At 62.7% G+C, this 55,702-nt stretch carries 53 protein-coding genes and 1 other RNA gene (2 of these 54 only partly in view); 26 read left to right on the top strand and 28 right to left on the bottom strand.

Annotation, left to right across the window (positions count from 1 at the left end):
• The 4 genes from J5X93_RS22895 to miaB all read right to left on the bottom strand — a co-directional run.
• On the bottom strand, positions 1-825 hold the 5' portion of the coding sequence (locus tag J5X93_RS22895) for a CorC family transporter (protein ID WP_043211207.1). 15 nt of this gene lie to the left of the window's left edge; the window shows 825 of its 840 coding nt (coding positions 1-825); its start codon is at positions 823-825; the stop codon falls past the left edge of the window.
• Positions 826-846: 21 nt separating this feature from the next.
• Positions 847-1,320 carry an rRNA maturation RNase YbeY gene (ybeY, locus tag J5X93_RS22890; protein WP_043211208.1) on the bottom strand — a complete coding sequence of 158 codons (474 nt, stop codon included), beginning with the start codon at positions 1,318-1,320 and terminating at the stop codon, positions 847-849.
• Positions 1,313-2,311 (bottom strand): PhoH family protein, encoded by a 999-nt coding sequence (locus J5X93_RS22885; protein ID WP_043211210.1) that lies wholly within the window; start codon positions 2,309-2,311, stop codon positions 1,313-1,315. Before J5X93_RS22885 ends, ybeY begins: the two co-directional genes overlap by 8 nt.
• A 189-nt stretch (positions 2,312-2,500) precedes the next feature.
• Positions 2,501-3,829, bottom strand: coding sequence for a tRNA (N6-isopentenyl adenosine(37)-C2)-methylthiotransferase MiaB (gene miaB / locus J5X93_RS22880; protein ID WP_043211212.1), 1,329 nt, complete (start codon positions 3,827-3,829; stop codon positions 2,501-2,503).
• A gap of 125 nt (positions 3,830-3,954) precedes the next feature.
• On the opposite strand from miaB, the gene J5X93_RS22875 reads away from it, so the two are divergent.
• Positions 3,955-4,281 carry a DUF1820 family protein gene (locus J5X93_RS22875; protein ID WP_043211213.1) on the top strand — a complete coding sequence of 109 codons (327 nt, stop codon included), beginning with the start codon at positions 3,955-3,957 and terminating at the stop codon, positions 4,279-4,281.
• A gap of 9 nt (positions 4,282-4,290) precedes the next feature.
• Here J5X93_RS22875 and J5X93_RS22870 read toward each other — a convergent pair whose 3' ends face one another.
• The 4 genes from J5X93_RS22870 to J5X93_RS22855 form a co-directional block, all read right to left on the bottom strand.
• A complete protein-coding gene (locus J5X93_RS22870; RefSeq protein ID WP_043211215.1) occupies positions 4,291-4,842 on the bottom strand; it encodes a tetratricopeptide repeat protein in 552 nt (183 codons plus the stop codon).
• A gap of 235 nt (positions 4,843-5,077) precedes the next feature.
• Positions 5,078-6,361 carry a glutamate-1-semialdehyde 2,1-aminomutase gene (gene hemL / locus J5X93_RS22865; protein WP_250034029.1) on the bottom strand — a complete coding sequence of 428 codons (1,284 nt, stop codon included), beginning with the start codon at positions 6,359-6,361 and terminating at the stop codon, positions 5,078-5,080.
• Between the two features lie 15 nt (positions 6,362-6,376).
• The gene (gene thiE, locus J5X93_RS22860) at positions 6,377-7,000 is read right to left on the bottom strand and encodes a thiamine phosphate synthase (RefSeq protein ID WP_043211218.1); all 624 of its coding nucleotides are present in this window, start codon (positions 6,998-7,000) and stop codon (positions 6,377-6,379) included.
• 17 nt (positions 7,001-7,017) lie between these two features.
• A complete protein-coding gene (locus tag J5X93_RS22855; RefSeq protein WP_043211219.1) occupies positions 7,018-7,818 on the bottom strand; it encodes a hydroxymethylpyrimidine/phosphomethylpyrimidine kinase in 801 nt (266 codons plus the stop codon).
• Positions 7,819-8,083: 265 nt separating this feature from the next.
• On the opposite strand from J5X93_RS22855, the gene J5X93_RS22850 reads away from it, so the two are divergent.
• From J5X93_RS22850 to J5X93_RS22835, 4 genes are all read left to right on the top strand, one after another.
• Entirely contained in the window at positions 8,084-10,075 is a 1,992-nt protein-coding gene (locus J5X93_RS22850; protein WP_250034027.1) for a sensor histidine kinase, read from the top strand.
• A gap of 94 nt (positions 10,076-10,169) precedes the next feature.
• Positions 10,170-11,822 (top strand): acyl-CoA dehydrogenase family protein, encoded by a 1,653-nt coding sequence (locus J5X93_RS22845; protein WP_043211221.1) that lies wholly within the window; start codon positions 10,170-10,172, stop codon positions 11,820-11,822.
• Positions 11,823-11,959: 137 nt separating this feature from the next.
• Positions 11,960-13,447, top strand: coding sequence for an AMP nucleosidase (gene amn / locus J5X93_RS22840; RefSeq protein WP_167358127.1), 1,488 nt, complete (start codon positions 11,960-11,962; stop codon positions 13,445-13,447).
• Positions 13,448-13,453: 6 nt separating this feature from the next.
• Positions 13,454-14,089 carry a pseudouridine synthase gene (locus tag J5X93_RS22835; RefSeq protein WP_043211222.1) on the top strand — a complete coding sequence of 212 codons (636 nt, stop codon included), beginning with the start codon at positions 13,454-13,456 and terminating at the stop codon, positions 14,087-14,089.
• Positions 14,090-14,142: 53 nt separating this feature from the next.
• On the opposite strand, the gene J5X93_RS22830 is transcribed toward J5X93_RS22835, so the two are convergent.
• Positions 14,143-14,346 (bottom strand): DUF2788 domain-containing protein, encoded by a 204-nt coding sequence (locus J5X93_RS22830; protein ID WP_023378567.1) that lies wholly within the window; start codon positions 14,344-14,346, stop codon positions 14,143-14,145.
• A 54-nt stretch (positions 14,347-14,400) separates the two neighbouring features.
• Complete coding sequence (locus tag J5X93_RS22825) at positions 14,401-14,877, bottom strand: Lrp/AsnC family transcriptional regulator (RefSeq protein WP_003249795.1); 477 nt, start codon at positions 14,875-14,877, stop codon at positions 14,401-14,403.
• A gap of 395 nt (positions 14,878-15,272) precedes the next feature.
• On the opposite strand from J5X93_RS22825, the gene J5X93_RS22820 reads away from it, so the two are divergent.
• Positions 15,273-16,094 carry a DUF6515 family protein gene (locus J5X93_RS22820; RefSeq protein WP_043211223.1) on the top strand — a complete coding sequence of 274 codons (822 nt, stop codon included), beginning with the start codon at positions 15,273-15,275 and terminating at the stop codon, positions 16,092-16,094.
• A 23-nt stretch (positions 16,095-16,117) separates the two neighbouring features.
• Here J5X93_RS22820 and J5X93_RS22815 read toward each other — a convergent pair whose 3' ends face one another.
• Both J5X93_RS22815 and pmcY read right to left on the bottom strand, forming a co-directional pair.
• On the bottom strand, positions 16,118-16,987 hold the full coding sequence (locus J5X93_RS22815) for a cation diffusion facilitator family transporter (protein ID WP_090346786.1): 870 nt from the start codon (positions 16,985-16,987) through the stop codon (positions 16,118-16,120).
• A gap of 21 nt (positions 16,988-17,008) precedes the next feature.
• Entirely contained in the window at positions 17,009-17,428 is a 420-nt protein-coding gene (gene pmcY, locus J5X93_RS22810; protein WP_043211235.1) for a periplasmic Zn2+ metallochaperone PmcY, read from the bottom strand.
• Between the two features lie 118 nt (positions 17,429-17,546).
• On the opposite strand from pmcY, the gene hrpB reads away from it, so the two are divergent.
• Positions 17,547-20,075: an ATP-dependent helicase HrpB gene (gene hrpB / locus J5X93_RS22805; RefSeq protein WP_250034024.1), complete on the top strand. Its 2,529-nt coding sequence runs from the start codon at positions 17,547-17,549 to the stop codon at positions 20,073-20,075.
• A gap of 59 nt (positions 20,076-20,134) precedes the next feature.
• Here hrpB and J5X93_RS22800 read toward each other — a convergent pair whose 3' ends face one another.
• From J5X93_RS22800 to J5X93_RS22785, 4 genes are all read right to left on the bottom strand, one after another.
• Complete coding sequence (locus J5X93_RS22800; protein ID WP_250034021.1) at positions 20,135-20,659, bottom strand: hypothetical protein; 525 nt, start codon at positions 20,657-20,659, stop codon at positions 20,135-20,137.
• Between the two features lie 116 nt (positions 20,660-20,775).
• Positions 20,776-21,849: an endonuclease/exonuclease/phosphatase family protein gene (locus J5X93_RS22795; RefSeq protein WP_250034018.1), complete on the bottom strand. Its 1,074-nt coding sequence runs from the start codon at positions 21,847-21,849 to the stop codon at positions 20,776-20,778.
• Between the two features lie 61 nt (positions 21,850-21,910).
• Positions 21,911-22,405 (bottom strand): hypothetical protein, encoded by a 495-nt coding sequence (locus tag J5X93_RS22790; RefSeq protein WP_102082025.1) that lies wholly within the window; start codon positions 22,403-22,405, stop codon positions 21,911-21,913.
• Positions 22,406-22,529: 124 nt separating this feature from the next.
• A complete protein-coding gene (locus tag J5X93_RS22785; RefSeq protein ID WP_090346781.1) occupies positions 22,530-23,186 on the bottom strand; it encodes a YciC family protein in 657 nt (218 codons plus the stop codon).
• Between the two features lie 156 nt (positions 23,187-23,342).
• Between J5X93_RS22785 and J5X93_RS22780 the strand changes: the two genes are divergently transcribed.
• Both J5X93_RS22780 and J5X93_RS22775 read left to right on the top strand, forming a co-directional pair.
• Entirely contained in the window at positions 23,343-24,071 is a 729-nt protein-coding gene (locus tag J5X93_RS22780) for a DUF2076 domain-containing protein (protein WP_090346780.1), read from the top strand.
• Positions 24,072-24,179: 108 nt separating this feature from the next.
• Positions 24,180-24,662 (top strand): NYN domain-containing protein, encoded by a 483-nt coding sequence (locus J5X93_RS22775; protein ID WP_177343708.1) that lies wholly within the window; start codon positions 24,180-24,182, stop codon positions 24,660-24,662.
• Positions 24,663-24,682: 20 nt separating this feature from the next.
• Here the strand turns inward: J5X93_RS22775 and J5X93_RS22770 are convergent, their stop codons facing one another.
• Positions 24,683-25,141, bottom strand: a complete 459-nt coding sequence (locus J5X93_RS22770; protein ID WP_043211229.1) for an Lrp/AsnC family transcriptional regulator — start codon at positions 25,139-25,141, stop codon at positions 24,683-24,685.
• Between the two features lie 155 nt (positions 25,142-25,296).
• On the opposite strand from J5X93_RS22770, the gene yedA reads away from it, so the two are divergent.
• Together yedA and rhlE1 are read left to right on the top strand one after the other, a co-directional pair.
• Positions 25,297-26,217, top strand: a complete 921-nt coding sequence (gene yedA / locus J5X93_RS22765; protein WP_102082024.1) for a drug/metabolite exporter YedA — start codon at positions 25,297-25,299, stop codon at positions 26,215-26,217.
• Positions 26,218-26,310: 93 nt separating this feature from the next.
• On the top strand, positions 26,311-27,642 hold the full coding sequence (gene rhlE1 / locus J5X93_RS22760; RefSeq protein WP_197853403.1) for an RNA helicase RhlE1: 1,332 nt from the start codon (positions 26,311-26,313) through the stop codon (positions 27,640-27,642).
• A gap of 35 nt (positions 27,643-27,677) precedes the next feature.
• Here the strand turns inward: rhlE1 and J5X93_RS22755 are convergent, their stop codons facing one another.
• From J5X93_RS22755 to pmrG, 3 genes are all read right to left on the bottom strand, one after another.
• Positions 27,678-28,919 (bottom strand): TIGR03862 family flavoprotein, encoded by a 1,242-nt coding sequence (locus J5X93_RS22755; RefSeq protein WP_250034015.1) that lies wholly within the window; start codon positions 28,917-28,919, stop codon positions 27,678-27,680.
• 149 nt (positions 28,920-29,068) lie between these two features.
• Positions 29,069-29,983 (bottom strand): histone deacetylase family protein, encoded by a 915-nt coding sequence (locus J5X93_RS22750; protein ID WP_043210167.1) that lies wholly within the window; start codon positions 29,981-29,983, stop codon positions 29,069-29,071.
• A 147-nt stretch (positions 29,984-30,130) separates the two neighbouring features.
• Positions 30,131-30,820 carry a lipopolysaccharide core heptose(II)-phosphate phosphatase PmrG gene (gene pmrG / locus J5X93_RS22745; protein WP_250034012.1) on the bottom strand — a complete coding sequence of 230 codons (690 nt, stop codon included), beginning with the start codon at positions 30,818-30,820 and terminating at the stop codon, positions 30,131-30,133.
• Between the two features lie 168 nt (positions 30,821-30,988).
• Between pmrG and J5X93_RS22740 the strand changes: the two genes are divergently transcribed.
• The 5 genes from J5X93_RS22740 (at position 30,989) to gabP (ending at position 35,975) form a co-directional block, all read left to right on the top strand.
• The gene (locus tag J5X93_RS22740) at positions 30,989-31,558 is read left to right on the top strand and encodes a GNAT family N-acetyltransferase (protein ID WP_070576566.1); all 570 of its coding nucleotides are present in this window, start codon (positions 30,989-30,991) and stop codon (positions 31,556-31,558) included.
• Positions 31,559-31,653: 95 nt separating this feature from the next.
• The gene (tesB, locus tag J5X93_RS22735) at positions 31,654-32,523 is read left to right on the top strand and encodes an acyl-CoA thioesterase II (protein ID WP_043210152.1); all 870 of its coding nucleotides are present in this window, start codon (positions 31,654-31,656) and stop codon (positions 32,521-32,523) included.
• Complete coding sequence (locus J5X93_RS22730) at positions 32,520-33,110, top strand: HAD family hydrolase (protein WP_043210149.1); 591 nt, start codon at positions 32,520-32,522, stop codon at positions 33,108-33,110. Before tesB ends, J5X93_RS22730 begins: the two co-directional genes overlap by 4 nt.
• A gap of 65 nt (positions 33,111-33,175) precedes the next feature.
• Positions 33,176-34,186 carry a zinc-dependent alcohol dehydrogenase family protein gene (locus tag J5X93_RS22725; RefSeq protein ID WP_250034009.1) on the top strand — a complete coding sequence of 337 codons (1,011 nt, stop codon included), beginning with the start codon at positions 33,176-33,178 and terminating at the stop codon, positions 34,184-34,186.
• Between the two features lie 394 nt (positions 34,187-34,580).
• A complete protein-coding gene (gabP, locus tag J5X93_RS22720) occupies positions 34,581-35,975 on the top strand; it encodes a GABA permease (RefSeq protein WP_043210144.1) in 1,395 nt (464 codons plus the stop codon).
• Between the two features lie 197 nt (positions 35,976-36,172).
• On the opposite strand, the gene ssrA is transcribed toward gabP, so the two are convergent.
• From ssrA to J5X93_RS22695, 5 genes are all read right to left on the bottom strand, one after another.
• Positions 36,173-36,564, bottom strand: a transfer-messenger RNA (tmRNA) gene (gene ssrA, locus J5X93_RS22715).
• A gap of 89 nt (positions 36,565-36,653) precedes the next feature.
• A complete protein-coding gene (locus tag J5X93_RS22710; RefSeq protein WP_043210142.1) occupies positions 36,654-36,947 on the bottom strand; it encodes a PA2433 domain-containing protein in 294 nt (97 codons plus the stop codon).
• A gap of 180 nt (positions 36,948-37,127) precedes the next feature.
• Complete coding sequence (locus J5X93_RS22705) at positions 37,128-39,938, bottom strand: FAD-binding and (Fe-S)-binding domain-containing protein (RefSeq protein ID WP_250034006.1); 2,811 nt, start codon at positions 39,936-39,938, stop codon at positions 37,128-37,130.
• Between the two features lie 72 nt (positions 39,939-40,010).
• The gene (lldD, locus tag J5X93_RS22700; RefSeq protein WP_043210138.1) at positions 40,011-41,156 is read right to left on the bottom strand and encodes an FMN-dependent L-lactate dehydrogenase LldD; all 1,146 of its coding nucleotides are present in this window, start codon (positions 41,154-41,156) and stop codon (positions 40,011-40,013) included.
• A gap of 63 nt (positions 41,157-41,219) precedes the next feature.
• Positions 41,220-42,890 carry a lactate permease LctP family transporter gene (locus J5X93_RS22695; RefSeq protein WP_070576509.1) on the bottom strand — a complete coding sequence of 557 codons (1,671 nt, stop codon included), beginning with the start codon at positions 42,888-42,890 and terminating at the stop codon, positions 41,220-41,222.
• Positions 42,891-43,145: 255 nt separating this feature from the next.
• Here J5X93_RS22695 and J5X93_RS22690 point away from each other — a divergent pair, with 255 nt between their 5' ends.
• Positions 43,146-43,913 carry an FCD domain-containing protein gene (locus J5X93_RS22690; protein ID WP_043210135.1) on the top strand — a complete coding sequence of 256 codons (768 nt, stop codon included), beginning with the start codon at positions 43,146-43,148 and terminating at the stop codon, positions 43,911-43,913.
• 114 nt (positions 43,914-44,027) lie between these two features.
• Here J5X93_RS22690 and smpB read toward each other — a convergent pair whose 3' ends face one another.
• On the bottom strand, positions 44,028-44,510 hold the full coding sequence (gene smpB, locus J5X93_RS22685; RefSeq protein ID WP_043210132.1) for an SsrA-binding protein SmpB: 483 nt from the start codon (positions 44,508-44,510) through the stop codon (positions 44,028-44,030).
• Positions 44,511-44,673: 163 nt separating this feature from the next.
• Here smpB and J5X93_RS22680 point away from each other — a divergent pair, with 163 nt between their 5' ends.
• Together J5X93_RS22680 and J5X93_RS22675 are read left to right on the top strand one after the other, a co-directional pair.
• Positions 44,674-45,108, top strand: coding sequence for a type II toxin-antitoxin system RatA family toxin (locus J5X93_RS22680; protein WP_250034004.1), 435 nt, complete (start codon positions 44,674-44,676; stop codon positions 45,106-45,108).
• Positions 45,101-45,409, top strand: coding sequence for an RnfH family protein (locus tag J5X93_RS22675; protein WP_043210129.1), 309 nt, complete (start codon positions 45,101-45,103; stop codon positions 45,407-45,409). Before J5X93_RS22680 ends, J5X93_RS22675 begins: the two co-directional genes overlap by 8 nt.
• 90 nt (positions 45,410-45,499) lie before the next feature.
• Here the strand turns inward: J5X93_RS22675 and J5X93_RS22670 are convergent, their stop codons facing one another.
• Positions 45,500-46,030, bottom strand: coding sequence for an outer membrane protein assembly factor BamE (locus J5X93_RS22670; RefSeq protein ID WP_043210127.1), 531 nt, complete (start codon positions 46,028-46,030; stop codon positions 45,500-45,502).
• A 97-nt stretch (positions 46,031-46,127) separates the two neighbouring features.
• Between J5X93_RS22670 and fur the strand changes: the two genes are divergently transcribed.
• Positions 46,128-46,532 carry a ferric iron uptake transcriptional regulator gene (gene fur / locus J5X93_RS22665; protein ID WP_043210124.1) on the top strand — a complete coding sequence of 135 codons (405 nt, stop codon included), beginning with the start codon at positions 46,128-46,130 and terminating at the stop codon, positions 46,530-46,532.
• Positions 46,533-46,663: 131 nt separating this feature from the next.
• Here the strand turns inward: fur and recN are convergent, their stop codons facing one another.
• Positions 46,664-48,337: a DNA repair protein RecN gene (gene recN / locus J5X93_RS22660; protein ID WP_043210122.1), complete on the bottom strand. Its 1,674-nt coding sequence runs from the start codon at positions 48,335-48,337 to the stop codon at positions 46,664-46,666.
• A 194-nt stretch (positions 48,338-48,531) separates the two neighbouring features.
• Here recN and grpE point away from each other — a divergent pair, with 194 nt between their 5' ends.
• The 6 genes from grpE to carB all read left to right on the top strand — a co-directional run.
• The gene (gene grpE, locus J5X93_RS22655; protein ID WP_182816462.1) at positions 48,532-49,086 is read left to right on the top strand and encodes a nucleotide exchange factor GrpE; all 555 of its coding nucleotides are present in this window, start codon (positions 48,532-48,534) and stop codon (positions 49,084-49,086) included.
• Positions 49,087-49,187: 101 nt separating this feature from the next.
• Positions 49,188-51,113 (top strand): molecular chaperone DnaK, encoded by a 1,926-nt coding sequence (gene dnaK / locus J5X93_RS22650; protein ID WP_043210119.1) that lies wholly within the window; start codon positions 49,188-49,190, stop codon positions 51,111-51,113.
• A gap of 207 nt (positions 51,114-51,320) precedes the next feature.
• Positions 51,321-52,445, top strand: a complete 1,125-nt coding sequence (gene dnaJ / locus J5X93_RS22645) for a molecular chaperone DnaJ (RefSeq protein ID WP_043210117.1) — start codon at positions 51,321-51,323, stop codon at positions 52,443-52,445.
• A gap of 13 nt (positions 52,446-52,458) precedes the next feature.
• Positions 52,459-53,265, top strand: a complete 807-nt coding sequence (gene dapB / locus J5X93_RS22640; protein ID WP_043210115.1) for a 4-hydroxy-tetrahydrodipicolinate reductase — start codon at positions 52,459-52,461, stop codon at positions 53,263-53,265.
• A 320-nt stretch (positions 53,266-53,585) separates the two neighbouring features.
• Positions 53,586-54,722 (top strand): glutamine-hydrolyzing carbamoyl-phosphate synthase small subunit, encoded by a 1,137-nt coding sequence (carA, locus tag J5X93_RS22635; protein ID WP_043210113.1) that lies wholly within the window; start codon positions 53,586-53,588, stop codon positions 54,720-54,722.
• A gap of 106 nt (positions 54,723-54,828) precedes the next feature.
• Positions 54,829-55,702, top strand: the 5' portion of a protein-coding gene (gene carB, locus J5X93_RS22630) for a carbamoyl-phosphate synthase large subunit (protein WP_043210112.1). It continues 2,348 nt past the right edge of the window; only the first 874 of its 3,222 coding nucleotides appear in the window; it begins with the start codon at positions 54,829-54,831; its stop codon lies off the right edge, out of view.

Genomic DNA, 55,702 nt, shown 5'->3' with positions numbered 1-55,702 from the left:
AGTCAGGCGCAGCAAGTGTATCCGCCGGCTGTCGGCGTTGAGAATACGGAACTTGTAGGCCCCGATCTCGGTGGTCTCGTTGCGCTTGGGCAGGTGGCCGAAGGCACTCATCACCAGGCCGCCCACAGTATCGAACTCATCGTCGGAGAACTCCGAGTCGAAGAACTCGTTGAAGTTCTCGATCGGGGTCAAGGCCTTGATCAGGAAGTCGCCACTGGGCAGTGGCTTGATGTAGCTGTCTTCCTCGACATCGTGCTCGTCCTCGATGTCGCCGACGATCTGCTCGAGCACGTCCTCGATGGTCACCAGGCCCGCCACGCCGCCATATTCATCGATGACGATGGCCATGTGGTTGTGGTTGGCGCGGAATTCGCGCAGCAGCACGTTCAGGCGCTTGGACTCCGGCACGAAGGTGGCCGGGCGCAGCAGGTCCTTGATGTTGAAGCTGTCGCCGTTCTCCTTGAGGATCAGCGGCAGCAGGTCCTTGGCCAGGAGGATCCCGAGCACATCGTCATGGCCTTCACCGATCACCGGGTAGCGCGAGTGCGCGGCATCGATCACCGCTGGCAGGAATTCGCGTGGAGACTGGCTGGCCTTGATGCTGATCATCTGCGAGCGCGGCACCATGATGTCACGCACCTGCAGGTCGGCGACCTGGATGGCGCCTTCGACGATGGTCAGCGCTTCGCTGTCGAGCAGCTTGTTCTGATGGGCTTCGCGCAGCAGCTCGAGAAGCTCCTGGCGGTTTTTCGGCTCATGGGCAAAAGCCTGGGTCAGTTTACCCAGCCAGGACTTCTGCCCATTGCTCGATCGGTCTTCGCTCATGGCGGTTACTCGTGATCCTTTTCAGTTGTCAGGTTGTGTGATTTCGTCGTCGGCGTAAGGGTCCGGGTGACCCAATTCCGCCAGCAAGGTTCGTTCCAGGGCTTCCATCTCCTCGGCTTCGTCGTCCTCGATATGATCGTAGCCAAGCAGGTGCAGGCAGCCATGGATGACCAGGTGCGCCCAGTGGGCTTCGAGCGACTTGCCTTGCTCGGTGGCTTCCCGCTCGACCACTGGCACGCAAATGACCAAGTCGCCCAGCAGGGGGATGTCGAGCAGGTCATCGGGAACGTCGGCGGGGAAGGACAGCACGTTGGTGGCGTAGTCCTTGTGCCGGTAGGTGTGGTTCAGCTCACGGCCTTCGGGTTCATCGACCAGGCGAATGGTCATTTCCGAGTCGGCGGTGCGCTGGCGCAGCGCCAGTTCGCACCAGCGACGGAAGGCAGCGTCATCCGGGGCGGCAGCATCCGTGGCCCGTTGCAGGTCGAGTTCAAGCATCTTTGCCGGGGACCTCGGGCTTTGCCTGGCGCGCGTCGAAGCGGTCGTAGGCTTCGACGATACGCTGCACCAACGGGTGGCGGACCACATCCTTGGGCTGGAAGTGGGTAAAGCTGATGCCCGGCACGTCCTTGAGCACTTCGATCACATGGGCCAAGCCCGACTTGGTGCCGCGCGGCAGGTCGACCTGGGTGATGTCGCCGGTGATCACCGCCGTCGAGCCGAAGCCGATGCGGGTGAGGAACATCTTCATCTGCTCAAGGGTGGTGTTCTGGCTTTCGTCGAGGATGATGAAGCTGTTGTTCAGGGTACGACCGCGCATGTAGGCCAGCGGGGCAATTTCGATGACTTGGCGCTCGATCAGCTTGGCCACGTGTTCGAAGCCGAGCATCTCGTAGAGCGCGTCGTACAGCGGGCGCAGGTACGGGTCGATCTTCTGGGCCAGGTCGCCAGGCAGGAAGCCGAGCTTCTCGCCGGCTTCCACTGCCGGGCGCACCAGCAGGATGCGGCGCACCTGTTCGCGCTCCAAGGCATCCACGGCGCAGGCTACAGCCAGATAGGTCTTGCCTGTACCGGCCGGACCGATGCCGAAGTTGATATCGTTGGCCAGGATTTCCTTGACGTAGCGCTGCTGGTTGACCCCGCGCGGGCGGATGTTGCCCTTGCGCGTGCGTAGCGACACGCTGACCTCGTTGACCGCTGGGTTGTCTAGGTTCTCGACGGTCGATTCCTGCAGGTACAGGTGGACGGTTTCCGGCGACAGCTCGGAAGCCTTGGCTTCGCGATAGAGGCGACGCAGCAGTTGCTCGGCGGCAGAGGTGGTCTTGGGTTCGCCAATCAGTTCGAACTGGTTGCCGCGGTTGCGGATTTCGATGGCCAGGCGTTGTTCGATCAGGCGCAGGTGCTCGTCGAACTGGCCGCACAAGTTGGCGAAGCGGTGGGCCTCGAAGGGTTCGAGGATGAAACGATGAGGTTGTATGGGTGCGTTCAAGGTCGTTTTTAGCCGCTCGACGGCAATGGAGGTGAACTCAAGAATAACCCCTGAAGGGCAGTGGCGAAAGCACTGAAACGATCAAGGGACAGGTATCTGTGGTGGCGCATTGGCGGGTAGACCCGCTCCCACGAGGTTTACCGCCATTCGGTGGGAGCGGGTTCCCCGGCGAACAGACCACCACCATCATCATTCAATCAATGAGCCGACCAGCGAATGGGGCTTGGCCTCTTCGATGCGTACATCCACCAGTTGGCCGATCAGCGCTGGATTGTCGCAGTGGAAGTTGACGATTCGATTATTCTCGGTACGGCCTTGCAGCTTGCCTGGGTCACGCTTGGAGAAGTCGGTGACCAAGATGCGCTGGACACTGCCGACCATGCGTCGGCTGATTTCGAAACCCTGCTGGTCGATGCGGTGCTGCAGCAGTTGCAGACGCTGTTTCTTGACCTCTTCGGGCGTATCGTCCACAAGCTCCGCGGCCGGGGTGCCGGGACGTGCGCTGTAGACGAAGGAGAAGGAAAAGTCGAAACCGACCTCGGCCACCAGCTTCATGGTTTGCTCGAAGTCCTTCTCGGTCTCGCCGGGGAAGCCGACGATGAAGTCCGAGCTGATGCAGATGTCCGGCACCGCAGCCTTGAGCTTGCGCAGCTTGGACTTGTACTCGAGGATCGTGTGGTTGCGCTTCATGGCCGCCAGCACGCGGTCGGAGCCTGCCTGTACCGGCAGGTGCAGGTGCTTGACCAGCTGTGGCACCTCGGCGTGGGCCTGGATCAGGCTGTCGGAGAATTCCAGTGGGTGCGAGGTGGTGTAGCGGATCCGTTCGATTCCGTCGACTGCCGCCACCACACGGATCAGCTCGGCGAGGTCTGCCAGACGGCCATCGTGGGTCAGGCCGCGATAGCCGTTGACGTTCTGGCCCAGCAGGGTGATTTCGCGCACGCCATTCTCGGCCAGGTGGATGACCTCGGCCAGTACGTCGTCGAAGGGGCGGCTGACCTCGGTGCCACGGGTATAGGGCACCACGCAGAAGGTGCAGTACTTGCTGCAGCCCTCCATGACCGAGACGAATGCCGTCGGGCCGTCGATGCGGGGCTCGGGAAGGTGGTCGAACTTTTCGATTTCAGGGAACGACACATCGACTTGCGGTACCCGAGTGATGCGCGCGGCGTCGATCATTTCTGGCAGACGGTGCAGGGTCTGCGGACCGAACACCACATCGACGTAAGGCGCGCGCTTGCGCAGGGCCTCGCCTTCCTGGCTGGCCACGCAACCCCCGACGGCGATGACCATGTCTGGGTTGCGGTCCTTCAGGGCGCGCCAGCGGCCGAGCTTGGAGTACACCTGATCCTGTGCTTTTTCGCGGATCGAACAGGTGTTGAGCAGGATGACATCGGCGTCGTCGGGGCGCTCGGTGACTTCCAGGGCCTGGTGTTCGCCCAACAGGTCGATCATGCGCGAGCTGTCGTACTCGTTCATCTGGCAACCGTGGGTTTCAATGTAAAGCTTCTTGGCCATGGCAAATCATCTGCTGCGGGTGCTGAAAGGCCGCACATTATAGAGGTGGCACCGGGTGCTTAACAGGGCAAGCGGTCTGCTATGATGCCGGCCATTTTCCTAACACGGTGTCGTCTTCTTCGATCATGAGCAAACGCGAACCCGCCATCTATAAAGTGATCTTTCTCAACCAGGGCCAGGTCTTCGAGATGTATGCCAAGCAGATCTACCAGAGCGACCTGTGGGGCTTTCTTGAAATCGAGGAGTTCGTTTTCGGCGAGCGCACCCAGGTCGTAGTCGACCCCAGCGAAGAGAAGCTCAAGGCGCAGTTCGAAGGTGTGGTGCGCAGTTTCGTGCCGATGCATTCGATCGTGCGTATCGACGAGGTGGAGCGATTGGGGACGGCGAAGATCAGCGAGGCCAAGGGTGGCGGTAACGTGATGCCGTTCCCGATGCCAATGCCGGAGAAGTAGGTCGGCCCGTCAGGGCAGGGGGGAGAAGGGTGTGCGCCCTTCGGCGTTTTGCAGCTCCAGCAGGTATTTGCGGAAAATCTGGCCGAGCACCTGGGTGGCGTGTTCGAGTTCGTCGCGGGGCATCTGCTCGGTGACTTCGTCGGCCAGGTCCAGGGCGTCTTCGTCGCCATTGACCGCTGCCATTTTCAGCAGAATGTAAGCCTGAACGTTGTTGGCCGGAACGCCTTCGCCATGGAAGAACATCGAGCCGAGACGGTATTGCGCCTGGGCCTGGCCTTGCAATGAGGCCTTCTCGAACCAGTTGACGGCCTTTTTCAGGTCTTTGGGTGCCTGGTTGCCACTGTAGTAGAACTCACCCAGCTCGTATTGCGCCTGGGCATCGCCCGACTCCGCCGTCCGTTCGCAAGCCTTCAGGGCGTTCTGCAGGTCCTCTGGCTGTGTGTCGAAGGTGCAGCGTCCCGTCGCTGGAATCAGCAACGAGTTGCCACCCTCTGCCAAGGCCAGCAGGGGCTGAAGAAGCAGCAGGCAGCCCAGGGTAAGGGCGCGGCCGGTGCGGTTCATGGGGATCGACTTACCTCTGCAAAGCTGCGGCCAATGTCTCTGGTGGCACATTATGGGATAAGCAGCGCCTACCTTACAAAGTTTTACTCGAAATTCTGTATTGAGAAGCCTTTGTCGATTGCACAGCATTTATCGCCTGCCTCGACTTCTTCGCGGCTGTACCCGCTCCTACAAGTTATGCGTTGAACCTGTGGGGGCGGGTATGCGTGCGCAGAAGCCGATGCAAGGCGGGCAATCACTTCAGTGCAGCGAAGGCTTTTTCGGCGGCGTCCAAAGTGATCTGCAGCTCCTTGTCGCCGTGGGCAATGGAGGTGAAACCCGCCTCGAAGGCGCTTGGTGCCAGGTACACGCCGCCCTCGAGCATCAGGTGGAAGAAGCGCTTGAAGCGTTCCACGTCGCTGGCCATCACGTCATCGAAGGTGACGATGTCGTCGGCACCGCTGAAGTACAGGCCGAACATGGCACCGGCCTGGGTGGTGACGAACGGTACGCCAGCGGCATCGGCACGCTGTTGCAAGCCATCCAGCATGCGGGAGGTGAAGGCGGTCAGTTCGTCGTGGAAGCCTGGGCGGCTGATCAGCTTGAGCGTGGTCAGGCCTGCCGCCATGGCCAACGGGTTACCCGACAGGGTACCGGCCTGGTAAACCGGGCCGAGCGGGGCGATGCATTCCATGATCTCGCGCTTGCCGCCGAAGCAGCCAACCGGCATGCCGCCGCCGACGATCTTGCCGAAAGTCGACAGGTCCGGCTTGATGCCGTAGTAGCCTTGGGCGCCGCCGAGGGAGACACGGAAACCGGTCATCACTTCGTCGAAGATCAGCACCACGCCGTGTTTGTCGCACTGCTCGCGCAGGCCTTCGAGGAAGCCCGGAGCCGGCGGTACGCAGTTCATGTTGCCAGCGACGGGTTCGACAATGATGCAGGCGACGGTCTGGCCGACTTCGCTCAGGGTCTTCTCGACGGCGGCGATGTCGTTGAACGGTAGGGTCAGGGTGTGCTTGGCGAAGTCCGCCGGCACACCGGCCGAGCTCGGTACGCCCTGGGTCAGCAGGCCGGAGCCGGCCTTGACCAGCAGGCTGTCGGAGTGGCCGTGGTAGCAGCCTTCGAACTTGATGATCGCATCGCGGCCGGTGTAGCCACGGGCCAGGCGGATGGCGCTCATGGTCGCCTCGGTACCTGAGCTGACCATGCGCACCATCTCCATGGACGGCACGATCGAGCAGACCAGGTCGGCCATCTCGGTTTCCATGGCGGTCGGGGCGCCGTAGGACAGGCCGTGTTCGAGTTGCTTGCGTACCGAGGCCAGGACGTCCGGATGGCCGTGACCCAGAATCATCGGGCCCCAGGAGCCTACGTAATCAACGTAGCGCTTGTCGTCTTCGTCGACGACATAGGCGCCTTCGGCATGTTTGAAGAACAGCGGGGTGCCGCCGACGCTGCGGAAGGCGCGGACCGGCGAGTTCACACCACCAGGGATGTGCTTCTGGGCTTGGGCGAACAGGGATTCGGAACGGGACATGGGATTTCTCTCGAATCAGGAAGCGAACAGGGCATTGAAGGCGCGGGCGCGGCGGGTGACTTCCTGCGCGCTGTCGACACCGAACAAGCCATGGATCACCGCCAAAAGGTCGGCGCCATGGGCGACCAGGGGGGCGGCGTTGTCGAGGGTGATGCCGCCGATCACGGCGATCGGCAGTTGCACGCGGGCACGGGCCTGGGCGAGCAGGGCGATGTCGGCCGCTGGCGCGCCGGGCTTGGTGACCGAATTGAAGAAGCGACCGAAGGCCACATAGCTGGCGCCCTCGGTGGCGGCCTGCTCGGCCAGCTCGAGCTGAGCATGGCAGGTGGAGCCGATGATCGCATCGCGGCCGAGCAGGGTACGGGCCGGGGTCAGGGGGCCGTCGGTCTGGCCCAGGTGCACGCCGACGCCCAAGTGCGCGGCCAGTGGGGCGTCGTCGTTGATGATCAGTTGCGTGCCGTAGCGCTCGCAGAGCTTGAGCAGGCCTTCGGCTTCGTGCAGTCGGCGTGCTGCGTCGTCGCTCTTGTCACGATACTGCAGCAGGCAAACACCGCCTTCGAGGGCTGCCTCGACGTGGGAGAACAAGCGACCGGCGAGCAGTTGGCTGTCGGTGATCGCGTACAGACCGCGTAACTTCATCTGTCAGGCCTCATGGATCAGGAGCAGAAGTCCAGGGGCAGCCGGCGAGGGACGAACTGCCCCTTGCCCAGTTGCTCGGCGTCGCGCAGGGTGCGCCAGGTGTAGTCCAGGGCGCTGCGCACTGCACTTTGCAATTGCTCGCCCAGCGCCAGTCGGCCCGCCAGGGCGCTGGCCAGGGTGCAACCGGAGCCATGATAGCTCCCTGGCAGGCGCTCGCAGGTCCAGGTGTGCTGTTGACCGTCGCGGCTATAAAGGCGGTTATGGATTTGTGCCTCGTCACCGTGACCGCCGGTAATCAGAAGATGTCTACAGAACGGCAAAAGTTTCTCGGCGCATTCGTCCGCGGTGCCTTCGGGCAGTTCAGCCAGGATCCGGGCTTCGGGCAGGTTCGGCGTGGCGATGGTGGCCAGCGGCAGCAGGCGTTCGCGCAGCGCATAGCCGACTTCGTCCTTGCCCAGCCGGCCACCGCCACCGGCGCGCAGAACCGGATCGCAGACCAGTGGCAGGTGCGGATGGGCGGCCAGCAGTTCGGCGACGGTATCGACCATTTCGATCGAGCCGAGCATGCCGAGCTTGACCGCTGCCACGGTGGAGTCGGCCAGCACGGCGTTGGCCTGTGCCAGAACCCACTCGCGGTCCAGCACGCGGAAGTCGGAAACGTTGACGGTATCCTGCACGGTCAGGGCGGTCACGGCAGGTGCGGCGTGACAGCCTTGGGCGATCAGGGCTTCGATATCTGCCTGCAGGCCGGCGCCGCCACTGGGGTCGTGGCCGGAAAGACAGAGGACAACGGGGCGGGAGCTGTAGGTCATGTTCATGGTCGGCGAGCTTACCACCAAACCTGTGGGGGCGAATCGCCCTGCTGATGGCTTTTGTTGATCAAGTGGTCAGATTTTTGTGTTTTGTCTTTCTGTAAGCATTGAGATAGAGCCTTTACTTTGAAATTTGAAGTGGCTGGTTGCCCTGTCCGAAGGCTATGCTAGAGTGCTCGGATAACTCGACAAATAGGCGCTGCCGGAATTCGTCGTCTCAAAGGGAAGGGAGGCCACCACGACGCGACTGGACAGGCCATGCTGGGGCTGTATGCGCTACTTGCTGATCATGCTTTTGGGCTGTGTGCCCCTGTTCGCCGGAGCGGTCGATTTCGACAGCGCCACCCGGTACCTTCCATTGGGTCAAGTCATGCAGGTCTTCGAAGACCGCGATGGCAGCGCCAGCATCACCCAGGTCAGTTCGCCGGCGTTCGCCAGCCGTTTCCGGCAGCATCGTGAGGATGTCCTGAACGCGGGCTATTCCACTTCGGTGTTCTGGCTGAAGATCGACCTGCGCAACATCAGCCCACCTACCGCACCTTCCCGTCAGTGGCTGTTGGAGTTCGCCTATCCACCGCTGGATCACCTGGATCTCTATCTGCCTGATGGCCATGGCAGTTATCGTCTGGTTCAGCGCACAGGCGATGCCTTGCCCTATGCCAGCCGGCAGATCCGCCAGAACAACTATCTATTCGAGCTGCCTTTGAACCCAGGTCAGGCGACCACGGCCTACCTGCGCTTGCAAAGCCAGGGATCGATCCAGGCACCGGTGGCGTTATGGTCAACCGAGGCTTACATGGAAGAGCAGCCAACTCGCCTCTATGTACTGGGCATGATCTACGGCGTATTGCTGGTGATGCTGGTTTACAACCTCTTCATTTACCTCAGCGTCCGCGACGTCAGCTACCTGTATTACATCCTCTATATCGCCTCATTCGGGCTCTACCAAGTCTCGGTCAACGGCGCGGGTGTCGCTTATTTTTGGCCGGACAGCCCTTGGTGGGCCAATGCCGCCACGCCGTTGTTCATTGGTGCAGCGGGGCTGTTCGGCTGCCAGTTCGCCCGGCATTTCCTGCAATTAGGCGGCCTCAGCCGTGGCTTCGACCGGCTGTTGCTGGGATTGATGGCCGGTGGAGGGCTGGTCATGGTGCTGGCAGTCACCATGCCCTACGGCCTGGCTTTGCGTATGGCGACGCTGTTGGCGCTGCTGTTCACTGTAAGCATCTTCACCGCCGGGCTTTATGCCTGGTGGCATGGAGTACGGGTGGCGCGCTGGTTCATCATCGCCTGGACCGCGTTCCTCCTGGGCGGGCTGGTCAATACCTTGATGGTGCTCGGTTACCTGCCGAACGTATTCCTGACCATGTATGCCAGCCAACTGGGCTCGGCCTTGGAAGTGGCGTTGCTGTCCCTGGCTCTGGCCGATCGTATCAACAGCCTGCGCGAACAGCAGGCCCAGGCCTTGCGCGACACTGGCCGCACCCTGGAGCAGCTCAACCAGCAACTGGCCCGAAGCAACCGTCTGAAGGACGAGTTCCTGGCCACGGTCACCCATGAGCTGCGTACACCGATGAACGGCGTGATCGGCTCGCTGGAGCTGATGCACACCCTGCCGATGACGGCCGAGCACGCCCAGTATCACCGCACCGCCACAGGTTCCGCCCAGGACATGATGGCTATGGTCGACGACATCCTCGTGCTCACCGAGCTGCAGGCGGGGCGTCTGCGGCCCCATGCCGCGCCCTTCAGCCTGCGCCGGCAGTTGCAGGAGCTGCGGGCAGGCTTCGCCGGGCGTGCCCTGGGCAAAGGCCTGTACCTGAGCCTGGATATCCCAGCGGAGCTGCCCGACGAGCTGCTTGGCGATGCGCAGAAACTGCTGCGCTGCCTGGCCTGTCTGGTGGACAACGGCCTGAAATTCACTCACCAGGGCGGCGTTGTGATTCAGGTGCGGGGGCGCAGGCTCGGGCCAGACAACCTGGCGTTGACCTTCACCGTCAGCGACAGCGGCATTGGCTTCGACGACTTGGACCAGGCCATCCTCTACCAGCGCTTCTTCCAGGTCGATGGCTCGATGACCCGCCGTTATGGGGGGCTGGGCATCGGGTTGTCGATCTGCCGTCAGCTGGGCGAGCTGATCGGCGCCCGCTTGGCCCATGAGTCGACCCGCGGGCTGGGCAGCCGCTTCGAGCTGTCCTTGAACCTGTCCGTAGCCCAGGCGCAATGGCCGTCCGGCCGGTTGGCCTCGGGGGCAATGGGCGGTTAAGGACGGGCGAGTTAGTCGTTTTTGACACTTTGACTGACCTTCAAGGAGTGCTTCACTGGGGCTTTCAGGCATGACCGGATCCAGGGAGCCCCCGATGAACCTGCACCAGTTCGCTGAAACCCACGAAGTCACTAACCAGCCGCCGTCGCTCGACGGCGCCAACCTGTACCGCCTCGACCAGCCATTGCAGGAGTGGTCCCGGCGCTTCGGTGCCGGCTGGGCCGAGTCGCGGATCGACGCCTACGGTGCCTTGGCCGGCGGCCCACTGATGGCTGCGGGTTTTCTGGCCAATGCCCACAAGCCGGAGTTCAGCAGTCATGACCGTTATGGTCACCGCATCGACCTGGTGACATTCCATCCGGCCTATCACGAGCTGATGCGCACGGCGGTCGAGCATGGATTGCCTTCTTTGCCCTGGGCCGAACCTCGTCCCGGCGCCCATGTCGCGCGCGCTTCGATGACCTACCTGCACAGCCAGGCAGAAGCAGGCACTGGCTGCCCCCTGACCATGACCTTCGCTGCGGTGCCGGCCTTGAGACTGCAGCCGGAGCTGGCCGAATACTGGTTGCCCAAAGTACTGGCGCGCGAGTACGACCCGCGAAACGTGGGCGACCGGCACAAAGCCGGAGTGACCCTCGGCATGGCCATGACCGAGAAGCAGGGCGGCACCGATGTGCGGGCCAACACCACCCGGGCCTATCCGGTCGGAGCCCCGGGCCCGGGCCAGGCGTACGAGCTGGTCGGCCACAAGTGGTTCTGCTCGGCACCAATGTGCGATGCCTTCCTGACGCTGGCCCAGACCGACAAGGGCTTGAGCTGCTTCCTGCTGCCACGCCACCGCCCCGACGACACGCACAATCAGTTCTATATCCAGCGTCTGAAGAACAAGCTCGGCAACTGCTCCAATGCTTCCAGCGAAGTGGAGTTTCGCGGCGCCCTGGCGTGGATGATCGGTGAAGAGGGGCGTGGAGTGCCGACCATCATCGAAATGGTGGCCATGACTCGTTTCGATTGCATGGTCGGCTCCAGCGCTTTGATGCGACAGGCGCTGACCCAGGCCGCGCACCATTGCGCCCATCGCAAGGTCGGTGGGCGCATGTTGAGCGAACAGCCATTGATGCAGAACGTGCTGGCCGACCTGGCATTGGAAAGCGAGGCGGCACTGGCGTTGAGCCTGCGCATGGGACAGGCGCTGGACCAACTGGACGATCCACAGCAGGCGCATTTTGCACGCCTGGTGACCGCCGTAGGTAAGTACTGGATCTGCAAACGTGCTCCGGGAATGATCAACGAAGCTGCCGAATGCCTGGGCGGTGCGGGCTACGTGGAGGACAGCATCCTGCCGCGCCTTTACCGCGAGGCACCGGTCAACTCCACGTGGGAGGGCTCGGGCAATGTGCAATGCCTGGATGTGCTGCGCGCTTTGTCCAAAGAGCCGGGCGTGCTCGACGCATTGTTCGCCGAACTTGGCGATGGCCACGGCGACCCGCGCCTGGCGGCGCATATCGGCAACCTGAAGGGCGCATTCGCCGATACCGGTGATATCCAGTACCGCGCCCGGCAACTGACTGAAGACATCGCCGTGGCCTTGCAGGCCAAGTTGTTGCTCGAAGCGGGCAATACGACGGTCAGTGACGCCTTCATCGCCAGCCGGTTGGGCGCGGGTGGGCGGGTCTATGGGGCATTGCCAAGGGGTGTCGATGCGCAGGCGTTGGTGGCGCGGGCGACGCCGGTCTGGTCGGCCTGAGGCGCCCTGTTCGCCGGCAGGCCCGCGCCCACAGGGACCCGTGCGGACCAGGTAGGAGCAGGTGTGTCAGCGGTGAGGGCGAATACGATTGTCAAGGATGTAATTGCAACAGAAGGCAGGCAAGATGGAAGCCATGCATGTCAGAAGACAGGAAGACCAGCGTGAGCCAAGCGTTTGTAGTCGTTGATACACCTGAACAGGCCGTCGATCGTCTGGCGGCCTTGCATGAACAGGCCACCGGCGCCCTCAGCCAGGCCCTCAAGCGCTACCTCAAGGACCGCACCGAGCCGGACGACGACCAGCGGGCGCTGTTTCGTTATCCCGCCCTGCGCCTGACCTACTACAGCCATGGTGAAGTGGCCGCCACCACCCGGGCCTATGCCAAGGTGCAGGTGGCAGGTACCTACAGCGTCACCATCACTCAGCCGGCGGCGTTTCGCGGTTACCTGCTCGAGCAACTGCGACCGCTGATGCACGATTACACCGTGACCCTGGAAGTGGGCGTCAGCGAACAGAACATTCCTTACCCTTATGTGGTCGACCAAGGCGATGAGCTGGCCGGCAGTGGCATCACTGCCGCCGAGCTTGCGCGGGTCTTCCCCAGCACCGACCTGTCGGCGGCCACCGACAACATCGCCGACGGGTTGTGCGACTGGGGCAGCGCCGAAACCCTGCCACTGGCACTGTTCGATGCCGCCCGCGTGGACTTCTCCCTGCGCCGCCTGGTGCATTACACCGGCAGCGACTGGCGGCATGTCCAACCGTGGATCCTGCTGACCAACTACCATCGCTACGTCGACCAATTCATCGGTCATGGCCTGGAGCAACTGCGTCAGGATTCGCGCTTCGTGCGTATGGTCCTGCCGGGCAATGTCATCATCGAAAAGGGCATGGACGACGACGAGACCCAGGCCTTGGTGGCCAGTGTGGTCTGGCACCGTTACCAGATGCCGGCTTACCACCTCATCGCTGCCGATGGCGATGGCATCACTCTGGTCAATATCGGCGTCGGCCCGTCCAATGCCAAGAACATCACCGATCACCTGGCCGTGCTACGCCCGCATTGCTGGCTGATGATCGGCCACTGCGGAGGCCTGCGCCAATCGCAGACCATCGGCGACTATGTGCTCGCCCACGCCTACATGCGTCGCGATGGCATTCTCGATCGGGTGGTGCCGCCGAATATCCCGATCCCGGCCCTTGCCGAAGTGCAGTTGGCACTGCAGGAGGCCGCGGCGCAGGTGACCGGCGAGCGTGGCGAGCAATTGAAAAAGCGCCTGCGCACCGGCACCGTGCTGACCTACGATGACCGCAACTGGGAGCTGCGCTGGGCCCAGGAGCGACCGTTGATCAACCTGTCCCGCGCCGTGGCGGTGGACATGGAGAGCGGCACGATCGCTGCCCAGGGGTATCGCCTGCGGGTGCCTTACGGCACCTTGCTGTGCGTTTCGGACAAACCGCTGCACAGCGAGATCAAGCTGCCGGGGTCGGCCAATGCCTTCTATAACCGTGCGGTCAGTCAACATCTTAAGATCGGCATCGCGGCCCTGGATTTGCTGCGTACCGAGCTCAATTCGCTGCACTCGCGTAAACTGCGCAGCTTCGATGAGCCGCCGTTCCGCTGAGGATCCATGTCCCTGCCACCCCGTTCCAAGCCGCGCCGTCCCCAGGCGCGGCCCACAGGTCCGCGCCGCCAGCCCAAGGCGCCGCCGGCCGAACCCCGCCTTATCCTGTTCAACAAACCCTTCGACGTGCTGACCCAGTTCAGCGATGGCGAGGGGCGCGCGACGCTCAAGGACTACATCGACATTCCTGGCATCTATCCGGCCGGGCGCCTGGACCGTGACAGCGAAGGCCTGCTGTTGTTGACCAATGACGGTCGGCTGCAAGCGCGCATCGCCGATCCCAAGCACAAGTTGCCCAAGACCTATTGGGTGCAGGTGGAAGGTGAGCCGAGCGAGGCGCAACTGCAGCAGTTGCGCGAGGGGGTCGAGCTCAACGATGGGCCGACACTGCCCGCCGAGGCCCGGTTGCTTGAGGAGCCAGTGCTTTGGCCGCGCAATCCACCGGTGCGGTTTCGCAAGAGCGTACCGACTCATTGGCTTGAGCTGGTGATTCGAGAAGGGCGCAACCGCCAGGTGCGACGCATGACGGCGGCAGTGGGGCTGCCCACGCTACGGTTGGTGCGGGTGAGGATCGGCGATTGGGCGCTGGATGGGCTGGAGCAAGGGTGCTGGCGGGAGGTTGCGCCGAAGCTACTTCGTTAGGCGGCTACTGCGCAGCCCATCACAGTCTCTGGCCAGCGCTCCTCCCCGTGCGGCTAGACCCCTTCGAGGAACCCTACCACCACGCTCTTGATGATGAAGGCCAGCACACCCAGGCCCAGGACGAAAAACAGAATCAAGGTGCCGAAGCGGCCTGCCTTGGACTTCTTTGCCAGGTCCCAGACGATGAATCCCATGAAACCGATCAGCACGGTCACCAGAACGATCATCATCCATTCTTCGAATACGGCGGGATCCATCAGTGTTCTCCAGGCAGGCTGAGCGCCGATTATAAGCGGGGCGGCAGGGGACGGTCAGCGCAGATGCGTCAACGGCAGTTCAGTGCTGGCCAGCACTTGGTTGAGCACGAAGCTCGAGCGCACGCTGGTGACGCCTTCGATGCGAGTCAGGCTGCCGAGCAGCAGTTTCTGGTAATGGTCCATATCCGGGACCACGACTTTCAGTTGATAGTCGGCATCCATCCCAGTGACCAGGCTACATTCGAGCACCTGGGGCAAGTTGCGAATGGCGGCCTCGAAAGTCTCGAAGCGCTCGGGGGTGTGGCGGTCCATGCCGATCAGCACATAGGCGGTCAGGCTAAGGCCGAGCTTCTTGCGGTCCAGCAAGGCTACTTGGCGGGAGATGTAGCCGTCGTCTTCCAGTTGCTTGACCCGCCGTGAGCAAGGGGAGGGGGACAAGCCGATACGTTCGGCCAACTCCTGATTGGAGATGCGGGCGTCGCGCTGCAATTCGGCAAGGATGCTCAGGTCATAGCGGTCGAGCTTGCTCATGGAAATGGCCTTTTCTGTTCGGATTGCTGCGAATTATCAATCCAGGGTTAAAAATTGCGCAAGTGCTATTTATCTGAGCAATATTCGCAATCCTCTGCTCCGCCGCCTCCCGTATCGTTACCAACAGAATCACTGCCCGGACAACAGTCCACGGCGACCGGCCTCAGGAAGGCCGTCGCGGCCAGCCATCCAACAGGATCCGCCAGGCCCCCGGGCTACGCACCGTCCAGAAGACGATGTGAGGTGAGCCGACGCCACAAGCGCCGAGCACGGACGACAATTCCCAAAGGGAGGCCATGGCCTCCCTTTTTTCATGCCCGGAATCATTTGCATCTGCCCTCGCCGCGATAGACTGCATGCAGTTCCAATGCAGTTCTTACCATCGAGAGGGCAACATGAGGTCGCGCATCCGGCAATGGGCAGGTGTTGGTTTGCTGGGCCTGGGCATCAGCCTGGGCGCATGGGCCCAAGGGGCAGGCGAGGGGCAGGGCGCGCAGGACCCCAACGGCGCGACCATGGGCCGCTCGCCACTCAATTCGCGTGACGAGGTGCGCCAGACCCAGCCGCCGCGCCAGGGGTATTACCAGGACATCCCCCGGCGCAATGGCGGCTATCACTGGGAAGCGGGTGGGCCTGGGCAGCGTCCAGGTGGAGACTGGCCCGGGCGTCCCGACGGCCATGGCGATGGCTGGGGGCCTGGCCCGCAGTACCATCCCGGACACAGGATCGACCACTTCCCGGACCGTTATTGGAAGGTGCCCCATCAGGGGCAGGACTACTACTATTCCAGCGGCTACTGGTATCGCCCGCAAGGCGGCGCGTATGTGCTGGTAAGGCCACCCTATGGCGTGCGGGTCGGCTACCTGCCGGTCTACGCCCAGGAGGTCTGGTTCGATGGCACGTTGTTCTTCCAGGTCTCGAACACCTATTACCAATACCTGAGCGACAGCCAGGAATATGTGGTGGTCAATCCCCCCAACATCCTGCCCGCGCCGGGGCCGCAGTTGAGTACTGGATATGACGTGATCGCCCATCCGTTGTCCGGGCAAACGCCTCGGCAGCAGAACCAGGACCGTTATGAGTGTCATCGCCAGGCCGTGCAGCAGTCCGGTTTCGATCCGGCCGCGGCGGCCGTCGCGCCACCGGCCCATGTGGCCGATGCCTACCATCGGGTACTGGCCGATTGCCTCAGTGCCCGGGACTACAGCGTGAATTGAAGGCTGCGGACCTGATCGACGGGTTACACCGGATCGGCATGCACCATCACGTCCGCTCGCGGGTAACGCTGGCGGATGGCAGCTGATGCCTGCACGCACAATTCGTGGGCGTCATGCAGTTTCAGCTCGCCGGGAAGCTCCAAGTGAAGTTGGACGAACCAGCGGTTGCCCGATACTCGGGTGCGCAGGTCGTGGGCGCCTTTGACGCCGGGGATGGCGCAGACCAGTTCGAGCATGCGCTCGCCGATATCGGCCGGCAGTTCCTGGTCCATCAGGATCGCCGTGCTCTCGCGGGCGATCTGCACGGCGCTCCAGAGGATATATAGGGCGATCCCCAGACCGAACAAGGCATCCAGTTGTGGCCAGCCAAAGCGCGCCAGCATCAGGGCGAGCAGGATGCTGCCATTGAGCAGCAGATCGGAGCGGTAGTGCAGCGAGTCGGCGCGCACCGCGGTGGAGCCGGTGGCGCGGATGACCTTGCGCTGGAACGTGAGCAAGGCCAGGGTCAGGACAAGCGACAGCAGCATCACTGCGATGCCGGCAGCGGTATCGCCCAGCGGTTGCGGCGATTGCAGGCGATCGACCGCCTGTACGCCGATCAGCACCGCACTGACGCCTATGAACAGCGCCTGGGCCATGCCGGCCAGCGCCTCGGCCTTGCCATGGCCGAAGCGGTGATCGTCGTCGGCCGGGCGCAGGGCATAGTGCACGGCCAGTAAGTTGAGGAAGGAGGCGACGGCGTCGAGGGCCGAGTCGGTCAGGCCGGCCAGCAGACTGACTGAATCACTCAGCCACCAGGCGACCGCCTTGCTCACGACGAGGATCGTGGCCACGGCCAGGGACGCGCGCGTGGCCAGGCGTAGCAGGCGTTGGTGTTCGGCGCTCGAAGTCATGCCGCAGGTGCGTTCCCTGGATCAGGCGGCCGGTACCAGGCCATAGGCGGCCAACTGCTCGACGCTGCCCCGGTGCTGGATCAGCCGAGGGTCGTTCAGCGGCAGGCGTTGGCCCAGTTCGCTTTCGAGGATAGCTTGCAGCTTGGCCTTGTCGACCTGGCCATCGGCATTGATGGCTGGTTTGAGCTTGACCGGGTCGATGTGGGCGGTGACGCCGGGCGGGTAATAGATGGCCCCGCTGGCGAAGTCGACGCCGAAGGCGATCAGGCCGGGGATGACATAGAACAGAAGACCCACAGCGTCGAGCGCGGCGATCACGGGGTCGATCTTACCTTCGATCTGGCCGCGCCGGTCGGGGTAGAACAGCGTGCCGCAAGCGGTCAGTTGGGTGAGCAGGGTGACGATGAGCGCGCCACCGATGACGCGGGTAGGGATGCGCATTGGGATCTCCGCAAAGTGACCAACGAGGACCAGGCCGGTCGCCTGGTCCTGATGTTTAAGACCATGATAAGGCAGGCTCGGTTCGCCGTTATACTCGGACGATTGTTCGAGGACCACCATGATTTCATTACCAATCGATGCCGTACTGCCCGCTCTGCGTCAAGCCCTGAGCGAGCGCGATGAGGCCGTACTCGAAGCCCCGCCCGGCGCCGGCAAGACCACCCGGGTACCCTTGGCCCTGCTCGATGAGCCCTGGCTGGCCGGGCAGACCATCCTGATGCTCGAACCCCGCCGTCTGGCGGCCCGGGCGGCGGCCGAGCGCCTGGCCAGCGAGCTGGGCGAAAAGGTCGGGGAGACTGTCGGCTACCGCATCCGCCTGGACAGCAAGGTCGGGCCCGATACCCGCATCGAGGTCGTCACTGAAGGCATTCTTACCCGTCGCCTGCAGGCCGACCCTGCGCTGGAGGGGGTGGGTCTGCTGATCTTCGACGAGTTCCACGAGCGCAGCCTGGACGCCGACCTGGCCTTGGCGTTGAGCCTCAATGGCCGGGAACTGCTGCGCGACGAGCCGCCGCTGAAGATTCTACTGATGTCCGCCACCCTGGAAGGTGAGCGGCTGTCGCGCCTGCTCGACGATGCCCCGGTAGTGAGCAGCGAGGGGCGCATGCACCCTGTGGATATTCGTTGGAGCAGGCCGTATCAGCCAGGCGAGTTCGTCGAGCCGCGGGTGGTCGATTGCGTGCTCCAGGCGCTGGCCGAACAGCCCGGCAGCCTGCTGGTGTTTCTGCCGGGGCAGGCCGAGATTCGGCGGGTCCATCAGTCGCTGCAAGAGGCATTGGGCGAACGCTCGGATGTGCTGCTGTGCCCATTGCATGGCGAACTCGAGCTCAATGCTCAGCGCGCCGCCATCGAGCCTGCGCCCAAGGGCCTGCGCAAGGTGGTGCTGGCCACCAACATCGCCGAGACCAGTCTCACCATCGACGGTGTACGCGTGGTCATTGACGCCGGTCTGGCGCGTGTTCCTCGGTTCGACCCCGGCAGCGGCATGACGCGTCTGGAGACCCAGCGCATTTCTCGCGCCAGCGCTACCCAGCGCGCCGGTCGAGCAGGGCGTCTGGAGCCTGGGGTGTGCTACCGGCTGTGGTCCGAGGCTCAGCACGATCAGTTGCCGGCCCACGGTAGCGCCGAGATCCTCCAGGCCGATCTGGCCGGTCTGGCCCTGCAACTGGCGCGCTGGGGTGTCTGGCCCGATCAGTTGCGTTGGCTGGATCCACCTCCGAGCGCTGCCCACGCCCAGGCCTGCGACCTGCTCGCCCGGTTGGGGGCGTTCAAGCCGGGCAGTCGCGAGAGCCTGAGCGAACACGGCCAGGCCATGGCTGAACTACCTGCGCACCCGCGCATTGCCCATCTGTTATTGCGTGGCCAGGCACTGGGCCTGGCCGACATGGCCTGCGATGTGGCCGCGCTGCTCGGTGAGCGCGACATCCTGCGCGGGGCAGGCGCCGACCTGCACAGCCGGTTGGCCCTGCTCAGCGGCGAGACTAAAGCGACCCGTGGTGGTCAGGGGGGCGTGCAGCGCGCCCGGCAATTGGCGCGCCAGTACCGGGGCCTGCTGCGCGGCATGCGGGGCGCTGCTGTCGTCGATGTCGATCACCCCCGCTGGTTGGGGGCATTGCTGGCGCTGGCCTATCCCGACCGGGTGGCCCAGCAGCGGCGCGAGGGTAGCGCCGAGTACCGATTGGCCAATGGACGCGCGGCGCTGTTCGCCGAGGTGGATGCGCTGATGAAGTGTCCCTGGCTGGTCATCGCGGACTTGGGCAGCCGTCAAGGGCAGCGCGAGGAGCGCATCTACCTGGCAGCTGAGTTCGATCCGGGCCTGTTCGAGGGGGTGCTGGCCGAGCAGGTGGAGACACTCGATGTCCTGGACTGGGACGAACGCGAGCAGGTGCTGCGCGCCGAGCGCCAACGCAAGGTCGGCGAGCTTGTGCTCAGTCGCGAACCCTTGCCAGGGTTGGATGACGAGGCCCGCGCCAAGGCGCTGCTGGGCCTGGTGCGACGCAAGGGTTTGAACCTGCTGAACTGGACACCTGAACTGCGTCAATGGCAGGCGCGGGTCGCGCTGTTGCGTCAGTTGGACATCAACAAGGACGGCCACAGCGAGTGGCCCGATTTGAGTGACGAAGCCCTGCTTGCCAGCCTGGAAAGCTGGCTGCAGCCGTATTTGGGCAAGGTGTCTCGCCTCAGCCACTTCGCCCAGCTGGACCTGCCGTCGATCCTGCGCAACCTGTTGCCCTGGCCGCTTCCGCAGCGCCTGGAGGAGCTGGCCCCTGCGCACCTGACCGTGCCATCCGGCTCGAGCATTCGCCTGGACTACAGCGAGAACCCGCCGATTCTGGCCGTGCGCCTGCAGGAGTTGTTCGGCCTGGCCGATACGCCGCGCATCGCCCAAGGCCGTCAGCAGGTCAAACTGCACCTGCTGTCCCCGGCGCGCCGCCCGGTCCAGGTGACCCAGGATTTGGCCAACTTCTGGCGTACCACCTATGCCGAGGTGAAGAAGGACCTCAAAGGTCGCTATCCCAAGCATTATTGGCCCGACGACCCGCTCGTCGCCGAAGCCACGGCGAGGGCCAAGCCCAGAGGGACCTGATGAGGTCTAGAGGCGCTGCGTGTTGACACGATAGAGCCGGGTGGGCAGTCATCCGGCAGTCATTGTTGCCGGGTGATGATGAATGTTGCGTCCTCCCCGGCTTGCACGTTCAGGTAGACCTGCCATTCGTATGCGATTTTCACGGTGTGCCCCAGGTGATCCCGGATCCGGCAGGTCAGTGTGTTCTCAGTCCATTCCAGCGGCTCGAGTTTCAACACATCAACGTTCGAATCACCCCGGTAAAGCCCGAGATAACCATTGCGGCTGATCTCGACTTGCCTGTTGCTGTCACCGCCAGTGCCCTTTATGCGGACATGCAGGCGATTAGTCGTTTGCGAGTCGAATGTAATGTTGAAAGTCGTGGCTGTTCCACCCGCCCCGGTAATGAGCCAGCCTTCATTGATATCAGGGACTTTGCTCAGGCGCACAGGGGAGGGTGGGAGTGAAGGCGCCCCGTCCCCAAAAAACTGAAACTCCTTCCAGTCGTTGGAAAGACCGTCCCAGTATTTTGTTACCCCATAGCAATGTATGTGGGCGTCGAAAGATCCAGCTGCTGCGATCCAGTTAGTGAAGTCGTTGCTCATGAAAATACTCTGCGGTTCTGTTGATCAAGGGCTCGTGGCCCACGAACAGAACACTACCCAGGCGTCGATCTGGGACTAAGCAGGAGGTCTTTCCGTGCTTTCACGCTCACCCTGCCTCAATGAGGCACTTTCAGGATGGCCATGAGCGGCAGATGGTTTGAGATCTGCAGCGTGTCCTGTCGCAGTACCTGGGCCTGGATGCGCTGAAGGCGAGGGCTGTGAAGTACATAGTCGAGGGTGCGGTCAGGACCGTTGACTGCCGGGTCGTTGGGGTAGTGGGTGAGCCAGGCGGCGCGCTCGGCACCGCTGGCTTCGGCGTTGCTAGGAATCATCGGGTACTTGTCCCACAACAGGTGCAGGTCGCTGTCGGCCGGGTAGTTGCCGCGGTGTGCCGGCGGCAGGCGACGGTACTGCCCCAGGGGCAGTAGGTTGAGGTCGCCGCCGATCAGCCAGGGCGTGCCTTGGCTTTCCAGGCGATCAAGCACCTTGGCCAGATGCTCTACCTGTCGGCGTTGCAAGTCGCTGCCGGGCTGGTAGGGCGAGAGCCGGGTGTTGAGCACCGCCAGGCGTCCCCCGTCAGCCAGCGGCAGGTAGCTGACCAGCAGTGCCGGCTGGGGGCGTTGCAGGCGGGTCAGGGCATTGCTCGCCGCGTTGGGCAATTGCAGGCGCTCGGCCTTTTCGATCGGGTAGCGGCTGAGGGTGGCCAGGGTGCGGCCAACACTGCCGAAGATATGCCGGTCAGGCACGAAATCGGCTTTCCACTCGTAGGTCTGGACGGTGCAGGGGTAGAGGTCGGCCAAGCGTTCACGCAGCAGCGCCAACTGGTCCTGGTAGCCGGTGGCCTTGGCGTTGTTGTCCAGCTCCTGCAACAGGATGACATCCGGCGTTTCGGCACGGATCACGCGGGTGACTTCGTCGAGATTGAAGGCGAGGTCTTCTGCGCTGGGGCGGGTGTCGCTGCCCTGCCCTTGGTCGTACCAGAACACGTAGCGCTTGCCGGCCAGGTATTGCACGTTCCAGGTCATGACCTTCAGGGGCTGGCCAGGTTGCAGCGACCGGGGGCTGCCTTGGCAGGCGATCGGCAGCGGTTCGCGGGGGGAAGGTTGCCAGCCCAGGTAGTCGGCGAACAGCCAGAGCAGGGGCAACAGCAAGAGCAGGGAGAGCAAGACGTTGCGCAGTAGTCGGATCATCGGCTCGGCTTGTCGGTGCAGGTCGCGCCAGCATAACCGAGCCGTTCGTCGGTCGGCCAGCTTACGACGTTCGTACGACCAAGAACTCGAGGATGTTCCCTTTGTTGACCGTCAGGTGGTGAGGCGAGCTTGCCAGCACTTTCACTTGCTGGCCCTGATGGTCACGAATGCGACAGTGAAGGGTGTTTTCGCTCCAGGCCAGAGGTTCGACCTTCCAGAAGTCGTCGATGTTCGAATACGTGTAGAGGCCCAGGTAACCGTTGCGGCTGATACCCAGTTTTCGGTTCCGGTCGCTGTCGAGCGAAAGCATGAAATTCAACCGGTTCAGGGTCTGGGAGTGATAGTGGAAACGCAGCGTCATGGCTGTCTGCGCGGGGTTCAACCTGAGCCAGCCGTCGTCTGTCGTCCCCTGTTGAAGGGCGCCGGTGCTGCCTAGCGGGGCATAGAACCGGGAGAGATGGCTGACGGGGATCTTCTGGACGCCATCGAGCGCGAAGAGATGGGCCGAGAAGGAGCGTTCGTCCGCCCAGCTCGGTATAGCAGTGTTGTCGCTCATGCGTTCATCCTCTGAGTGTGGATTGCCAACCCCTGTCCATCGACAGGGGCTGGGTCACTCTAGAGGTCCGCTGATTGAGCAGCAGATCGAAGTCGTTCCCTGAGAGGACTCACTCGTTGAGGCCTCAGGCGAGCGCGTCATTCTCCAGCAGCATGAACAGGCGGTACAGCACCACGCTGCTGAACAGTTGCAGGAAACCGCTGAGGCTATCCAGTGCCAGTTGCACGCCCGGCTGCGGCTCGGGGAAGGCCATCAGCAGCAAGCCGTCGAGCAGCCACAGCGGTGCCAGAACTGCAACGACACAGACCAAGATGCGCATGAAATGCCCGGTGGTCATCCTGGCGCTTTCGCGCATGGCCTGAACCACTGGCAGGCCACGCAAGACCAGCAGGTATTCGGCGAATACCAGATTGATCATGATCCACACGCCCGGGAAGATGAACAGCGCAAGGCCCGCCATGATCAGCAGCGAGCTGATTAGGATCAGCAGCGCCAGCGATGGCCACAACTGCACGGCGCGGGCGAACAGGTTGCGCTTGGCGATGTCCTGGCCGTTGCTGCGGGTATCCATGTAGAGGATCAATGCGGCGCTGTACAGCGGGTAGAACAGCAGGCTGACCAGCATGCCGTAGCCCGCCGAAGCCTGGTCGCCCAACTGGCGATACAGCAGTTGGGTACACAAGGCCTCGAGGATCACCAGCGGCAGGCACAGTTGAAGAATGCTCACCAGGTGGCGGCGGAAGAAATACAAGGAGTCGCGCAGAACGCTCAGCGGATTCATCGGGTCAACATCGCATGGCAGAAAAAGCAGGGCGTAACTTTAGCCCAGTCCACCCCTGGCTGAAAAAAGTTTCACTGTTTTGTCGATTGAATCCCCGGCCGGCGAGCCCCATCTTTGACGCTATCCGATGTATTGCCCAGCGCACGAGGTAGCTCCATGAACACTGAAGAACAAACCCTGATCGACGGCCTGTTCAGTCGCATCAAGCAAGCCGAGGACGCAGGCCAGGCCCGTGATCCCCAGGCCCAGGCGCGTATCGAGGAGCACCTGCGACAGCAGCCGGCAGCGGCCTATTACATGGCCCAGGCGATCCTGGTCCAGGAGGCGGCGATCAAGCGTCTGGATGAGCAGAACAAACAGCTAGAGGCCGAACTCAAGCAAGCCAAGGCGCAAGCCGAGGCCAGCCGAAGCGGCAGTACGGGCGGCGGCTTTCTCTCGAGCTTGTTTGGCTCCGGCTCCCGTGAACCTATACCCGCGCCGCAGCCACAGCGTCAGGCCGCACCGGCGGCTCCTGCCGGCGGTTGGCGTGAACCCTCGGCCCAGGGCTTCGCCCAGCCACAAGCGCAGCCGGGTATCAATGCCGCACCAGCCCGCAGTGGGGCCAGCAGTTTCCTTGGCGGCGCCATGCAGACCGCCGCGGGCGTGGCCGGTGGCGTGTTGCTGGCGCAAGGTATCAGCAGCCTGTTCAACCATCATTCCCAGCCTGAGGAGGTGGTCGAGGTAATCAAGGAGGAGCCAGCCCCGGCCAGCGACAGCAGCGGCTGGAACGACCAGCATAGCCAGCAGCAGGTGGCCGACAATGGCTACGATCAGGGCGGCTTCATGGACAGCGACTACGGTAGCGATGGCGGTGGCTTCTTCTCCGACGACGACACCTTCATCTGAGGCCTCTGGCATACTGGCTGCACTTGGGGGCGCACACGGCGCCCCTTTCGCGAAACGAGGCCGATCCCATGGGCAGTCTTCGTTACCCGCGCAACTGCCAGAGAGGTCATGGTGAAGAAGATCGCGCTGTTCGCCGATGTGCAGAACCTCTACTACACCGTGCGCCAGGTGCATGGCTGTCATTTCAACTACGCCGCGCTGTGGGCTGATGTCAGCAGCCAGGGGCAAATCGTCGAGGCGGTGGCCTATGCCATCGACCGCGGCGACAGCAAGCAGCAACAGTTCCAGCAGATCCTGCGCAACCTCGGCTTCGAGGTACGCCTCAAGCCCTTCATCCAGCGCAGCGACGGTTCGGCAAAGGGCGACTGGGACGTGGGCATCACACTCGATGTGATCGATGCCGCCAGCCGTGTCGACCAGGTGGTGCTGGCCTCCGGCGATGGCGACTTCGATCTGCTGATGGAACGGGCCAGCCAACGTCATGGTGTCGAGACGGTGGTCTATGGGGTGCCTGGGCTTACCGCGTTGTCGCTGATCCGGGCGGCCAGCCGATATGTACCGATCGAGGGGCGCCTGCTGTTGCGCCATTGAGGCAGACAGGCTGGAACGCCTCAGGGCTTCCTGCCGTTGCCCTCCAGATGGTCGAGCGGCACTCGCCGCTCGACTGCACTGGACAGGATGATCGATGTCTTGGTGAACCCCAGCTGCGATACCTGGTTGATTAGCGCCTCCAGCTCGTTCATCGACGCTACCGCCGCTTGCATGATCACGCAGGGGTCACCGGTGACGCGATGGCATTCGGTGAGCTGCGGGATGCGGGTCAGCGCATCGTATGCCTGTTGGGTGCCGTGGCTGGCCAAGCGCAGTTCGATCACGCATTGGATCGGCAGGCCGATTTTCTCCAGATCCACCTTGGCGGCATAGCCGGTGATCACCCCACTGGCTTCCAGCTTGGCGACTCGCTCGGCTACGGCGGGTGCTGAAAGGTTCACTTGGCGCGCCAGTTGCGCGTAGGTGGCCCGGCCGTTTTCCAGCAAGGCAGCAAGGAGCATGCGGTCGTACTTGTCCATGAATGATTCCAGTGTGCTTTGCAATCGATGGTAAAGCCCCTGCATAACCATGCATTGCAAAGTGTTTCGGTCATTTAAAGCCGTTTTGTAACTTAAATTTGCGGTGGCGCCTTCTTAAACTAAGTCACCCGTAAACGGATTTCGAGTGTTTTCCCATGCCTGCCTCCCGTCGCTTCCCGTTGTTGCTCATTGGTGCCTTTTTGGCCTTGTACTTGGTCTGGGGCTCGACCTACCTGTTCATCCGTATCGGTGTGGAGTCCTGGCCGCCGATGCTCATGGCTGGGGTACGTTTCGTCATTGCGGGCAGCCTGCTGTACGGGTTCTTGCGTTGGCGGGGTGTGCCGGCGCCGACCTGGCCACAATGGCGGGCGGCCGGGGCGATCGGTTTTTTGCTGCTCAGTTGCGGCAATGGTGGCGTGACGTTGGCCGAGCATGCCGGTGTGGCATCGGGCGTCGCCGCCCTGGCGGTGGCCACTGTGCCGCTGTTCACCCTGGTGTTTGGCCTGTTGTTCGGGCATCGCAACTCGCGGCTTGAATGGGCGGGCATTGCCCTGGGCCTGGTGGGCATCGGCATGCTCAACATGGGCTCGAACCTGCAGGCCAGCCCCATGGGCGCGGCGCTGATTCTGTTCGCGGCCGCGGCCTGGGCCTTTGGTTCGGTGTGGAGCAAGACCCTGCCCTTGCCCCAGGGTGCGATGGCCAGTGCCGCAGAGATGCTCGTTGGCGGTGCCGCCTTGTTGATCGGCAGCGCGCTCAGTGGCGAGCGCCTGACTCAGATGCCGACCGCAGCCGGTTGGGGCGCGCTGGCGTACCTGGTGTTCTTTGGCTCGATCCTGGCCTTCAGTTCCTACATGTACCTGCTCAAGCACGTGCGGCCGGCCGCGGCCACCAGCTATGCCTACGTCAACCCGGCGGTGGCGGTGCTGCTGGGGATCATCTTTGCAGGCGAGCGCATCGGCGCCGAGGAGTGCGTGGCCATGGCGGTGATCATCGGCGCGGTGGTGCTGATTGGCTTGCCGCAATGGCGCAAGGCGCCCGAGCCGCCGGCGCCGCTCAGAGAGCAGGTGTGCAAGTAACCTCGCGGTATCGTGAGCGCGGCAATGCGTCCACAGGGGCAGCGTTGGTTGCGGTAAACTGCCGCCTTCGCTGAACCCCCTGACGGTATTGCCATGAATTTCGCCAAACTCGGCCTGATCGAACCCTTGCTGCGCACTTTGCAGCACCTGGACTACACCACCCCAACCCCCGTCCAGGCCCAGGCCATCCCTGCCGTGCTGGCCGGCCGCGACCTGATGGCCGCCGCCCAGACCGGCACCGGCAAGACGGCCGGCTTTGCCTTGCCGGTGCTGCAACGCCTGGCCCTGGAAGGCGCCAAGGTCGCCAGCAACTCGATCCGTGCCTTGGTGCTGGTGCCGACGCGTGAGCTGGCCGAGCAGGTCCATGCCAATATCCGTGAATACGCCGAAAACCTGCCGGTGAGCACCTATGCGGTGTACGGCGGCGTCAGTCTCAATCCGCAGATGATGCGCCTGCGCCGTGGCGTCGACCTACTGGTGGCCACTCCGGGGCGCTTGCTCGATCTGTTCCGCCAGAACGCTGTCAAGTTCGGCCAGGTGCAGACCCTGGTGCTCGACGAGGCTGATCGCATGCTGGACCTGGGCTTTGCCGAGGAACTGCAAGCTGTCTATGCCGCCTTGCCACGCAAACGCCAGACGTTGCTGTTCTCCGCTACCTTCTCCGACCAGATCCGCATGCTGGCCGGGCTTGCCTTGAATGATCCGCTGAGCATCGAAGTCAGCCCGCGCAATACCACGGCCAGCACCGTGAAGCAGTGGTTGGTGCCGGTGGACAAGAAGCGCAAGGCCGACCTGTTCTGTCACCTGCTGCGCAAGCAGCGCTGGAAGCAGGTGCTGGTGTTTGCCAAGACGCGCAATGGTGTCGACCAGTTGGTGGAGCGGTTGCTCGCCGAGGGCGTCAATGCCGACGGTATCCATGGTGACCGTCCGCAGGCCACCCGCCAGCGGGCACTGGACACCTTCAAGGCCCGTGAGATCCAAGTGCTGGTGGCAACCGATGTCGCTGCCCGTGGCCTGGATATCGACGACTTGCCGTTGGTGGTCAACCTCGATCTGCCGATCGTGGCCGAAGACTATGTGCACCGCATCGGGCGCACCGGACGTGCAGGAAACAAGGGCGAGGCGATTTCGCTGGTGTGCGCCGATGAAGTGCAATTGCTGGCGGCCATCGAGGCGTTGATTCGCCAGACCTTGCCGCGACACGAAGAACCGGACTTCATCCCCGATCACCGCGTGCCGATGACCGACGCCAGTGGCCAGGTCGTGAAGAAGCCGAAAAAGCCCAAGAAACCGAAGGAGAACAGCGCCAAGCGTGGCTTGGGGCGCTGGATGGACAGTGCCGAGTCGAGTTTCTCGGAGCCTTCGGTCAAACCGGTGCGCAAGGTGCCGAGTTTCAACAGCGGGCCGCGCAAGCGCAAGCCGTGAGGCCTGGGGGGCCGTAAAGCGGCCCCCTCAACGTTTCAACGACACCGAGCCAGCCAATCCACCACCGCCTTGCCTGCCCGCAATCCGCTGGCAAAACAGGCCGTCAGCAGATATCCGCCGGTAGGCGCCTCCCAATCGAGCATCTCCCCTGCGCAGAAAACCCCCGGCAGTTGCTTGAGCATCAAACCGTTGTCCAGCGCTTCGAAGCGCACGCCACCGGCGCTGCTGATCGCCTCATCCAATGGCCTTGGCCGCACCAATTCGATCGGCAAGGCCTTGATCGCCCGCGCCAGCGCTTGGGGATCAGCGAAGGTCGCTTGATCGGTCAGCTCCCGCAGCAATGCTGCCTTGACCCCCTCGATGCCCAGTTGGCCTTGCAGGTGCTTGGCCATCGAGCGAGAGCCACGGGGTTTGGCCAGGGCCTGGACGATTTTATCCACAGCGCGGTCCGGCAGCAGGTCGAGCAGCAGCCTGCCCCGGCCATCTCGGTTGATGGCCTCGCGCACCGCCGCTGACCAGGCATATACCAGGCTGCCTTCGACGCCTTGGGCGGTGAGGATGAACTCGCCCTTGCGCGGGGCGCTGCCGGGTACGCTCAGGGCAATATTCTTCAGCGGTGCGCCGGCGAACTTGTCCTTGAGCAGTTGGCTCCAGCCCTGAACCTCGAAACCACAGTTGCTCGGTTGCAGCGGTGAGATATCCACACCCCGCTCAGCCAGCAACGATTGCCACGTACCGTCGGAGCCCAGGCGCGCCCAACTGCCGCCACCCAGGGCCAGCACCACGGCATCGGCTTGCACCTGCAGCTCGCCCTGTGGATAAGCGATCCGCAAGGTGCCGTCGCTGTTCCAGCCTAACCAGCGGTGGCGGGTGTGGATAACCACGCCGCGCTCGCGCAGGCGCTTGAGCCAGGCGCGCAGCAGCGGTGCAGCTTTCATGTCACGGGGGAACACCCGACCTGAGGTGCCGACAAAGGTGTCGATGCCCAAGCCGTGAATCCACTGGCGCAGGGCGTCGGCATCGAAGTCGTGTAGCAGCGCGTCGATTTTGTCCTGACGCTCGGCATAGCGGGAGATGAATGCGGGATAAGGCTCGGAGTGGGTGATGTTCATGCCGCCAACGCCGGCCAGCAGGAACTTGCGGCCCACCGATGGCATGGCATCGAAGACCTGCACCGCCAGGCCGGCATTGGCCAATGCCTCGGCCGCCATCAGGCCGGCGGGGCCGCCACCGATGACGGCGACGAGGGGAGGGGAGGCGTGATGTTGATCGGGCATGGTGGGCGGCAGGCTGTGGAAAAGAGCCGGCATTCTACCCCAGCGAGGCCTGTCCAAGCACTGATCAGAAAATGATCATATCCTTGTGGGTCAGACGGTTAAAGGCCTGCAGAGGCTTTCCCGCAGGTTATCCACAGGCGGTTCCACAGTCATTGTGCACAACCCAGCACCCGCGCCGCGCTGTGATGAAGAATGCCATGGCGCCTGGCCAGGGCTTCGCGGTCTTTGCTGTAGCCGCCGCCGATCACGCCGACCACTGGAATGTCCCGGCCCAGGCAATGACGCATCACGCGTTCATCCCGGGCGGCCAGCCCTTCGTCGGTCAGTTGCAGGTATCCCAGGGCATCGTCCTTGTGAACATCCACGCCGGCGTCATACAGCACCAGATCGGGCTGGTACAGCGGCAGCAGGTAGTTGAGCGCGTCATCCACGACCTTCAGATACGCCGTGTCGCCCATCCCGCGGGGCAGGGGGATATCCCAGTCGCTCTGGGCCTTGCGCGCTGGGAAGTTCTGCTCGCAGTGCAGCGACACGGTGATCGCCTCCGGGGTGTCGTGGAGGATGCGTGCGGTGCCATCGCCCTGGTGCACGTCGCAGTCGAAGATCAGCACCCGATGCACCCGCCCGGCCTCGAGCAGGTAACGGCTGATCACCGCCAGGTCGTTGAAGATGCAAAACCCTGCCGGGTGGTCGTAGTGGGCATGATGGGTGCCACCCGCCAGGTGGCAGGCGATGCCATCGCGCAAGGCCATTTCGGCGGTCAGCAGCGAGCCGCCCACGGCCCGTACCGTACGCCGGGCCAGCGCCTCGCTCCAGGGCAGGCCCAGGCGTCGCTGGTCTTCTCGGGACAGCTCGCCCTGCATGTAGCGCTCGATGTAGCTGCGGTCATGGGCTAAGGCGAGGATGTCGTTGGGGCAGATGTCCGGGCGCAGCAATTGCTCGTCCGTGACCAGGCCGCTGTCGACCAGGTGATCGCGCAGCAGGCGGAACTTATCCATGGGGAAGCGATGCTCGGGTGGGAAGTCCGGGCTGTAGTCGTCGTGGTAGATCAGCGGCAACGGCATGGAAGGAATCGCGGTGAGGGCCAAGAATTGATCTTGCCAGCAGTCGCAGTGGGACGCCATCGCGGGCAGACGGTGCGTAGCCAGACACCGCCGGCACAATGTCCAGGCGATGTATCCAGTCGCCGGCAATCGTAGGGTCGCCGCGCACTACTTGCCGGCGCTGGCCAGCACCCGCTGCCAGTCGGGCTCGTTCATGCGCCCAAGGATCCGCGCCTTGCCGTTGCTGTCCACCGAGACGAACAGGGCGCTGGCATAGCCGCTTTCGCGTTCTCCCCCGAGTACATGCAATTGACGCTGGAAGTGATCGATGCAGCCGTTGTGGGTGACCAGCACCAAGTTATGACCAGGGCGCTTGCGGGCGAGGGCTTCGGCAGGAAACTGGCTGTCGCAGTTTTCCAGCCAGTCTTCACTGGGCACGGCCTGGCCGAGAATGAAGTGTGCGGTCTGGCGGGTTCGCAGCTTGGGGCTGCTGTACTGATCGGCGGTACCCAGGCCCAGTTGCTGCAGGCCTTGACCGACGCGCATCGCAGCCTGGCTACCGGCGACGGTGATCCCGGTCGGGTCGTCCAGGCACGGGCCGGGCGCGCTGTCGCAGCGCTCGGCGTGGCGAATCATCACGATCACCGTTCCCTGCGCCCAATCCTGCAGCAGCCCGCTGTCGCTCAGCTGTTGCTCGTTGCCAAGGTCCACGATGTGCGTCCTCGTCGAAAGCCAGGTGGTCAGGCCGGCCAGCGTCAACAGCAGGCCTGCGGCTGCGGCAATTGCCTTGCGTAAGTAACGGCGTCGTTTGGGGGGCGTGTGTACGGCGGGGTTTTGCAAGGTGTTGCTCGGGTACATGCTTGACTCCAATGACAGGACGCAGCCGTGGGCCGCGGCGTATGGCGGCATTGTGCGAAGCGGGCTGTTGGAGGCCGGTGAAGTGCGTGTGAAAATTGCATTCACAGTGCCAACGGCGCGCTGGCGCCTACGCTGTACAGTGCATGACCGCGAATTCGGAGCACCCTGATGACCCCTATCCTCGAACTGGAAAGCGCACGGCTTGTGTTGCGCCAATGGCAGGACGACGATCTGCGTGAGTTCGCCGCGCTGTGCGCCGACCCGCAGGTGATGCGCTATTTTCCGGCACCGATGACGCGCCTTGAGTCCGCGGCGCTGATCGGGCGGATACGTGGGCATTTCAATGAATACGGTTTTGGCCTATGGGCCTTGGAGCGCAAGGACAGCGGCGCCTTCATCGGCATGACGGGGCTGCTCAATGTCAATTTCGACGCCCCTTTTGGCCCTGCCGTGGAGATCGGCTGGCGCCTGGCCCGGCGTCATTGGGGCCTGGGCTTTGCCAGCGAGGCGGCGTGGACCTGCCTGCGTTGTGCTTTCGCCCAATTGCACCTGGATGAAGTGGTGTCGTTCACTACCGAGGGCAACCTGCCGTCGCAGAAGGTCATGCAGGCCATCGGCATGGTCCAGGACCTTGCCGGCAGTTTCGAGCATCCCCGCCTGGCCGCCGGCCACCCCCTGCGCCCTCATGTGCTGTACCGCATCGATCGCGCGCGGTGGCAACAGACCTTGCGTGGCTGAATGGCACGCCATGCAGGGTGCGAATGACAAACCCTGTATCATTTGCCCGCATGAGAGCGCCGTAGAGCCGTGATGCCTTGCTAGGAGAATCCCCCATGAGCCATGTATTGGACGACTTGGTCGACCTGCTGAGCCTCGAGTCCATCGAAGAAAACCTGTTCCGAGGTCGCAGCCAGGACCTTGGCTTCCGTCAGTTGTACGGTGGACAGGTGCTTGGCCAGTCACTGTCGGCGGCCAGCCAGACCGTCGAAGAGGCGCGCCATGTGCATTCATTGCACGGCTACTTCCTGCGCCCGGGCGACGCCAGCATGCCGGTCGTGTATTCGGTCGATCGCGTGCGCGACGGCGGTAGCTTCAGCACCCGGCGGGTGACGGCGATCCAGAAAGGGCACCCGATCTTCACGTGCAGCGCTTCGTTCCAGTACGACGAGGGTGGTTTCGAGCACCAGGCGCCGATGCCCGATGTGGTCGGGCCGGAAAACCTGCCCAGCGAAGTCGAGCTGGCGAGCGCCATGGCCGAACATCTGCCCGAGCGCATTCGCGACAAGGTGCTGTGCGCCAAGCCCATCGAGATTCGCCCGGTCACCGAACGCGATCCGTTCAACCCCAAGCCGGGCGATCCGATCAAATACGCCTGGTTCCGTGCCGACGGCAAGCTGCCGGATATGCCGGCCCTGCACAAATACCTGTTGGCCTACGCCTCGGACTTTGGCCTGCTGACCACCTCGCTGCTGCCCCATGGCAAATCGGTGTGGCAGAAGGACATGCAGATTGCCAGCCTCGATCACTCGCTGTGGTTCCACGGCAACCTGCGCGCCGATGAGTGGCTGCTGTACGCCACTGATAGCCCCTGGGCGGGCAACGCCCGTGGCTTCAACCGCGGCAGCATCTTCAACCGCGCCGGCCAGTTGGTGGCGTCGTCGGCCCAAGAGGGCTTGATCCGCCATCGTGAGGACTGGGCATGAGCCTGGGCAGCATTCGCCACTGGGTGTTCGACATGGACGGCACGCTCACGGTGGCGGTGCACGATTTCGCGGCGATTCGCGAGGCGCTGGGCATACCGCCTGAGCACGACATCCTTACCCACCTGGCGGCCTTGCCGGCCGAGGAGGCCGCGGCCAAGCATGCCTGGCTGCTTGAGCACGAGCGCGACCTGGCGATTGCCTCCAAGCCGGCTGAAGGGGCGGTGGAGTTGGTGCGCGAACTGGCCGGACGGGGTTGCCAACTGGCCATCCTGACCCGCAATGCACGGGAGCTGGCGCACGTCACTCTGGAGGCCATCGGCCTGGCCGACTGCTTTGCTGTCGAACACATCCTCGGGCGTGACGAAGCCGCGCCCAAGCCTAGCCCCGACGGCTTGCTGAAGATCGCCCAAGCCTGGGACGTTTCTCCGGCTTCGCTGGTGATGGTTGGCGACTATCGTTTCGACCTGGATTGCGGCCGCGCCGCAGGGGCGCGCACGGTCCTGGTCAATCTGCCGGACAACCCCTGGCCGGAACTGGCGGACTGGCATGCCGCCGATTGCCGCGCCCTGAGGTCGTTGCTCGGCTGACCCTGCCTGTCCAGACCGGTCTAATCTGCAGTGTTGGTTTTTCGATCCCTCAAGGAGACTTTGTGATGAGCAACAAGGCCATCTATGTGCAACCCGGTGGCGGTTACGACAACGTCCAGGTAGGGACCAGCGAGGCGCGCGCGCCGCAGGCTGGCGAAATCACCGTGCGCCTGCACGCCAGCTCGCTCAATTACCATGATTTCGCCGTGGTCAGCGGCATGTGGGGGCCGAGCGAACGACGCATCCCAATGGCCGACGGCGCAGGCGAAGTGGTCGCGGTCGGGCCGGGTGTCAGCGAGTTCCAGGTGGGGGACTCGGTGGTGAGCACGTTCTTCCCCGACTGGCTCGATGGTCAGGCGAACGTGGAAGGCTTCGCCACGGTGCCCGGCGATGGTATCGATGGCTACGCCCGTGAGCAGGTGACGGCCCGCGCCACCGCCTTCACCTTGGCGCCCAAAGGCTACAGCCACGCCGAGGCGGCCACCCTGACCACCGCCGGTCTTACCGCCTGGCGCGCGCTGATGAGCGATGACCACCTCAAGCCGGGCGACACCGTACTGGTACTGGGCACCGGTGGTGTGTCGATCTTCGCTTTGCAGTTCGCCAAGCTGGCCGGAGCCACGGTGATCGCCACCTCCTCCAGCGATGCCAAGCTCGAGCGCCTAAAAGCCTTGGGCGCCGATCATCTGATCAACTACCGCAGTACCCCTGCATGGGGCCAGAAGGTACGTGAGCTCACGGATAACCGCGGTGTCGATCATGTGATCGAAGTCGGCGGGCCGGCCACCCTCGAACAGTCGATGATCGCTGCGCGTATCGGAGGACACGTTTCGTTGATCGGTATCCTCACCGGCGTTGCCGGTCAGTTGCCGCTGGTCCAGGCGCTGGTGCGCCAGATCCGCCTGCAAGGTGTGCTGGTGGGCAGTCGTGCCCAACAACAGGCGATGATCCGGGCGATCGACGCCAACGGCCTGCGTCCTGTGGTGGACAAGCACTTCGAGCTCGAGCAGATCGTCGAGGCCTTCCGCTACCAGGAAAGCAACCGCCATTTCGGCAAGATCTGCCTGACCTATTGAGCGGGTCAGGGGGCCGCTGGTGCGGCCCTTCGCGGGTAGACCCGCTCCCACAGCTTCCGCGCCGTTTTCAAGACCTACGATGGCGCTACCCTGTTGCGCTGGAACGACCGTTCCAGAGCGATTCTGTGCAAACGTAGGTGGCAATCTACTGGCCATGGCATGGATGGAAACACCATGTCGTGATCGAGCAGTTGCGGGGCGTTTTCGAGCATTTTTTGGTCGACCACCCCCGCTTAAAGTGGTCTCTGCATTTTGTGGGTGCATCGCCCTGGATACGTGAAAACCTCAACAACACACGTAAGCGATGCGCCGTGTCACTGTTCTTTCAAAGGAGAAGTTGTTCGCCTACCTCTGCCCGTCCTTTCCTTGTGTCAGCAAAAAGAGAACAAGATCAATGAACACCGTGGGATCTGATGGCAACCTTGCACAAGGTTTCAAGCCACGTCATGTAACGATGCTGTCCATCGCAGGCATCATCGGTGCCGGACTTTTCGTAGGCTCAGGGCATGCCATCGCGGCAGCCGGGCCGGCAACCATTCTTTCTTATTTCGTGGCCGGGACCTTGGTGGTTCTGGTCATGCGCATGCTCGGTGAAATGGCGGTCGCCCATCCTGACACCGGTTCCTTTTCCACTTACGCCGAACAGGCCATCGGCCGCTGGGCCGGCTACACCATCGGTTGGCTGTACTGGTGGTTCTGGGTCTTGGTGATCCCGATCGAAGCCCTGGCCGCCGGGCACGTGCTCAATGCCTGGTTCCCCCAGGTGGACAGCTGGATCTTCGCCTTGCTTTCGGTCGTGCTGTTGGCCGGCACCAACCTGTTCAGCGTGGCCAAGTACGGTGAGTTCGAGTTCTGGTTCGCGATTCTCAAAGTCACGGCCATTCTCGGTTTCATCGGTCTTGGATTCGCCGCTCTACTGGGCTGGTTGCCCAATCGCGAAGTCAGCGGCTTGAGCACGCTGATGGCCGAGCACGGTGGTTTCACGCCCAAGGGCTGGTCCGCCGTAGTCGGCGCCTTCATCACTGTGATGTTCAGCTTCATCGGCACCGAGGCGGTGACCATTGCCGCTGCCGAATCCAGCGACCCATCGCGCAACATCGCCAAGGCCACCCGCTCGGTGATCTGGCGGATCAGTACCTTCTACATCCTGTCGATCTTCGTGATCATCTCCGTCGTGCCGTGGAACGATCCGCAACTGGCCGTGGTGGGCTCCTATCAGCGTGCCCTGGAAATCATGAACATCCCCAATGCAGCCTTCATGGTCGACCTGGTGGTGTTGGTGGCTGTGACCAGCTGCATGAACTCCTCGATCTACATCGCCTCGCGGATGATGTACTCCCTGGCCAAGCGCGGTGATGCCCCGGCGATCCTGAACAAGACCAACAGCGTCGGCGTACCTCGTGCCGCAGTGTTCGGCAGTACCTTGATCGGTGCGGCCATTGCCATCCTCAACTATTTCGCGCCAAAGGGCGTGTTCGAGTTCCTGCTCGCCAGCTCCGGTGCCATCGCATTGCTGGTGTACATGGTCATCGCCATTTCCCAGCTGCGCATGCGCCGCCGTCTGGAACGCGAGAGCACCGAGCTCAAGTTCCGCATGTGGCTGTTCCCGTACCTGACCTGGGCAGTGATCATCTTCATCGCCTGTGCCTTGGGCGTGATGATGTTCACCGAAGAACACCGTGCCGAGGTGACGGCAACCCTTAGCCTGGCGTTGGTGATTTCCTTCCTGGGGATCGTCACAACCCGTGGACAGGCCCGCAAGGAAGTGGGCGTGCGCTCGATGGGTTGATCCAAAGTCCGAGCGGGAGCTTCGATGGCATCGCCGCCGCTGCTCCCGCTTTGGCAGCCGCAAGACATGCAGGATGCGATGGCCGACAACGACGAAGCGATCGTGGATGATCTGAAGGATCAGGCCGAAGGCTGACCGGTAGCCGTCGTGCAGGCATAAAAAAAGGCACCTGGGTGATCAGGTGCCTTTTGTGTGTCTGGTGGAGCCGGGGGGATTTGAACCCCCGTCCGCCAGTCCTCCGCTGTCGGTACTACATGCTTAGCCGTGTCTACTGAGTTAATCCGCAGCCGCCCGACGGGCAGGGTGCTTTGGACGAGTTGTGTAAGTTTTAGCCGCTTCGTCCACAACGTACTACGCGGCGATCCTGTTCTGTATGACAATCACTTCGGGTTTACAGGCATCCCCTGGTGATTGCTGGAGCCGAAGCTACCAGGAGAGCGGGCTCAGCTGCTTACGCAGCGAGAGCGTAGCCCTCGTAGTTTTCGTCATTGGCAACTATAGAAAGTTGCAACAGTGGATTTACGAGTTCTGTTACCAACTCGGCATGCACCTAGAGTTTCGATACCGGCGTCGAATCCTAATCGGCCCCACACTCAGCTCTAGCTGACGTGCCTTTCGACACGTGGGTGCAGTATACGCGTTTGCACGCCCGGCGTCGACAGCTGCGCCGATTGCGCGTCAGGAGCCGCTGCCGCTGCTGGAGCCACTGCCTTTCTCGGTTTTTTCCATGCGTTCGAGTACCTGGCTGGTGATGGCGATGCATTCCTTGGTGTCGCCGGAAGCCTGGGCGGCCTTGGCCTTGTCGACGCGCTCGGTGATGGCTTTGTCCAAGCCTTCGGAGGTCGTGCCGAGGGTGGCCATGTTGTCGTCGATTTTTTGCAGGTTGATGGCGCAGAGGTCTTCGTCGGCGAACACCGGCGAGGCCAGCAGGGTTGCGGCCGCGAACAGGGCGGAAAGCGCAGTACCTTTCATGGGGTGTCTCCTCGTGATGGCCTCTGGAAGGTGGGCCTGTAACGGTGGACTGCGCAGGTTTTGCCTGGGTTCCATTTGATGGGTAGTACTGTTGCTGCCGGATGTTTTCGTCGCGGGTAAACCCGCTCCCACAGGGGGGCGGGTTCATGCGTGAGAGGCAGTCAGGCCGCCCTGGCGGCCTTAAAGGCTGCGCGCTCGCGTGACGCGGTCCACTAGATAGACCAGCCCGTGATAGTCGATGCCGCTGTGGCTGGACAGACCGATCTCGCAGGTGCGGCTGGTGGAGATGCCTTCGCTGCAGTACTGCACGGCATCTTTCAGGCTGCGCAGCGAGTGGGCGTTGAGTTCCGGTGTGGTGAAGCCTTTGTCGCCGGCGAAACCGCAGCAATGGATGCCCTCGGGGATCACCACCTGCTTGCTGCACAGACGCACCAGGTCGATCAGCGCCTGGCTTTCGCCCAGATGTTGGGTGCTGCAGGTGACATGCACAGCGACGGGCTCGTCCTGCGCAGTGAACGTCAGGCGCTCGACCAGGTGAGTGCGAATGAAGCGCACCGGGTCGTACAGGTCCAGGCGGGTATCGGCCAAATCCTGGACCAGGCGCAGGGTGCAGGGGCTGGTGTCGCAGTAGATCGGGTCGAGGCCGCCACGGCTGGCGTGCAATAGCGCGTTGATCAGTTCCTGGCGCTTGTGCTCGGCCTGTTCGGCATAGCCTTTTGAGGCGAAGGGCTGGCCGCAGCACAGGCTGTCGGCGTTCTCGGGGAACACCACCTGATAGCCGGCTTTTTCCAGCAGTGCGCGGGTTTTATCCAGCAGCGAGCTTTGCTCTCGATCCCCGGCTGACGGCCCCATCACCCGCGAGACGCAGGCGGCGAGATAGACCACCCGTGGGCGAGCATCATGGCTTGCCGGCGCGATATCGACGGCGCGAACCGCTTGGGGCATGGCGGGGGTCCATTGGGGCAGGCGCCCATTGCTGGCTTTGCGCAGGGAGGCGCTCAAGCGGCTCAGGCGTGGGGCGCCGAGCAGCTTGCGCGCACCGTTGGCGGCGGCCAGGGTCAGTCGAGCGCCGCGCAGAGCGGTAGTGAAGTGTTCTGCGAGCCAGTTGGCGGCCTGGCCGTGTGCGGCAGCCTGGCCTCGCAGTTTCTTCACCAGTTCACCGGTATTGATGCCCACCGGGCAACGCTGGGCGCACAAGCCGGTGGCAGCACAGGTATCGATGCCCTGGTATTGATAGGTTTTCAGTAGCTCCCGAGTATCGAGGCCAGCACGGGTCCTGGCTTGGATATCACGCCACATGACAATGCGCTGGCGCGGGCTCAGGGTCAGCCCTTTGGAGGGGCACACCGGTTCGCAGAAGCCGCACTCGATGCATTTGTCGACGATCTCGTCGGCTGCAGGGAGGGGCTTTAGGTGCTTAAGATGGATATCTGGATCTTCGCTGAGCACCACGTCGGGGTTGAGGATGCCGTTGGGGTCCAGCAGGCGTTTGAGCTGCCACATCAACTGATAGGCGTCCTGGCCCCATTCGAGCTCCACGAAGGGCGCCATGTTGCGTCCGGTGCCGTGTTCGGCCTTGAGCGAGCCGCCGAACTCCACGGCCACCAGTTGTGCTACGTCATCCATGAAGGCCTGGTAGCGCGCCACTTCCTCAGGGCTGTTGAAGCCCTGGGTGAAGACGAAGTGCAGGTTGCCTTCCAGGGCGTGGCCGAAAATGATCGCCTCGTCGTAGCAGTGTTTGTCGAACAGCTGGATCAGGCGATTGACACCCTCGGCCAGTTGCTCGATGGGGAAGGTCACGTCCTCGATGATGACCGTCGTGCCGGTCTGGCGCACCGCGCCGACGGCGGGGAAGGTGTCCTTGCGGATCTTCCACAGCTGGTTGTACACCGCCGGGTCTTCGCTGAAATCCACGCGTTGCTCCAGGGGGAACTCGGCAATGGCCGCCATGATCTGGCTGAGCTGCTCGTGGAGCAGGCTCTGGCTGGCGGCGCGGGACTCGATCAGCAAGGCGCAGGCATTGGTCGACAGCCCCTTCACCCAGGCAGGCATGCCGGGCATGTCCTGCACCGAACGCAGGCTACGCCGGTCAAGCAGCTCCACGGCGGACACCGGCTGTGGCTTGAGCACGGTCACGGCGCGGCAACAGCTTTCCACCGAGGGGAAGACCAGTAGGGCGCTGGCCTTGTGCGGGTGATCGGGCACGGTGTCGTAGGTGACCGCGCTGATGAAGCCCAGGGTGCCTTCGGAGCCGACCAGTAGGTGCTGGAGGATATCCAGCGGTTGGTCGTAGTCCACCAGAGCGTTGAGTGACAGCCCGGTGGTGTTCTTCAGCCGGTACTTGTGCCGGATGCGCTCGGCCAGCGCCGTGTTGGCCCGGGTCTCGCGGCCCAGGCGGGCGAGTTCGTCCAGCAACGACGCGTGGCTTTGGCTGAAGGCAGCGACACTGGCCGGGTCCTCGCTGTCCAGACAGGTGCCGTCGGCCAGCACCATGCGCATACCGGCCAAGGTGTGGTAGGTGTTCTGAGCGGTGCCGCAGCACATGCCGCTGGCGTTGTTGGCGACGATGCCGCCGATTTTGCAGGCGTTGATCGAGGCCGGATCCGGGCCGATCTTACGTCCATAAGGCGCGAGCCAGGCGTTGGCCTGGGCACCGATGACGCCGGGTTGCAGCCGGATCTGCTCGCCCTGGCCACGGATCTGACGACCGTTCCAGTTATCGCCTAGAACGATCAGCACCGAATCGCTGATGGCCTGGCCGGACAGGCTGGTGCCTGCAGCCCGGAAAGTGACCGGCACACGGTCGCGCTGGGCCAGGTGCAGTAGGCCCACCACCTCGTCCTCGGATTCGACGCGCACCACCAGCTTTGGGATGAGCCGGTAGAAGCTGGCGTCGGTGCCGAACGCCAGGGTCGAGGTCGGGTCATCGAAGCGGCGCTCGGCGGGAATCAGGCGCTGGGCATCTCGCAGGAACGCGGCGGGCAAGCTCATGCAATCTCCTCTCGGGGCCACAGCGTCTGTCGCGCTGCGTGCCCCGGTCAATCAGGCAGTTTCGTGCAGGCGTCAGGCGCCCAGTTCGCGGACCAGCGAATCGCGGGTGATTTCGCTGATGGATTTGGCACCGGTCAGGACCATGGCCACGCGCATTTCTTTCTCGAACAGATCGAGCAAATTCTTCACCCCGGCCTCGCCATGGGTGGCCAGCGCATAGAGGAAGGCGCGACCGATCAGCACAGTGTCAGCGCCCAGGGCGATCATGCGCACCACGTCCAGGCCATTGCGGATACCGGAGTCGGCGAGGATCTTGATGTCGCCTTTGACCGCGTCGGCAATCGCCGGCAGGGCGCGGGCACTGGACAGTACCCCGTCGAGTTGGCGGCCGCCGTGGTTGGAGACGACGATGCCGTCGGCACCGAACTTCACTGCGTCCTTGGCATCCTCGGGATCAAGGATGCCCTTGATGATCATCGGGCCATCCCAGAACTCTCGGATCCACTCCAGATCCTTCCAGGAAATGGACGGGTCAAAGTTGGCACCCAGCCAGCCGATGTAGTCCGCCAGGCCTGTGGGGTTGCCGCGGTACTTCGAAATATTGCCCAGATCATGTGGGCGGCCCAGCAGGCCTACATCCAACGCCCACTGCGGGTGAGTCATCGCTTGCCAGATGCGACGCAGCGGCGCGTTCGGGCCGCTCATGCCGGAGTGGGCATCACGGTAGCGGGCGCCGGGCACCGGCATGTCGACGGTGAACACCAGCGTCTTGACCCCAGCGGCCTTGGCCCGCTCCAGGGCGTTGCGCATGAAGCCGCGATCCTTGAGGACATAAAGCTGGAACCACATGGGCCGGTCGATCGCCGGGGCGACTTCTTCGATGGGGCACACCGAGACCGTCGACATAGTAAAGGGAATGCCCTTGGCCGCCGCCGCCCGTGCGGCCTGGACCTCGCCACGGCGCGCGTACATACCGGTCAAACCGACCGGTGCCAGGGCCACGGGCATGCTCAGGGTTTCGTCGAACAGCCGGGTTTCCAGGCTCAACTCGGACATATTCTTCAATACGCGCTGGCGCAGGGCGATGCTGGCCAGATCCTCGACGTTGTGGCGCAAGGTGTATTCGGCGTAAGCACCGCCGTCGGCGTAGTGGAAGAGGAACGGAGGCAGCTTGCGTTGGGCCGCGGCGCGATAGTCGGTGGAGGCGGAAATGATCATGGATTCTCGCAGCGTGGGTGGGGATCGTTGCCGGACGCGCCAAGGCGCCCGGCACCTTTCACTTTAGTGATGAACCAGCATGCCGGTGAGCCAGTAGGCCTGGACTAGGGTGATCAGGCCGACGATGGTGGCGAAGAACAGGCTGTGCTTGACGGTAAAGCGGAACAGGTCGGACTCCTTGCCCACCAACCCGGTGGCGGCGCAGGCCACGGCGATGGACTGCGGGGAGATCATCTTGCCGGTCACGCCGCCGCTGGTGTTGGCGGCCACCAGCAGGGTGTCGTTGACCCCAATCTGGTGCGCGGTGGTGGCCTGCAGTGAGCTGAACAGGGCGTTGGACGACGTGTCGGAGCCCGTCAGGAACACACCCAGCCAGCCCAGGAACGGCGAGAAGAACGGGAATGCTGCACCCGTACCGGCCAGCACCAGGGCCATGGTCGAGGACATGCCCGAGTAGTTGGTGACGAAGGCGAAGGCCAGGACCATGCCAATCGACAGGATCGGCCAGCGCAGCTCCCAGAACGTCTCCTTCAAAGTGGTCAGACCAGTTTTTACGTTGATCTTGAGGACCCACATCGAGATCAGTGCCGAGAGGAAGATCGCTGTGCCGGTGGCGGAGATCGGGTCGAGCTTGAAGATCGCCGGCATGGCGGTCGGCGCGGTGACGATCGGCGCGGTCTTGATCACCAACTGGTCGAGGTGCGGGATGGCGAAGTTGAACACGAAGTTGTACATCGCGCCGCCCGGGGCGAAGGCTGCCTTGAACGGTTTGAGGGTCCAAATGGTGACCAGCACGGTCAGGATCAGGAACGGCGACCAGGCCTTGAAGATCTCGCCGAAGCTGTATGGCGAAGGTTGGCTACCGCCACTGCTGACCACGGCCGCGCCGACACTGCCTTTGGCTTCGGCGAAGGCGCGCTTGGGCTGCCAGACTTTCAGGAACAGGGTCAGGGCGATCAGGCTGGCCAGTGCCGAGGTGATGTCCGGCAGCTCAGGGCCGATGAAGTTCGAGGTGAAGTACTGGGTGATGGCGAAGCTCAGGCCGGCCACCAGGGCGGCTGGCCAGGTTTCCTTCACGCCGCGCAGGCCATCCATCATGAATACCAGCCAGAAGGGCACGAACAGCGACAGCAGTGGCAGCTGGCGGCCCGTCATGGCGCCGATGTGGAAGGCGTCGATTCCGGTGACCTGACCGGCGACGATGATTGGAATGCCTAGGGCGCCGAACGCCACCGGGGCGGTGTTGGCGATCAGGCACAGGCCGGCAGCATACAGCGGGTTGAAGCCCAAGCCCACCAGCAGCGCGGCAGTGATGGCCACCGGGGCACCGAAGCCGGCCGCGCCTTCGAGGAAGGCGCCGAAGCAGAAGCCGATCAGCAACACCTGCAGGCGCTGGTCATCGGTGATCGACAGCACGGAGCTTCGGATCACTTCGAACTGGCCGCTCTTGACCGTGAGTTTGTAGAGGAACACCGCGGCAACGATGATCCAGGCAATCGGCCACAGGCCGTAGAGGAAGCCGTAGCCTGCAGCGGCCAGGGCCATGTCGACAGGCATCTGGAAGGCGAAGATCGCAACCAGAATCGACAGGGCCAGCGTGATGCTGCCGGCGACGTGACCTTTGAGGCGGAACACCGCCAAGGCCAGGAAGAAGAACACGATGGGAATGACCGCCGCCAGCGCGGACAGGCCAAGACTACCAAGCGGGCTATAGAGTTGTTGCCAGGTTTGCATATGGGGTGGCCCCTAATTGTTGTTGGTCAGGCACTGGCATTGGATAATTGGTAATACCAATTTACAATGGCTGGTCGCTAGGTTAAAAGCGCTATCGAGGCTGTGTCAATTTGTCCTGGGCAAAACTTTGGTCGGATGCCGATGAATGGCCGGCTGATGGGCAGGGGAAATCGTCAACTGATGGGTGTCGATACGCTGTGGATCGGCGAGAATGGACGCCCCCCCTAAGTGCGTGGGGATTGTGGAGAGCATGTGATGGTTTTTGATCAGGTCCGCCAACGGCGCCTGTCCGACGACATCGTCGATCGGTTGGAAGGGATGATTCTCGAAGGTACGCTGACCTCAGGGCAGCGCCTGCCGGCCGAGCGCGTGTTGGCGGAGCAGTTTGGCGTATCCCGGCCTTCGTTGCGCGAGGCGATCCAGAAGCTGGTGGCTAAAGGGTTGTTGGTCAGTCGCCAGGGCGGTGGCAATTATGTGGCCGAGGCGCTGGGGTCAACGTTCAGCGATCCGTTGCTGCAGCTGCTCGAGCGTAACCCCGAGGCTCAGCGCGACCTGTTGGAGTTTCGCCATACGCTGGAGGCTTCCTGTGCCTACTATGCGGCCCAGCGGGCCACGGAGCCTGACCGTGAGCGGCTCAAGGCTGCCTTCGATGCGCTGCAGGACTGCTATGCCCGTGTCGACGAGGTCAGTCGGGCGGAGGAGGGGGCGGCCGATGCGCGTTTTCACCTAGCGATCGCCGAGGCCAGTCACAATGCAGTGCTGCTCCATACCATCCGCGGCTTGTTCGACCTGCTCAAGCGCAACGTGGTGACCAATATCGGCGGTATGTACCAACAGCGCAGCGAGACCCGCGACATGCTGATCAGTCAGCATCGCGAGTTGTATCGGGCAATCATCGAGGGTAGGGCAGACGATGCGCGGGAGGTCTCGAGCCGGCACATTCTGTACGTGCAGGAAGTGCTCGAAGAAGCGCAGCAGGAGGCCCAGCGTGTAGCACGCGCAGAGCGACGCAGCGGGCGTTGAGATGGGGTGCTTTGTGTAGGCGTTTAGCGGGTAAACCCGCTTCCACAGGGTTGCCGTCGCTGTCCCTGTAGGAACGGGTTTACCCGCGAATAGACCTGCACAGGCAGGGAGGGCTTACTCGCCCTTGCCCTTGTTGCGCATCGTGCGCTGGATCTCGCGATTGGAGTCGCGCTCGCGCAGGGTGTCGCGCTTGTCGAACTCCTTCTTGCCCTTGCCCAGTGCAATTTCGCACTTGATCAGGTGCTTGCTCCAGTACAGCGAGAGGGCTACGCAGGTGTAGCCCTTCTGTGCCACGGCAGCCTCCACGCGTTCGAGCTCGCGCTTGTTCAGCAGCAGCTTGCGGGTGCGGGTGGGGTCGGCGATGACGTGGGTGCTGGCGGTGGTCAGCGGGGTGATGTGGCTGCCGAACAGCCAGGCTTCGCCGTCCTTGAGCAGCACGTAGCTGTCGGTCAGGTGCGCCTTGCCGGCCCGCAGGCTCTTTACTTCCCAACCGGACAGGACCAGTCCGGCCTCGAACTTGTGTTCGATGAAGTAATCGTGTCGCGCTTTTTTGTTTTGCGCGATGGTCCCGGTCGGATGTTTCTTTTGCTTAGCCATAGGGCCCGCATTATAGGCAGTCGCTGCGTCGGCGGCTACGGGGTTTAGGTGTGCTTGAGCCTGTAGGATGAATCCCGGACAATGCAGGGCCTGTTCCCTCGAAGGGAACTGTTTTCGATGTGCTTAGAAAGCGCTGCCGCCCTGCCTTGGAAGTGACGCCTGGATGACTACCCATATTCAACGCTCTGCCCTGCTGCCGTACCCTGCCCAGGCGCTCTACGATCTGGTGAATGACGTGGCCAGCTACCCGAAATTCCTGCCGTGGTGCTCGGCCTCGACCGTGATCGAAGCCAGCGACACGCACATGCGGGCGAAGCTGGAAGTGGCCAAGGGCGGCATGAGCCAGCAGTTCGTCACACGTAATGTGCTGGTGCCTGGGCAGTCGATCGAAATGAATCTGGAGGAAGGGCCGTTCACCCAGTTGCATGGCCTGTGGCTGTTCAAGGCATTGGGCGATAAGGCCTGCAAGATCAGCCTGGACCTGTCCTTCGATTATGCCGGCCCTCTGGTGCGCGCTACCCTCGGCCCTCTGTTCAACCAGGCGGCCAACACGCTGGTCGATGCATTCTGCCAGCGGGCCAAGCAACTCAATGGCTGAGGCAAACCTGAACATCGAGGTCGTATACGCCACTGCCGAGCGTCAGTGGCTGCTGACGTGCGTGGTGCCCGCAGGCACAACCGTACATCAGGCGTTGCTCCACTCTCGGCTCGCCGAGCAAGTGCCGGGCTTGGACGTCGAGGCTTGCCCGGTGGGGATCTTCGGCAAGGTGGTGAATGATCCGTTTGCGCATCAGGTCGAGGAGGGGGATCGTCTGGAGGTCTACCGGCCGTTGTTGGCGGATCCGAAGGAAGTGCGCAAGCTGCGTGCCGCCAAGGCGAGAGCTGCGCGGCAGGGATAGGCCTGATACTTGTTGGGCACACAGTGGTCCTTAAGTCGATCAGGCAATAAAAAGCCCGGGCATTGCCCGGGCTTTTTTGTCTCGCCGCGCTTATTGCGGGGAGGTTTCCAGCGGTGCTGGTGTCGGGACCGGCGTGGTCTCGATAGTGTCGATTTCTTTCTGGATCGATTCTTCCAACGAGCCTGGCTTGGCCGGTTTTTCTTCCGGTTGGCTTGGCTGGGCCGGTTGAGTGGCTGGGCTGACGGTGGTGTCGCCGCTGCCGCCGAGGATTTCCTGGTCGCGGCTCACGCCTGGCATGAAGTCGCCGGACAGGCTGACCAATTGATCGCTGTCGTTGAAGAAAATGCTCATGCGCTCTTGCTGACGCTGGCCGCCGCCAGGCTGCAGGCTGTAGAGGTAATCCCAGCGATTGGTATTGAACGTGTCCTGGATCAGTGGGTTGCCCATGATAAACCTTACTTGGCGGCGGGTCATTCCGGGGCGCAATTGGTCTATCATGTCCTGCGTAACGACATTGCCCTGCTGGATGTCGATTTTGTAAACCCCGGGAAACGAGCAACCGGCGAGTGCGAGCAGTCCCACTAGGGTGAGGCTGGTTAGCAAGAGCTTGGTGTTTTGCATCGGTGGGCGACTTCCACTATCTTGGCTGGACAACGTAAACCCCGATCATACCCGTATTAAGAGAAGCTGCGAAGCAGCATCGGCGAGAAAGCTGACCATGGTTGAAAATAGCGAATTGCGCAAAGCCGGTCTCAAGGTGACCCTGCCTCGAGTCAAGATTCTACAGATGCTCGACTCCACGGAGCAGCGCCACATGAGCGCCGAAGACGTCTACAAGGCACTGATGGAAGCCGGTGAAGACGTCGGTCTGGCAACCGTGTATCGCGTACTGACCCAGTTCGAAGCGGCGGGTCTGGTGGTTCGCCACAACTTCGACGGCGGTCATGCGGTCTTCGAGCTGGCTGACGGCGGCCACCACGACCATATGGTCAACGTGGACTCTGGTGAAGTCATCGAGTTCGTGGATACAGAGATCGAAAAGCGCCAGAAAGAGATCGTTGCCCAGCACGGCTACGAGCTGGTTGACCATAACCTGGTCCTCTATGTGCGCAAGAAAAAGTAACGATTTATATCGTTAACAAAACAAAGGCGGCCCTCGGGTCGCCTTTTGTTTTTAGGTTGCGGGGGAGCTCGTTGTTATTCATACATAGGCCCGATCCCGCCAGCGCTGCGCCTTAATTGAAGCCGAACAACTCAGGCCTTACCTGTGACCACCATCTTGCGCGCATGGGCCAGCGATTCCTTGGTGAGGTCGATGCCGCCCAACATCCGCGCCACCTCCTCGACCCGCTCGCGCTTGCCCAGGTTGGCCACTGCTGTATGAGTGGTATCGCTGTTGCGTACCTTGTGCACGAACAGATGATGGTGCCCTTGGGCTGCGACCTGGGGCAGGTGGGTCACGGTCAGGACTTGGCCGCGCTCGCCCAGCCGACGTAACAGCTGGCCGACAATTTCTGCGGTAGGGCCGCCGATGCCAACGTCCACTTCATCGAACACCAAGGTGGGGATGCGCGAGGTTTGCGCAGTGATCACCTGGATCGCCAGACTGATCCGCGACAGCTCGCCGCCTGACGCCACTTTTGCCAAGCCCTTGAGTGGCTGGCCCGGGTTGGCGCTCACCAGCAGCTCGACCACCTCCAGGCCATGGGGCGAAAGCTCGCTGCCTTCATAGGGCGTGAGTTCGATACAGAAACGCCCGCCGGGCATGCCCAGGCGCTGGATCTCCTGTTCAACGGCCGTGGCGAGCTGCTTGGCCGCCTGCTGGCGCAACGCACTGAGCTCGAGGGCTTTGGTCTGGTAATGCTGGGCATAGGCGGCCAGTTCCTCGCCCAGGCGCTCGATCGATTCGTCGCTGGCGTTGAGCCCTTCCAGCTCGTCCATCAAGCGCTGTTGCAGGTGAGGAAGCTCGGTCGGGTGCACGCGGTGCTTGCGTGCCAGGGTGTAGATAGTGTCGAGGCGTTCCTCCAGGGCTTGCAGGCGCATGGGGTCGGCATCGAAGTGATCGAGGAAGCGGTTGAGTTCGCCCACGGCTTCCTCGACCTGGATCTGTGCGCTGGCGATTAGATTGGCGGCCTCGCCCAGCGCTTTGGGCGCGTTGGCGACGGCGGTCAGGCGATTGAGGCTGGTGGTCAGTGCACTGAGCACATTGCCGGAATCGCTTTCGCTGCAATGGTCGATCACCTGGCGGCAGATACCGAACAGGGCCTCGGCGTTGGTCAGGCTTTTATGTTCCTGTTCCAGTTGCTCCAGTTCATTTTCGCCCAGGCCAAGGTTGTCCAGCTCTTCGAGTTGATAGCTGAGCAATTGGTGACGGGCGCGTTGCTCGTCGCCGGAGTTGGACAGGCGCTCCAGCTCCTGGCGGGTCTGGCGCCAGCGCTGGGCAGCCAGTTGTACCTGACGGGCCAGGTCGATGGCGCCCGCGTACTCGTCCACAAGGCGACGATGGGTGTCGGTTTTCAACAGAGACTGGTGTTCGTGCTGGCTATGAATATCGATGAGCAGTTCGCCCAGGGCCTTGAGATCGCCCAAGGGGGAAGGGGTGCCATTGATATAGCCGCGGCTGCGTCCTTCGGCAGTGATGACCCGGCGCAGGATGCAGGGACCGGTGTTGTCCAGGTCGCGCTCGGCCAGCCAGGCACGGGCTTCAGGAATCTCGTCCAGGTCGAATGTGGCGAGGATGTCTGCCTTGTCTGCCCCAGGGCGTACCACGCCGCTGTCGGCGCGATCGCCCAAGGCCAGGCCCAGGGCGTCGAGCATGATCGACTTGCCGGCGCCGGTTTCGCCGGTGATCACGCTCATGCCGCGGGCAAGTTCGAGGTCGAGGTGCTCGACGATGGCGTAGTTGTGAATGGACAGGTGCACCAGCATGAGGGCGGCTCCCGAAGGGTCATGTCTGGTTATTTATACAGTGCTTTTCGTCGGGCTGACAATGCCCGCCGGGCGATCAATATCGTCATGGGAAAACAGCGTTGGCCCTTGAACCTTGTTTTTCCGGCCCCATATAGCCGGCAAGACAAGACGAGCCTGGGCTCGCATATCAGAAATTGCGGAGGAGAAACCTAATGGCTGACGAACAGCTGGATGAGAAGAACCTTAACGCCGAAGAGGCTGGTGCAGAGGATCTCGGTGCCCGCGTCCAGGTGCTCGAGGAGCAGCTGGCCGCCGCCAAGGATCAGTCCCTGCGCGCTGCCGCCGAACTGCAGAACATCCGCCGTCGCGCCGAGCAGGATGTCGAGAAGGCCCACAAGTTCGCCCTGGAGAAGTTCGCGGGCGACTTGCTTCCGGTGATCGACAGCCTGGAGCGTGGCCTGGAGCTGTCCAGCGCCGACGACGAGAGCATCAAGCCGATGCGCGAAGGCATCGAGCTGACCCTGAAGATGTTCCACGACACCCTCAAGCGTTACAACCTCGAGGCTGTCGACCCGCACGGCGAGCCGTTCAACGCCGAGCACCACCAGGCCATGGCCATGCAGGAAAGCGCCGACGTCGAGCCGAACAGCGTGCTCAAGGTGTTCCAGAAGGGCTACCTGCTCAATGGCCGCCTGCTGCGTCCCGCCATGGTGGTGGTCAGCAAGGCGCCGGCAGCCCCCCAGCCGTCGATTGATGAAAAGGCTTGAAATCCTTCCGGGCATCCCCATCTAGGTGTCAAGCATTCAAGTATTACCGCAGTTGGCCAATGTAGCCGCTGCAACCTAATTCAAGTTTCGGGAGAGTAAACATGGGCAAAATCATCGGTATCGACCTGGGGACCACCAACTCGTGCGTCTCCATTCTGGAAAACGGTAACGTCAAAGTCATCGAGAACGCCGAAGGCGCGCGTACCACCCCTTCGATCGTGGCCTACGCCAACGATGGCGAGATCCTGGTTGGCCAGTCGGCCAAGCGTCAGGCCGTCACCAACCCGCACAACACCCTGTTCGCAGTGAAGCGCCTGATCGGCCGTCGCTTCGAAGAAGATGTCGTGCAGAAAGACATCAAGCTGGTTCCGTACAAGATCGTCAAGGCCAACAACGGTGACGCCTGGGTCGAAGCCAGCGGCAAGGAAATGGCGCCGCCGCAGATCAGCGCCGAAGTCCTGAAGAAAATGAAGAAGACCGCCGAAGACTACCTCGGCGAGCCAGTGACCGAAGCGGTCATCACCGTGCCGGCCTACTTCAACGACAGCCAGCGCCAGGCCACCAAGGACGCCGGTCGCATCGCCGGTCTGGACGTCAAGCGCATCATCAACGAGCCGACCGCCGCTGCACTGGCCTACGGCATGGACAAGGCCAAGGGTGACCACACTGTCATCGTGTATGACCTCGGTGGTGGTACCTTCGACGTTTCGGTCATCGAAATCGCTGAAGTCGACGGTGAGCACCAGTTCGAAGTACTGGCCACCAACGGCGACACCTTCCTGGGTGGCGAAGACTTCGACATGCGCCTGATCGACTACCTCGTCGATGAGTTCAAGAAAGAGTCCGGCATGGACCTGAAGAACGATCCGCTTGCTCTGCAGCGTCTGAAGGAAGCTGCTGAAAAGGCCAAGATCGAGCTGTCCTCCGCTCAGTCGACCGACGTCAACCTGCCGTACATCACTGCAGATGCGACCGGTCCTAAGCACCTGAACGTGAAGATCTCCCGCGCCAAGCTGGAGTCGCTGGTCGAGGACCTGGTCAACCGTACCATCGAGCCTTGCCGCATCGCTCTGAAGGACGCCGGTATCGATGCCAGCAAGATCGACGACGTGATCCTGGTCGGCGGCCAGACCCGTATGCCGCTGGTACAGAAGGCCGTTGCCGACTTCTTCGGCAAGGAAGCACGCAAGGACGTCAACCCGGACGAAGCCGTCGCCATGGGTGCTGCCATTCAGGGCGCGGTCCTGGCCGGTGACGTCAAGGACGTTCTGCTGCTGGACGTCAGCCCGCTGACCCTGGGTATCGAAACCATGGGTGGCGTGATGACTGCGCTGATCGAGAAGAACACCACCATCCCGACCAAGAAGTCGCAGGTGTTCTCGACGGCTGATGACAACCAGAGCGCCGTGACCATTCACGTGCTGCAAGGTGAGCGCAAGCAGGCTGCGCAGAACAAGTCGCTGGGTAAATTCGACCTGGCCGACATTCCGCCAGCCCCGCGTGGTGTTCCGCAGATCGAAGTGACCTTCGACATCGATGCCAACGGCATCCTGCACGTGAGCGCGAAGGACAAGGCCACTGGCAAGTCCCAGTCGATCGTGATCAAGGCCAACTCGGGTCTGTCCGACGAGGAAATCGAACGCATGGTGCGTGACGCCGAGGCCAACGCCGAGGAAGACCGCAAGTTCGAAGAGCTGGCCGCTGCTCGTAACCAGGGTGATGCGCTGGTTCATTCGACCCGCAAGATGGTCACCGACGCTGGCGACAAGGCCACTGCCGAAGAGAAAGCGGCGATCGAAGCGGCTGTGGTTGCACTGGAAGCTGCCCTGAAGGGTGACGACAAGGCTGCCATCGATGCCAAGGTCGAGGAACTGTCCAAGGTCTCCGCGCCGGTTGCCCAGAAGATGTACGCCGAGCAACAGGCCGAACAGCCTCAGGGCGGCGCACAGCAGGCCGAGCCGGAAGCCAAGCACGATGACGTGGTCGACGCCGAGTTCGAAGAAGTAAAAGACAACAACAAGCAGTAATCCCTGCATGTTGTCGGCCAGCTCATCGTCTGATGTCGGTGAGCTGGTAGGATGTCGCCGCGCGGGGGCTTGCTCCCGCGTTGGTGTGTCTGGAATTCGAGAATTTTTACAGCATCTGTCAGGGCGCAATCGTGTGGTGGCAGGTGCTGACGGCGTGGCGCAGCAAGCGCATGAACGCGCCGAATGCCCCCAAGAGTGCAATGACCTATGGCAAAGCGTGATTTTTATGAGGTCCTGGGTGTCGAGCGCGGCGCCAGCGAAGGTGACCTCAAGAAGGCCTATCGCCGCCTGGCGATGAAGTACCACCCGGACCGCAACCCGGGCGATAAAGAATCGGAAGACAAATTCAAGGAAGCCAACGAGGCTTACGAGGTTCTGTCCGATGCCAGCAAGCGCGCAGCCTACGACCAGTACGGACATGCCGGCGTCGATCCGAGCATGGGTGGTGGCGGTGCCGGCTTTGGTGGCGCTAACTTCTCGGACATCTTCGGTGATGTCTTCAGTGACTTCTTCGGTGGTGGGCGCGGCGGCTCCCGTGGCGGTGCGCAGCGCGGCAGCGACCTGCGCTACACCCTTGAGCTGAACCTCGAGGAGGCCGTGCGCGGCACTACGGTCAGCATCCGTGTGCCAACCCTGGTCAACTGCAAGCCTTGCGATGGTTCCGGTGCGAAGAAGGGGTCGACCCCGTCGGCCTGCCCAACCTGTGGCGGCATCGGTCAGGTGCGCATGCAGCAGGGCTTCTTCTCGGTGCAGCAAACCTGCCCGCGCTGCCATGGCCAAGGCAAGATCATTACCGATCCTTGCACCGCCTGTCATGGCGAGGGACGTGTCGAGGAATACAAGACGCTGTCGGTCAAGGTGCCGGCGGGTGTCGATACCGGCGATCGCATTCGTCTTTCTGGCGAAGGCGAGGCGGGGACCCATGGTGGTCCGACCGGTGACCTCTATGTCGTCATCAGTGTGCGTGAGCACGCTATCTTCCAGCGCGACGGCAAGCACCTGTACTGCGAGGTGCCGATCAGCTACACCGATGCGGCCCTGGGTGGTGAGCTGGAAGTGCCCACCCTCGATGGTCGGGTCAAGCTCAAGATTCCGGAAGGCACTCAAACCGGCAAGCAATTCCGTCTGCGTGGCAAGGGCGTAGCCCCTGTGCGCGGTGGCGGGGCTGGCGACCTGCTGTGCCGAGTGGCTGTGGAGACCCCGGTCAACCTCAGTCGACGTCAGCGCGAGCTGCTCGAGGAGCTGCGCGACTCGTTGCAGGGCGACAGCTCCCATTCGCCCAAGGCCAGTGGCTGGTTCGAGGGTGTGAAGCGCTTCTTCGGCGATCTCTGACAAGGAACAGGCTATGCGACGTATTGCGGTAATGGGCGCGGCGGGACGGATGGGCAAGACCCTTGTCGAGGCTGTGCAGCAACAGGCGCCCCAGGCTGGCCTGACGGCGGCCATTGATCGTCCGGACAGCTCTCTGGTCGGGGCCGATGCCGGCGAACTGGCGGCCTTGGGGCGGATCGGTGTGGAAATCTCCAGTGATCTGTCCAAGGTCGCTGACGAATTCGATGTGCTGATCGACTTCACTCACCCGTCGGTGACGCTGAAGAACCTCGCCTTCTGTCGCAAGGCAGGCAAGGCGATGGTGATTGGTACTACCGGTTTCACGCCAGAGGAAAAAGAGCAGTTGGCCGAGGCGGGCAAGGAGATTCCGATTGTCTTTGCCGCCAATTTCAGCGTCGGCGTCAATCTTTGCCTCAAGCTTCTGGATACCGCCGCGCGGGTGTTGGGCGACGAGGTGGATATCGAGATCATCGAGGCGCACCACCGCCACAAGGTCGATGCACCTTCGGGTACTGCCTTGCGTATGGGAGAAGTAGTTGCCCAGGCGTTGGGTCGTGATCTGGGAGAAGTGGCGGTCTATGGGCGTGAGGGGCAGACCGGTGCCCGCGATCGTAAGACCATCGGCTTCGCCACGGTGCGCGCCGGTGATGTAGTGGGGGACCATACCGTGTTGTTCGCCGCTGAAGGCGAACGCGTGGAGATCACTCACAAGGCCTCCAGCCGCATGACCTTCGCCAAGGGGGCGGTGCGTGCCGCGCTATGGCTGGAGGGGCGCGAGCCAGGCCTGTACGACATGCAGGATGTGCTCGAGCTGCGTTAAAGCAAGTTAGAGAGGCGCCTCGCGGGCAAGCCCGTTCCTACAGCAATAGCGTCGCTTTGATGTGCGGCGCGGTTTTTGTGGGAGGGCGGGCCACCCGTGAAGGAGTCGCCGATGTCAGCCTGTCGCATTCCTGTGTTTCAGAGACACATACGCGGTAGACCTAAAACGTAATTTTCTGTAAGCTACAGCTTTAGTGTGTCCACTAAAAGCGCGCAGCGAATTGAATTCAGCACATGAAAGCGGGGTGACGTGTCCATACGTCACTCCGCTTTTTTGCAACCTGCGATCGCCCTTTCATGCTTGATTTACGGGAGGTCTTCTTGACAAAGCCAGCCATACTCGCCCTTGCCGACGGCAGTATTTTCCGCGGTGAAGCTATCGGTGCCGACGGTCAGACCGTTGGTGAGGTGGTATTCAACACCGCTATGACCGGCTACCAGGAAATCCTTACAGACCCTTCCTATGCGCAGCAAATCGTTACCCTGACCTACCCGCACATTGGCAATACCGGTACCACACCGGAAGACGCCGAGTCGAACCGTGTCTGGTCCGCTGGCCTGGTTATCCGTGACCTGCCCCTGCTGGCCAGCAACTGGCGCAACACCCAGTCGCTGCCTGACTACCTCAAGGCCAATAATGTCGTCGCCATCGCTGGCATCGACACTCGTCGCCTGACCCGAATCCTGCGCGAAAAGGGCGCCCAGAACGGCTGCATCCTCGCCGGTGACAACATCAGCGAAGAAGCCGCCATCGCCGCTGCTCGCGCCTTCCCAGGCCTCAAGGGTATGGACCTGGCCAAGGAAGTTTCCACCAAGGAACGCTACGAATGGCGCTCCAGTGTGTGGAATCTGGCAACCGACAGCCACCCGACTCTGGAAGCTGCGGACCTGCCCTATCACGTGGTGGCCTACGACTACGGCGTCAAGCTGAACATTCTGCGCATGCTGGTTGCCCGTGGCTGCCGCCTGACCGTCGTGCCGGCCCAGACCCCTGCCAGCGAAGTCCTGGCCCTTAATCCGGATGGCGTATTCCTGTCCAACGGCCCTGGCGATCCCGAGCCATGCGACTACGCGATCCAGGCGATCAAGGACATCCTCGAGACCGATATTCCGGTCTTTGGTATCTGCCTCGGCCACCAGTTGCTAGCCCTGGCTTCTGGCGCCAAGACTGTCAAGATGGGCCACGGCCATCACGGTGCCAACCACCCGGTCCAGGATCTGGACACCGGCGTGGTCATGATCACCAGCCAGAACCACGGTTTCGCCGTCGACGAAGCCACCCTGCCGGGCAACGTCCGCGCCATCCACAAGTCGCTGTTCGACGGTACCCTGCAGGGCATCGAGCGCACCGACAAGAGCGCGTTCAGCTTCCAGGGCCACCCTGAAGCGAGCCCAGGCCCGACCGACGTCGCGCCACTGTTCGATCGTTTCATCGATGCCATGGCCAAGCGCCGCTGAGCATCCTGCATCAAGGCCCCGGGGCGGCAAGTGCCGCGCCCGGAAGCGCCTGACCCAGATTGTTCAAGACGGCTTGCCGACTGACCCGCGGATTTGAGTGACAACCATGCCAAAACGTACAGACATCAAAAGCATCCTGATTCTCGGCGCTGGCCCGATCGTGATCGGCCAGGCCTGCGAATTCGACTACTCCGGCGCCCAGGCCTGTAAAGCCCTGCGCGAGGAAGGTTTCCGCGTCATCCTGGTGAACTCCAACCCGGCCACCATCATGACCGACCCGGCCATGGCCGATGCCACCTACATCGAGCCGATCAAGTGGCAGTCGGTGGCCAAGATCATCGAAAAAGAGCGCCCTGACGCACTGCTGCCGACCATGGGCGGCCAAACCGCGCTGAACTGCGCCCTGGACCTGGAGCGCCACGGCGTTCTGGAAAAATTCGGCGTCGAGATGATCGGTGCCAATGCCGACACCATCGACAAGGCCGAAGACCGTTCGCGCTTCGACAAGGCGATGAAGGCCATTGGCCTTGAGTGCCCGCGCTCCGGTATCGCCCATAGCATGGAAGAAGCCAATGCGGTGCTCGAGCGCCTGGGCTTCCCGTGCATCATCCGTCCGTCCTTCACCATGGGTGGCACGGGTGGCGGCATCGCCTACAACCGTGAAGAGTTCGAAGAGATCTGCGCCCGTGGTCTGGACCTTTCGCCGACCAAGGAGCTGCTGATCGACGAATCGCTGATCGGCTGGAAGGAATACGAAATGGAGGTTGTCCGTGACAAGAAGGACAACTGCATCATCGTCTGCTCCATCGAGAACTTCGACCCGATGGGTGTGCATACCGGTGACTCCATCACCGTTGCACCAGCGCAGACCCTGACCGACAAGGAATACCAGATCATGCGCAACGCCTCCTTGGCGGTACTGCGCGAGATCGGCGTCGAAACCGGCGGTTCCAACGTCCAGTTCGGTATCTGCCCGAACA

The organism is Pseudomonas sp. BYT-1 (genome assembly GCF_023611805.1).
Lineage (GTDB): Bacteria > Pseudomonadota > Gammaproteobacteria > Pseudomonadales > Pseudomonadaceae > Aquipseudomonas > Aquipseudomonas guariconensis.
This window is presented reverse-complemented; position numbering and strand designations above follow the sequence as displayed.

Bases quoted from the DNA above. Each gene is read 5' to 3' on its own strand.
- gabP (WP_043210144.1), top strand. From the start codon at position 34,581: ATGAACACCGTGGGATCTGATGGCAACCTTGCACAAGGTTTCAAGCCA.
- J5X93_RS22750 (WP_043210167.1), bottom strand. From the start codon at position 29,983: ATGCCGTTGCCGCTGATCTACCACGACGACTACAGCCCGGACTTCCCA.
- J5X93_RS22820 (WP_043211223.1), top strand. From the start codon at position 15,273: ATGAGGTCGCGCATCCGGCAATGGGCAGGTGTTGGTTTGCTGGGCCTG.
- rhlE1 (WP_197853403.1), top strand. From the start codon at position 26,311: ATGAATTTCGCCAAACTCGGCCTGATCGAACCCTTGCTGCGCACTTTG.
- J5X93_RS22725 (WP_250034009.1), top strand. From the start codon at position 33,176: ATGAGCAACAAGGCCATCTATGTGCAACCCGGTGGCGGTTACGACAAC.
- ybeY (WP_043211208.1), bottom strand. From the start codon at position 1,320: ATGCTTGAACTCGACCTGCAACGGGCCACGGATGCTGCCGCCCCGGAT.
- J5X93_RS22800 (WP_250034021.1), bottom strand. From the start codon at position 20,659: ATGAGCAACGACTTCACTAACTGGATCGCAGCAGCTGGATCTTTCGAC.
- J5X93_RS22830 (WP_023378567.1), bottom strand. From the start codon at position 14,346: ATGGATCCCGCCGTATTCGAAGAATGGATGATGATCGTTCTGGTGACC.
- lldD (WP_043210138.1), bottom strand. From the start codon at position 41,156: ATGATCATTTCCGCCTCCACCGACTATCGCGCCGCGGCCCAACGCAAG.
- J5X93_RS22705 (WP_250034006.1), bottom strand. From the start codon at position 39,938: ATGAGCTTGCCCGCCGCGTTCCTGCGAGATGCCCAGCGCCTGATTCCC.
- J5X93_RS22775 (WP_177343708.1), top strand. From the start codon at position 24,180: ATGGTGAAGAAGATCGCGCTGTTCGCCGATGTGCAGAACCTCTACTAC.
- J5X93_RS22680 (WP_250034004.1), top strand. From the start codon at position 44,674: ATGACTACCCATATTCAACGCTCTGCCCTGCTGCCGTACCCTGCCCAG.
- fur (WP_043210124.1), top strand. From the start codon at position 46,128: ATGGTTGAAAATAGCGAATTGCGCAAAGCCGGTCTCAAGGTGACCCTG.
- yedA (WP_102082024.1), top strand. From the start codon at position 25,297: ATGCCTGCCTCCCGTCGCTTCCCGTTGTTGCTCATTGGTGCCTTTTTG.
- pmcY (WP_043211235.1), bottom strand. From the start codon at position 17,428: ATGCGCATCCCTACCCGCGTCATCGGTGGCGCGCTCATCGTCACCCTG.
- recN (WP_043210122.1), bottom strand. From the start codon at position 48,337: ATGCTGGTGCACCTGTCCATTCACAACTACGCCATCGTCGAGCACCTC.
- J5X93_RS22755 (WP_250034015.1), bottom strand. From the start codon at position 28,919: ATGCCCGATCAACATCACGCCTCCCCTCCCCTCGTCGCCGTCATCGGT.
- pmrG (WP_250034012.1), bottom strand. From the start codon at position 30,820: ATGTACCCGAGCAACACCTTGCAAAACCCCGCCGTACACACGCCCCCC.
- J5X93_RS22675 (WP_043210129.1), top strand. From the start codon at position 45,101: ATGGCTGAGGCAAACCTGAACATCGAGGTCGTATACGCCACTGCCGAG.
- J5X93_RS22790 (WP_102082025.1), bottom strand. From the start codon at position 22,405: ATGAGCGACAACACTGCTATACCGAGCTGGGCGGACGAACGCTCCTTC.
- J5X93_RS22835 (WP_043211222.1), top strand. From the start codon at position 13,454: ATGTCCCTGCCACCCCGTTCCAAGCCGCGCCGTCCCCAGGCGCGGCCC.
- J5X93_RS22825 (WP_003249795.1), bottom strand. From the start codon at position 14,877: ATGAGCAAGCTCGACCGCTATGACCTGAGCATCCTTGCCGAATTGCAG.
- smpB (WP_043210132.1), bottom strand. From the start codon at position 44,510: ATGGCTAAGCAAAAGAAACATCCGACCGGGACCATCGCGCAAAACAAA.
- J5X93_RS22710 (WP_043210142.1), bottom strand. From the start codon at position 36,947: ATGAAAGGTACTGCGCTTTCCGCCCTGTTCGCGGCCGCAACCCTGCTG.
- dapB (WP_043210115.1), top strand. From the start codon at position 52,459: ATGCGACGTATTGCGGTAATGGGCGCGGCGGGACGGATGGGCAAGACC.
- J5X93_RS22850 (WP_250034027.1), top strand. From the start codon at position 8,084: ATGCGCTACTTGCTGATCATGCTTTTGGGCTGTGTGCCCCTGTTCGCC.
- grpE (WP_182816462.1), top strand. From the start codon at position 48,532: ATGGCTGACGAACAGCTGGATGAGAAGAACCTTAACGCCGAAGAGGCT.
- J5X93_RS22845 (WP_043211221.1), top strand. From the start codon at position 10,170: ATGAACCTGCACCAGTTCGCTGAAACCCACGAAGTCACTAACCAGCCG.
- J5X93_RS22770 (WP_043211229.1), bottom strand. From the start codon at position 25,141: ATGGACAAGTACGACCGCATGCTCCTTGCTGCCTTGCTGGAAAACGGC.
- J5X93_RS22695 (WP_070576509.1), bottom strand. From the start codon at position 42,890: ATGCAAACCTGGCAACAACTCTATAGCCCGCTTGGTAGTCTTGGCCTG.
- dnaJ (WP_043210117.1), top strand. From the start codon at position 51,321: ATGGCAAAGCGTGATTTTTATGAGGTCCTGGGTGTCGAGCGCGGCGCC.
- dnaK (WP_043210119.1), top strand. From the start codon at position 49,188: ATGGGCAAAATCATCGGTATCGACCTGGGGACCACCAACTCGTGCGTC.
- hrpB (WP_250034024.1), top strand. From the start codon at position 17,547: ATGATTTCATTACCAATCGATGCCGTACTGCCCGCTCTGCGTCAAGCC.
- J5X93_RS22815 (WP_090346786.1), bottom strand. From the start codon at position 16,987: ATGACTTCGAGCGCCGAACACCAACGCCTGCTACGCCTGGCCACGCGC.
- J5X93_RS22875 (WP_043211213.1), top strand. From the start codon at position 3,955: ATGAGCAAACGCGAACCCGCCATCTATAAAGTGATCTTTCTCAACCAG.
- J5X93_RS22870 (WP_043211215.1), bottom strand. From the start codon at position 4,842: ATGAACCGCACCGGCCGCGCCCTTACCCTGGGCTGCCTGCTGCTTCTT.
- J5X93_RS22785 (WP_090346781.1), bottom strand. From the start codon at position 23,186: ATGAATCCGCTGAGCGTTCTGCGCGACTCCTTGTATTTCTTCCGCCGC.
- J5X93_RS22690 (WP_043210135.1), top strand. From the start codon at position 43,146: ATGGTTTTTGATCAGGTCCGCCAACGGCGCCTGTCCGACGACATCGTC.
- miaB (WP_043211212.1), bottom strand. From the start codon at position 3,829: ATGGCCAAGAAGCTTTACATTGAAACCCACGGTTGCCAGATGAACGAG.
- J5X93_RS22855 (WP_043211219.1), bottom strand. From the start codon at position 7,818: ATGAACATGACCTACAGCTCCCGCCCCGTTGTCCTCTGTCTTTCCGGC.
- J5X93_RS22730 (WP_043210149.1), top strand. From the start codon at position 32,520: ATGAGCCTGGGCAGCATTCGCCACTGGGTGTTCGACATGGACGGCACG.
- J5X93_RS22670 (WP_043210127.1), bottom strand. From the start codon at position 46,030: ATGCAAAACACCAAGCTCTTGCTAACCAGCCTCACCCTAGTGGGACTG.
- J5X93_RS22740 (WP_070576566.1), top strand. From the start codon at position 30,989: ATGACCCCTATCCTCGAACTGGAAAGCGCACGGCTTGTGTTGCGCCAA.
- J5X93_RS22780 (WP_090346780.1), top strand. From the start codon at position 23,343: ATGAACACTGAAGAACAAACCCTGATCGACGGCCTGTTCAGTCGCATC.
- amn (WP_167358127.1), top strand. From the start codon at position 11,960: ATGTCAGAAGACAGGAAGACCAGCGTGAGCCAAGCGTTTGTAGTCGTT.
- tesB (WP_043210152.1), top strand. From the start codon at position 31,654: ATGAGCCATGTATTGGACGACTTGGTCGACCTGCTGAGCCTCGAGTCC.
- hemL (WP_250034029.1), bottom strand. From the start codon at position 6,361: ATGTCCCGTTCCGAATCCCTGTTCGCCCAAGCCCAGAAGCACATCCCT.
- thiE (WP_043211218.1), bottom strand. From the start codon at position 7,000: ATGAAGTTACGCGGTCTGTACGCGATCACCGACAGCCAACTGCTCGCC.
- J5X93_RS22795 (WP_250034018.1), bottom strand. From the start codon at position 21,849: ATGATCCGACTACTGCGCAACGTCTTGCTCTCCCTGCTCTTGCTGTTG.